The 43,380-nt window shown below is 58.4% G+C and carries 38 protein-coding genes and 1 tRNA gene; 8 read left to right on the forward strand and 31 right to left on the reverse strand.

All coding sequences use genetic code 11. The annotated features are described in order from the left end of the window. Positions 1–310 precede the first annotated feature (310 nt). Both mtfA and PZBJ_RS12885 read left to right on the forward strand, forming a co-directional pair. On the forward strand, positions 311–1,087 hold the full coding sequence (gene mtfA / locus PZBJ_RS12880; RefSeq protein WP_101762794.1) for a DgsA anti-repressor MtfA: 777 nt from the start codon (positions 311–313) through the stop codon (positions 1,085–1,087). A gap of 103 nt (positions 1,088–1,190) precedes the next feature. After that, positions 1,191–1,266: transfer RNA gene (locus PZBJ_RS12885), tRNA-Asn, on the forward strand. A 44-nt stretch (positions 1,267–1,310) separates the two neighbouring features. Here the strand turns inward: PZBJ_RS12885 and ybiX are convergent. From ybiX to PZBJ_RS12925, 9 genes are all read right to left on the reverse strand, one after another. Continuing rightward, complete coding sequence (gene ybiX / locus PZBJ_RS12890) at positions 1,311–1,988, reverse strand: PKHD-type hydroxylase YbiX (RefSeq protein ID WP_101762795.1); 678 nt, start codon at positions 1,986–1,988, stop codon at positions 1,311–1,313. A 50-nt stretch (positions 1,989–2,038) separates the two neighbouring features. Further along, positions 2,039–4,324, reverse strand: a complete 2,286-nt coding sequence (locus PZBJ_RS12895; RefSeq protein ID WP_101762796.1) for a catecholate siderophore receptor Fiu — start codon at positions 4,322–4,324, stop codon at positions 2,039–2,041. Between the two features lie 353 nt (positions 4,325–4,677). Beyond that, on the reverse strand, positions 4,678–4,845 hold the full coding sequence (locus PZBJ_RS24225) for a hypothetical protein (RefSeq protein ID WP_167391193.1): 168 nt from the start codon (positions 4,843–4,845) through the stop codon (positions 4,678–4,680). Between the two features lie 132 nt (positions 4,846–4,977). Beyond that, positions 4,978–6,390 carry an EmmdR/YeeO family multidrug/toxin efflux MATE transporter gene (locus PZBJ_RS12900; protein ID WP_101762797.1) on the reverse strand — a complete coding sequence of 471 codons (1,413 nt, stop codon included), beginning with the start codon at positions 6,388–6,390 and terminating at the stop codon, positions 4,978–4,980. Between the two features lie 120 nt (positions 6,391–6,510). Beyond that, complete coding sequence (locus PZBJ_RS12905; protein ID WP_101762798.1) at positions 6,511–7,260, reverse strand: ABC transporter ATP-binding protein; 750 nt, start codon at positions 7,258–7,260, stop codon at positions 6,511–6,513. Continuing rightward, positions 7,253–8,128 carry an ABC transporter ATP-binding protein gene (locus tag PZBJ_RS12910; protein WP_101762799.1) on the reverse strand — a complete coding sequence of 292 codons (876 nt, stop codon included), beginning with the start codon at positions 8,126–8,128 and terminating at the stop codon, positions 7,253–7,255. Before PZBJ_RS12910 ends, PZBJ_RS12905 begins: the two co-directional genes overlap by 8 nt. Beyond that, positions 8,121–9,401 (reverse strand): high-affinity branched-chain amino acid ABC transporter permease LivM, encoded by a 1,281-nt coding sequence (gene livM, locus PZBJ_RS12915; RefSeq protein WP_101762800.1) that lies wholly within the window; start codon positions 9,399–9,401, stop codon positions 8,121–8,123. Before livM ends, PZBJ_RS12910 begins: the two co-directional genes overlap by 8 nt. Before the next feature lie 10 nt (positions 9,402–9,411). Next, the gene (locus PZBJ_RS12920; RefSeq protein ID WP_101762801.1) at positions 9,412–10,326 is read right to left on the reverse strand and encodes an ABC transporter permease subunit; all 915 of its coding nucleotides are present in this window, start codon (positions 10,324–10,326) and stop codon (positions 9,412–9,414) included. 82 nt (positions 10,327–10,408) lie between these two features. After that, positions 10,409–11,524, reverse strand: a complete 1,116-nt coding sequence (locus PZBJ_RS12925) for a branched-chain amino acid ABC transporter substrate-binding protein (RefSeq protein WP_101762802.1) — start codon at positions 11,522–11,524, stop codon at positions 10,409–10,411. 400 nt (positions 11,525–11,924) lie between these two features. Between PZBJ_RS12925 and PZBJ_RS12930 the strand changes: the two genes are divergently transcribed. Then, positions 11,925–13,373, forward strand: a complete 1,449-nt coding sequence (locus PZBJ_RS12930) for an AMP nucleosidase (protein ID WP_101762803.1) — start codon at positions 11,925–11,927, stop codon at positions 13,371–13,373. 50 nt (positions 13,374–13,423) lie between these two features. On the opposite strand, the gene PZBJ_RS12935 is transcribed toward PZBJ_RS12930, so the two are convergent. The 3 genes from PZBJ_RS12935 to PZBJ_RS24035 all read right to left on the reverse strand — a co-directional run bounded on the left by PZBJ_RS12935 (position 13,424) and on the right by PZBJ_RS24035 (position 15,851). Beyond that, positions 13,424–13,960 (reverse strand): DUF4164 family protein, encoded by a 537-nt coding sequence (locus tag PZBJ_RS12935; protein WP_240632909.1) that lies wholly within the window; start codon positions 13,958–13,960, stop codon positions 13,424–13,426. Positions 13,961–14,221: 261 nt separating this feature from the next. Next, complete coding sequence (locus tag PZBJ_RS12940) at positions 14,222–15,520, reverse strand: NCS2 family permease (RefSeq protein WP_008105472.1); 1,299 nt, start codon at positions 15,518–15,520, stop codon at positions 14,222–14,224. Positions 15,521–15,581: 61 nt separating this feature from the next. After that, complete coding sequence (locus tag PZBJ_RS24035; RefSeq protein ID WP_146001296.1) at positions 15,582–15,851, reverse strand: hypothetical protein; 270 nt, start codon at positions 15,849–15,851, stop codon at positions 15,582–15,584. An 80-nt stretch (positions 15,852–15,931) separates the two neighbouring features. On the opposite strand from PZBJ_RS24035, the gene PZBJ_RS12945 reads away from it, so the two are divergent. After that, positions 15,932–16,678: a response regulator gene (locus PZBJ_RS12945; protein WP_101762804.1), complete on the forward strand. Its 747-nt coding sequence runs from the start codon at positions 15,932–15,934 to the stop codon at positions 16,676–16,678. On the opposite strand, the gene PZBJ_RS12950 is transcribed toward PZBJ_RS12945, so the two are convergent. The 6 genes from PZBJ_RS12950 to PZBJ_RS12975 form a co-directional block, all read right to left on the reverse strand. After that, positions 16,615–17,664, reverse strand: coding sequence for a carbohydrate kinase family protein (locus PZBJ_RS12950; protein ID WP_101762805.1), 1,050 nt, complete (start codon positions 17,662–17,664; stop codon positions 16,615–16,617). The genes PZBJ_RS12945 and PZBJ_RS12950 overlap by 64 nt on opposite strands. A gap of 4 nt (positions 17,665–17,668) precedes the next feature. Continuing rightward, the gene (locus PZBJ_RS12955; RefSeq protein ID WP_101762806.1) at positions 17,669–18,529 is read right to left on the reverse strand and encodes a ketose 1,6-bisphosphate aldolase; all 861 of its coding nucleotides are present in this window, start codon (positions 18,527–18,529) and stop codon (positions 17,669–17,671) included. 11 nt (positions 18,530–18,540) lie between these two features. Further along, positions 18,541–19,224, reverse strand: a complete 684-nt coding sequence (locus PZBJ_RS12960) for a D-lyxose/D-mannose isomerase (protein WP_101762807.1) — start codon at positions 19,222–19,224, stop codon at positions 18,541–18,543. A 116-nt stretch (positions 19,225–19,340) separates the two neighbouring features. After that, the gene (locus PZBJ_RS12965) at positions 19,341–20,279 is read right to left on the reverse strand and encodes an ABC transporter substrate-binding protein (RefSeq protein ID WP_101762808.1); all 939 of its coding nucleotides are present in this window, start codon (positions 20,277–20,279) and stop codon (positions 19,341–19,343) included. A 221-nt stretch (positions 20,280–20,500) separates the two neighbouring features. Further along, positions 20,501–21,484, reverse strand: a complete 984-nt coding sequence (locus PZBJ_RS12970; RefSeq protein WP_101762809.1) for an ABC transporter permease subunit — start codon at positions 21,482–21,484, stop codon at positions 20,501–20,503. Between the two features lie 10 nt (positions 21,485–21,494). After that, positions 21,495–23,000, reverse strand: coding sequence for a sugar ABC transporter ATP-binding protein (locus tag PZBJ_RS12975; protein WP_101762810.1), 1,506 nt, complete (start codon positions 22,998–23,000; stop codon positions 21,495–21,497). A gap of 144 nt (positions 23,001–23,144) precedes the next feature. On the opposite strand from PZBJ_RS12975, the gene PZBJ_RS12980 reads away from it, so the two are divergent. After that, positions 23,145–25,733 (forward strand): ATP-binding protein, encoded by a 2,589-nt coding sequence (locus PZBJ_RS12980; RefSeq protein ID WP_101762811.1) that lies wholly within the window; start codon positions 23,145–23,147, stop codon positions 25,731–25,733. Here PZBJ_RS12980 and phnE (PZBJ_RS12985) read toward each other — a convergent pair. From phnE (PZBJ_RS12985) to phnF, 13 genes are all read right to left on the reverse strand, one after another. After that, complete coding sequence (gene phnE, locus PZBJ_RS12985; protein ID WP_101762812.1) at positions 25,687–26,571, reverse strand: phosphonate ABC transporter, permease protein PhnE; 885 nt, start codon at positions 26,569–26,571, stop codon at positions 25,687–25,689. The genes PZBJ_RS12980 and phnE (PZBJ_RS12985) overlap by 47 nt on opposite strands. Next, entirely contained in the window at positions 26,568–27,431 is an 864-nt protein-coding gene (phnE, locus tag PZBJ_RS12990; protein WP_101762813.1) for a phosphonate ABC transporter, permease protein PhnE, read from the reverse strand. The genes phnE (PZBJ_RS12985) and phnE (PZBJ_RS12990) overlap by 4 nt, the downstream gene beginning before the upstream one ends. A 236-nt stretch (positions 27,432–27,667) precedes the next feature. After that, positions 27,668–28,594, reverse strand: a complete 927-nt coding sequence (phnD, locus tag PZBJ_RS13000) for a phosphonate ABC transporter substrate-binding protein (RefSeq protein WP_101762814.1) — start codon at positions 28,592–28,594, stop codon at positions 27,668–27,670. 26 nt (positions 28,595–28,620) lie between these two features. Then, complete coding sequence (gene phnC / locus PZBJ_RS13005; protein WP_101762815.1) at positions 28,621–29,451, reverse strand: phosphonate ABC transporter ATP-binding protein; 831 nt, start codon at positions 29,449–29,451, stop codon at positions 28,621–28,623. Positions 29,452–29,531: 80 nt separating this feature from the next. Continuing rightward, positions 29,532–30,080: a ribose 1,5-bisphosphokinase gene (phnN, locus tag PZBJ_RS13010; protein WP_101762816.1), complete on the reverse strand. Its 549-nt coding sequence runs from the start codon at positions 30,078–30,080 to the stop codon at positions 29,532–29,534. Continuing rightward, positions 30,080–31,216 (reverse strand): alpha-D-ribose 1-methylphosphonate 5-triphosphate diphosphatase, encoded by a 1,137-nt coding sequence (phnM, locus tag PZBJ_RS13015; RefSeq protein WP_101762817.1) that lies wholly within the window; start codon positions 31,214–31,216, stop codon positions 30,080–30,082. The genes phnN and phnM overlap by 1 nt, the downstream gene beginning before the upstream one ends. Then, on the reverse strand, positions 31,213–31,917 hold the full coding sequence (gene phnL, locus PZBJ_RS13020) for a phosphonate C-P lyase system protein PhnL (protein WP_240632910.1): 705 nt from the start codon (positions 31,915–31,917) through the stop codon (positions 31,213–31,215). The genes phnM and phnL overlap by 4 nt, the downstream gene beginning before the upstream one ends. Before the next feature lie 14 nt (positions 31,918–31,931). Next, the gene (phnK, locus tag PZBJ_RS13025) at positions 31,932–32,693 is read right to left on the reverse strand and encodes a phosphonate C-P lyase system protein PhnK (protein WP_101762819.1); all 762 of its coding nucleotides are present in this window, start codon (positions 32,691–32,693) and stop codon (positions 31,932–31,934) included. Beyond that, complete coding sequence (locus tag PZBJ_RS13030; protein WP_008105508.1) at positions 32,683–33,531, reverse strand: alpha-D-ribose 1-methylphosphonate 5-phosphate C-P-lyase PhnJ; 849 nt, start codon at positions 33,529–33,531, stop codon at positions 32,683–32,685. The genes phnK and PZBJ_RS13030 overlap by 11 nt, the downstream gene beginning before the upstream one ends. Next, positions 33,524–34,600 carry a carbon-phosphorus lyase complex subunit gene (locus PZBJ_RS13035; RefSeq protein WP_101762820.1) on the reverse strand — a complete coding sequence of 359 codons (1,077 nt, stop codon included), beginning with the start codon at positions 34,598–34,600 and terminating at the stop codon, positions 33,524–33,526. The genes PZBJ_RS13030 and PZBJ_RS13035 overlap by 8 nt, the downstream gene beginning before the upstream one ends. Further along, positions 34,600–35,175 carry a phosphonate C-P lyase system protein PhnH gene (phnH, locus tag PZBJ_RS13040; protein ID WP_101762821.1) on the reverse strand — a complete coding sequence of 192 codons (576 nt, stop codon included), beginning with the start codon at positions 35,173–35,175 and terminating at the stop codon, positions 34,600–34,602. Before phnH ends, PZBJ_RS13035 begins: the two co-directional genes overlap by 1 nt. Further along, positions 35,175–35,621 (reverse strand): phosphonate C-P lyase system protein PhnG, encoded by a 447-nt coding sequence (gene phnG, locus PZBJ_RS13045; RefSeq protein WP_101762822.1) that lies wholly within the window; start codon positions 35,619–35,621, stop codon positions 35,175–35,177. The genes phnH and phnG overlap by 1 nt, the downstream gene beginning before the upstream one ends. After that, positions 35,618–36,334 (reverse strand): phosphonate metabolism transcriptional regulator PhnF, encoded by a 717-nt coding sequence (gene phnF / locus PZBJ_RS13050; protein ID WP_101762823.1) that lies wholly within the window; start codon positions 36,332–36,334, stop codon positions 35,618–35,620. The genes phnG and phnF overlap by 4 nt, the downstream gene beginning before the upstream one ends. 310 nt (positions 36,335–36,644) lie before the next feature. Here phnF and PZBJ_RS13055 point away from each other — a divergent pair, with 310 nt between their 5' ends. The 3 genes from PZBJ_RS13055 to PZBJ_RS13065 all read left to right on the forward strand — a co-directional run. Then, positions 36,645–38,828 carry a putative bifunctional diguanylate cyclase/phosphodiesterase gene (locus tag PZBJ_RS13055; protein ID WP_101762824.1) on the forward strand — a complete coding sequence of 728 codons (2,184 nt, stop codon included), beginning with the start codon at positions 36,645–36,647 and terminating at the stop codon, positions 38,826–38,828. A 186-nt stretch (positions 38,829–39,014) separates the two neighbouring features. Beyond that, positions 39,015–40,763, forward strand: coding sequence for an Ig-like domain-containing protein (locus PZBJ_RS13060; RefSeq protein ID WP_101762825.1), 1,749 nt, complete (start codon positions 39,015–39,017; stop codon positions 40,761–40,763). Between the two features lie 420 nt (positions 40,764–41,183). Next, a partial coding sequence (locus tag PZBJ_RS13065) for an Ig-like domain-containing protein (protein ID WP_240632911.1) occupies positions 41,184–43,380 on the forward strand: 2,197 nt, incomplete at its 3' end.

Consider the following 43,380-nt stretch of genomic DNA (forward strand, 5'->3'; position numbering starts at 1 on the left):
CAGAACAAACTCTTTACGTAATGACATGGTATCTCTCGCATCCCAGGACATAAGCGACTCCATAAACGGGTTCTTATGCCTTAGTTGTAAGTGTCTACCATGTCCCCGAACAAGTGTTCACCATGTCCCCGGACTGTACACCGCCTGCGGGAGAGCGTTGGTGTGAAGGCAAACTTACTTTGCCGCTTTGCCACGCCAATCACAGACAAATCCCCCATTAACTGGTTGAATCTCCGGCTTTGATTCCGCGCTGGTAATTTCCCCTTTGCCGCGCCAGGATACTGTTTTCGTCTGAAGAGTGAGTGACGCAATGTTCAAATGGCCGTGGCATGCGCAAATAGAGACTTCAGTACTGGCGCTGCCCTGGCAACAGGCGCTGGCGCAGCCGATCTTTTCACTGCTCGATCCTGATGAAAAAACCGCGCTGGTTACGCTGGCGCAACGCTTCCTGCAGCAGAAAAAAATCTCGCCGCTGCAAGGCCTGCAACTCGATGAACTGTTACTGACGCGTCTGGCGCTGCTGTTCTGTTTGCCAGTGTTGAAGCTCGGTCTCGAATGGCTCGATGGCTTTCATGAAGTGCTGATCTATCCTGAACCTTTCAATGTCGACGATCGCTGGGAAGATGATAACGGCCTGGTGCATCACGCGCCGGCGGTGCACGCTGGACAAAGCTGGACGCAAGGTCCGGTGGTGCTGAATGCGCTGGATATTCAGGATTCGCTCGATCTCTCCGGTTTTAACCTGGTGATCCACGAAGTGGCGCATAAACTCGATGCGCGCGGCAGCGGCTATACCAGCGGCATTCCGGTGATGGCGCTGCGCGATGTCGCCAGTTGGGAGAAAGATCTGCTGCAGGCAATGGCGGAGATTGAAGCGGAAGTTGAGTTAGTCGGTGAACAGGCGGCGACCATCGATCCTTACGCCGCCAGCGATGCGGCTGAATGTTTTGCGGTGCTGTCGGAGTATTTCTTCAGCGCACCGGATTTACTGGCTAACCGTTTCCCGGCGATGTATCGCCATCTGCAGCAGTTCTATCGTCAGGATCCCCTGGCGCGACTGGCGATGCTAACAGCAGAACCTGCTTAAATCGCGATCGCTTTGTACTAATGCTAGCCAGTTGAATACAAATGTGTTTTAAGCTGTTGACACCTGCAAGGGGCGCAATTAATATTCGCCTCGTTCACACGATTCCTCTGTAGTTCAGTCGGTAGAACGGCGGACTGTTAATCCGTATGTCACTGGTTCGAGTCCAGTCAGAGGAGCCATATTTAGAGAAGCCCGCTTAGGAAACTAAGCGGGCTTTTTGCTTTTACACTTCCGTCCAGCCGCGCAGCAGGTTGTGATACATGTTCAGCAGCGACAACAGCTCTGCGCTATCACCGTGACGCGCTTTGAGGCTTTGAATATTGCGATCCAGCTCGAACAGCATGGCACGCTGTTTATCGTCGCGCACCATCGACTGAATCCACAGGAATGAAGCGACGCGCGCACCCTGGGTAACTGGCGTGACGCAATGCAGGCTGCTCGACGGATACAGCACCAGATGGCCCGCTGGCAGTTTCACCTTGTGCTGACCATACGTGTCTTCAATCACCAACTCGCCACCTTGGTAGCTTTCAGGTTCGCTGAGGAACAGCGTGGCGGAGAGATCGGTTCGCATCCAGCCCGCCGCGCCGTTATGGCGTACCGCGCCATCGACATGAAAACCGTAGGTTTCGCCCTGCTCATAACGGTTAAACAGCGGTGTGGAAATCGATCGTGGTAATGCAGCGGAAAAGAACAGCGGGTTGTTGTTCAGGGCCTGCATCACCGCGGTTTGCAGCTGATCGTACAGTGGCGTGCGGGTATCGATCTGCTGATTGTTTTTCACCGTCGCGCCCTGGCTGCCGACCGTCGCCCTTCCGTCGATCCATTCGGCCTGTTGCAGCAGCGTGCTAAAACTCGCTACCTCTTCCGGCGTCAGTACAGCAGGAATGTGATACATCATCGCGTTGTTCTCTCAAAAATTGTGGGGCGCGCACGCCCCACGACGTTAACTTAGAAGTGCACGTTTGCCGTCAGCAGGAAAGTACGTGGCTCGCCCGGATGGTAGCGATAACCGCTCTTGTTGATTGAGGCAACATAGTTGGTATCGAATAGGTTGTACACGTTGAGCTGCAGATCGAGGTTGTTGTTCACCTTGTAGCCCAGTTTGGCATCGGCGACCCAATAACCTTCGGTGTGATCCGGCGTACCGACCGCACCATCGCTGCCGCGACGCAGGCTGCCCACATAACGCGCACCGGCACCGACTGAAAGCGCATCGGTTGCCTGATAGTTGGTCCACAGCGTAAAGGCGTGCTTCGGCGTGTAAGCCAGCGCAGAAGATCCATCCTGCGATACGCTATCCCCTTCGGTCACTGACGCATGCTGCAGGGTATAGCCGGCGATCACTTCCCAATCTGGCGTGATGTTGCCAGTGGCTGAGAGCTCATAACCTTCCACACGTTTTTTACCGGCTTGCGAATAGGTGCCGTCGTCATTAGCGGTGACCTCATTTTCAATATCGGTACGGAACAGCGCAGCATTCAGCAACAGACGTTTATCCAGCACCTGCCATTTAGTGCCCACTTCACTGGACTTGGCTTTCTGCGGTTTGAAGTCAGTGCGGTTGGCGCTGTTGCCGGTGCCGCCCGCGGCCAGTGCAAAGCTGCTGCCGCCTGGCGGTTGCTGAGAAATGGCATAGTTAACATAGACGTTGCCCTGCTCGGTCAGACGATAAAGCGCACCGGCTTTCCAGTTCACCAGATTGCCCGATTTTGCGGTATCCACGGTGGTAACCGGCGTATTGCGCGGCACGCCAGCTGGGCACGTCAACGCACCGCGTCCGGTGCCGCCACAGGCGGTCGCGCTGTCATACTCGGTGTGATAGTTATCGAGACGAATGCCGCCGTTCAGCTCAAAACTGTTGGTAATGGCGAGCGTATCAAAGGCGTAAATGCCTGCGGTATCGGTTTGCCCGTTAGCATTGGCACCATTCCTGTCCAATCCACCCACCGAAATGCTGCTGATAGGATGGTAAATATTAACCGATGGCGGCGTGATCGCATTGACGCCGTAGTTGGTTTGATTTTCACGCGTAAACTCCACGCCCGCGCTGACATCGTGCCCAACCGAACCGGTATAAAACTTCGAGGTGATGTTGGTTTGGTTGGAGAGAATGCGGTTGCTGGTGTCTTTGGTGTTCGCCAGGCGCGACCAGCTCCAGCTATTCACATCGTTCCGGTTCGGGGCAGTGATATTGGTGGCGCCGCCCATCACTGCCGTCAGCAGATATTCCTGCTTCACGCGTGACCAACGCGTGGTGTTGCGGATGGTGGTGCTGTCGTTAATATCGTGCTCGAAGCGTATGGTGGCGCTGTCGGTGGTCGATTTATCAAAGTCAGAATCGGTGCCGTAATAGTTACTGGTCGCGACTTTGCCAGAATTGTTCAGTGCCGATGTCGCCGCATTTGGCGCCGAATAGCCCGGCAGGCCAATGGTTGGAATGCCGCCATCGGGCGTATTGTTTTGATGCACATGCAGATAGTTGAGGTACAAGCGCGTTGCAGTATCCAGACCCAACGCCAGCGATGGCGCCACGCCATAACGCTCGTTCTGCACGTTATCTTGCGCCGCATCGTGAGTTTTCTCACCCATCAGATTGAGGCGGAACGCGGCGTTGTCATTGATCGCCTGGTTGTAATCCAGCGTGCCGCGACGCATCCACGCGCTGCCAACGCTGACTGAGGCGTCGAGCCCGCTATCGAGGCGCGGCTGTTTGCTGATCATATTGATCGAACCTGACGGCGCGCTGCGTCCGTAATCGGTGCCCGATGGCCCTTTAATCACTTCAACCTGCTGAGTGTTGAAGGTATCGCGCGTCACGCTACCAATATCGCGAATACCATCAACGTAAATGCTGTTGGAGGTATCAATGCCACGCATATACACCGCATCACCGGTAGTAGAACTACCGTTTTCCCCCGCATAGAACGCGCCCACGCCCGGCACGTTTTTCAGCGCGTCAGTAAGATTGGTTACGCCCTGATCTTTAATCACCAGATCCGGAATCACCGTCATGGTGCGGGTGGTATCCACCAGCGGACGATTGAATTTCGGATCGGCAGATGCGTTGGGGGCATACAGCGATGGCGTATGCGCTTCAACCACTAAGGTATCGTCAGATTTTTTGTTGGCATTTTCTGCCGCTAATGCGGCAGCAGGAGAAATACCAATGCAAAGCCCGGTGAACAGGGTCAACGAATTGAAGCTGCCAAACGGCAGGGTGCGATTTTTATCCATTTTTAAGGGAGTGAGTTTCTTGTAATGATTGACGCGCACATCACATCAGCGGAGGGCCTGGCGCAGAAGCATTCCGGCGGCAAGGCGTTGAGCTGGCGTGACACCTAAATGATAACGCCAATGGTTATCATTTACTTTTCTATCTTACACGCACGCCGCGAGTTAGGAATACATTTCTTTACGAGAAAATTACGGAATCAAGACAATTGATAGAGAGTGTAAAAATCTGATGAATTTTTTTGAACGAAGGGTCAAATTTCAGGCATAAAAAAACCCGCTGGCTAGAGCGGGTTCTTTATTCAACAGCGCACAGCTCATTCCAGTAGCTGTAGCGGATGACATGGTGCAGGCGCTCATCTCTCATAGTAACGATACACCGAAGGATGGAACTCAACACCGTACAGCTGGCTGATGGGAATCAGCAGGTCGATATGATTACTGAGATCGAATTCGCGCTCTTCTGCGGGTCCAGTCTCGCCATTGATCAGTTGGTTAAACCACTGCTGCAAGAGGTGTTTCATTGTCAGCTTCTCCACAAATGATTGACGCTGACAGTAAACCGTATTCTCTCCTATAACCAAACCGATTAGTTGTGCGCTTCATTGCCAATTAATGCATATACGTAGAGCCCACAATGGGCACCAGCCAATGCCCTATCCCCTGCTCTTCGCCATCATCTTGCGGTAATTGTTCAGCCATTTGCCGCTGTTGAGTCGCCACCAGAAAAATACGCCGCGCACCGTCCAGTCGAGGAACATGCCGAGCCACACGCCTATCACGCCCATTCCCAACACAATCCCAAGGAAATAACCGGCTACGACGCGGGCGCCCCACATGCTAAACATTGACACATACATGGTGTAACGCGCATCGCGCGCGCCTTTCAGGCTGGCGGGCAGTACCCATGAAGCGGTCCAGATCGGCATAAAGGCGGCATTCAGCCAAATCAAATGCTTGGTAACTGAAATGACTTCTGGATCGCGGCTGTAAAACTGCGCGAGTGTTCCGGCGAGCGGTACGGTGATCAGCGCCAGCGAACACAATCCAATCATCGCCAGCCAGAACACGTGTTTGATTTGCCGTTCAGCCTGCATCACCTGATTCAGCCCCAGCCTGCGGCCGGTAATAATGGTCGACGCCGATCCCAGCGCGTTACCCGGCAGGTTAATCAGCGAAGCAATCGAGAAGGCGATAAAGTTACCGGCGATCTCATTGGTACCCATGCCAGCGACAAAAATCTGCGTCAGCAGCTTACCGCCGTTAAACAGTACCGATTCAATACTGGCGGGCACACCAATGCCCAACACTTCCATCAGAATATTGCGATCCCAGCGCCGGAAATAGCTGGCGATGGAGATTTTCAGGGCTGGCGTAATGCCGCGATACAGCACATAAATCGCCGCCGCCGCACCGATGTAGCGCGAAATGGTCAAGCCCAATCCGGCACCAACAAAGCCCAGCCCTCCCCAACCGAGGCAGCCGTAAATCAGCACGCTACTGATCACGATGTTGAGAATGTTCATGCCGCCGTTGATCAGCATCGGGATTTTAGTATTGCCCGCGCCACGCAGCGCGCCGCTGCCAATCAGCGCAATTGCCGCTGCGGGATAGCTCCACGCCGAGGTTTGCAGATAGCTCAGCGCCAGCTCTTTCACTTTGGGATCGGCGCTGCCGGCAATCACATCAATGATCAGATGCCCCCAAAACTCGATGGCGATCACCAGCACAAACGCCAGCGCGGTCATCAATCCCAGCGACTGTCTGGTAGCGGCTCGCGCACGTTTGCCGTTGCGTTTCGCCAGGCTGAACGCCACCACCACCGTGGTGCCGAGATCGATGGCGGCAAAGAAGGAGATGATCACCATGTTGAAGCTGTCGGCCAAACCGACGCCCGCCATCGCTTCTTTACCCAGCCAGCTCACCAAAAAGGTACTGAGGACGCCCATCAGCATCACGCAGAGGTTTTCGATAAAGATGGGCACGGCTAATGGGGTGATTTCTCGCCAGAACAACGTACGGTAAGCGCGGCGCTTGGGATACCACGCCGTGTTTCTGACCGCCCGCATCACTGCTACGCCAGGATTTTGCAAGGGATTACCAAATCACTTTGGAGAGGAAGAAGAGTAATAATGATGATAGGCCACTGAGAATTATGCAAAGTGTTTCCCCTCACCATTTAATCATTATTACAAACTTTTTGTCGCCACCACCGCAGGATCGGCTGCGCCGCCCAAATAGGCGCTGCGCACGTCGTCATTATTGAGCAGCTCTGCGCCGCTGCCGCTCAGGCGAATCTCACCGTTCACCATCACATAGCCGCGATCCGCAAGTTGCAATGCATGGCGGGCATTCTGCTCCACCAGAAACAGCGTCATGCCTTGCTGGGTCAACTCGCGCAGAATGCCAAAGATCTGCTTCACCACGATCGGCGCGAGGCCAAGGCTGGGTTCGTCGAGCAGCAACAGTTTGGGTCGACTCATCAGCGCGCGGGCAATCGCCAGCATCTGCTGCTCGCCGCCGGAGAGCGTCATGGCGCGCTGCTTACGCCGCTCCAGCAGGCGCGGAAACAGCTGATACATGCGATCTTTGTCCTGTTTAACAAAACGTTCGCCGATAGCGATGGTGCCCATCAGCAGGTTCTCTTCCACCGTCATATCAGGGAAGATGCGTCGTCCTTCCGGGGCCTGCGCAATGCCGCTGGCGGCGATGAAGTGCGTCGAACGCTGGCTGATCGCTTCGCCGCGCAAGCGGATCTCGCCGCTGGCAATGCGCGGCTGACCAAAGATCGACATCAGCAGCGTGGATTTTCCCGCGCCGTTAGCGCCAATCAGCGCCACGGTTTCGCCCTGATTCACCGTCAACGAAACCTGTTTCAACGCCTGCAAAGGACCGTAAAACACATCGACTTGCTCAAAAGCCAGCATCGGTTCAGCCATGATCGCTCTCCTCTTCTGCGCCGAGATAGGCGGCAATCACTTTGGGATCGTGTCGAATTTGCTGCGGCGTGCCCTGGGCAATCACATCGCCATGATCGAGCACCACGATGTGATCGGAAATGCGCATCACCATTGGCATGTCGTGTTCAATCAGCAACACGCTGATGCGATGGTCGGCGCGCAGACGATGCAAAATCGCGCTCAACGCCTCGGTTTCCACCGGATTCAGCCCAGCCGCTGGTTCATCCAGACAAATCAGTTCCGGTCGCGTACACATGGCGCGCGCGATCTCCAGCCGCCGTTGCTGACCGTAAGAGAGCGTGCCCGCCAGGCGGTTGGCGCTGGCGACCAAATCAACGTTCTCCAGCCAGTAAAAAGCGCGATCCAGCGCGCGATTTTCTGCTTCGCGGTAGCCGCGCGTGTTCAGCACGCCCGCCAGCAGATGACGATTGACCTGCATATGCTGTGCCACCAGCAGATTCTCAATCACCGACATTTCGCGGAACAGCCGGATATTTTGGAAAGTACGTGCCAGCCCGGCGCGGTTCACCAGATGCGCGCCGCCAAACATCTTGTACCAGAGCCGCGAGCCGAGCCGTGTAGGATTGATCCAGTCACCTGCGTGAATTTTTTGCCCCAACACCTGAATCACATCGGTGCTGCGCTGATTGGCGTTAAGCACAATGCGTCCGCCGCTGGCGCGATAAAAACCGGTCAGGCAGTTGAACACCGTGGTTTTACCGGCACCGTTAGGACCAATTAATGAGGTCACCGAACCGCGCTCCACCGCCAGGCTGACGTCATTCAGCGCCTTGATGCCGCCAAAGCGCATCATCAGGTTGTCCACTTGCAGGATGGCATCACTCATGGCGCACTCCTTTTCGCAGCGGCACGCCAACGCGTGCGGTGCGCACCAGCCCACGTGGCCGCCAGATCATCATCAGCACCATTAGCATGCCGAACAGCAGCACGCGGTATTCGGCAAAGCTGCGCAGCAGTTCCGGTGCCACCGTCAGCACAAACGCTGCCAGCACCACGCCGAGCGTCGATCCCATCCCACCAAGCACCACAATGGCGAGAATCAGCGCTGACTCAAAAAAGGTAAACGAGGTGGGATTAACGAAGCCTTGATAGCTGGCAAAAAACACCCCGGCGATGCCCGCCGTTGACGCGCCCAACATAAAGGCTGAAAGCTTAACCAACACATGGTTAAGCCCCATCGCGCGGCAGGCAATCTCATCTTCACGCAGCGCTTCCCAGGCGCGGCCAATCGGCATACGCGTCAGGCGATGCTTGATCCACAGCACCAGCAACACCACCAGAACCAGCACAACATAGATAAAGATAAATTTCATATTCGGGTTGTAAGTGACGTGCAGAAACTCGTGATACGGCACGCCGCCATCGCGCGCGCGGCGGGCAAACTCGAGGCCAAAGAAGGTCGGCGACGGCACGGAAACCCCGTTCGGGCCGCCGGTAAAGGCGACCCAATTGGTCAGCACCAGACGAATGATTTCACCAAAGCCGAGCGTAACGATCGCCAGATAATCGCCGTGCATGCGTAGCACCGGGAACCCGAGCAGCGCGCCAGCAAAAGCTGCCAGCAGCGCCGCCAGCGGCAGCATGCTCCAGAAACCCAATCCGAGATATTGATAGCCAAGCGCCAGGCCGTACGCTCCGATGGCATAAAAAGCCACGTAGCCGAGATCAAGTAATCCGGCGAGCCCAACCACAATATTCAAGCCCAACCCGAGCAGCACATAAATCAGGCCGAGAATCGCCACCGTCAGCAGATATTTACTGGAGAGAAACGGAAAGGCCAGCGCCACGATCAGCAGCAGCGGCAATATCCAGCGCAAACGCGAACGATAGCCGGGCTCGCGCACGTAAACCCCGTCATCGCTGCTGGCAAACTTGCGCATGATGCGCTGACCAACAGGCGCGTGCAGAAACAAACTGAACAGCAAACGCCCCGCCATCACCACCGCCACCAGCAGCGCCACGCGCTGTGGCGACAGTTTGAAGCTGTAACCGTCGAGCACCACGCCAACAATCGGACCAAATACCACCAGCGCTACTAACCCCGCCAACAGCGTATCGAGCAGCGCCTGGCGCACAGGATTTTGCGTCATTGCATTCATCGGGGCTTCCTCACACTTTAGCGACCAGCGGTCGTCCCAGCAGTCCTTGCGGGCGGAAGATCAAAATCACCACCAGCAGCGAAAACGAGAACACATCTTTGTAGTCAGAATTCACCATCCCGGCGAACTGCGCTTCCGCGACGCCCAGCAATAATCCGCCAAGCATCGCGCCCGGCAGTGAACCGATGCCGCCGAGCACTGCGGCGGTGAACGCTTTGATGCCAATGATAAATCCGGCGTAAAAATCAAAGGTGCCGTAATTCATCGTCACCAGCACGCCAGCTAATCCCGCCATCGCCGCACCAATCACAAACACCAGCGAGATAACGCGATCGGTATTGATGCCGAGAATGGAAGCCATGCGTCGATCCTGCTGCACTGCACGGCAGATACGCCCGAGTTTGGTGTACTGGATAATCCAGGTCAGCAGCGCCATGCCGCAAAACGCCGCGATCAGGATGAAGATTTTGGTCCAGGTGATTTGCACCACGCCACCATCAAATTCCATGCGCAACACGCCGGTCAGCAACGTCGGAATGCCCTGCTGATTTGGCCCCTGACTGAGCTGCACATAGTTCTGCAAAATCATTGACATGCCAATTGCTGAAATCAGCGGCGCGAGGCGCGTCGAGTTGCGCAGCGGTCGATAGGCGATGCGCTCAATCGCCCAGCCGTAAGCCGAGGTGACGATAATGGTGAAGATTAAGGTGCCGAATATCAGTAGCGGGAAGGAGTGAATGCCAAAAAAGCTGAGTAGCGATAAGCCAATGGCACACAGATAGGCGGAGATCATATACACCTCGCCGTGGGCGAAGTTGATCATGCCGATAATGCCGTAAACCATGGTGTAACCGATGGCGATCAGGCCATATACGGCACCGAGCGTTAAACCGTTGATCAGCTGCTGTAAGAAAAAGGCGTCCATAATGTCGTCTCGTACTCAATGGGAGCGCACACCTCGCGCGCAATGGCGAATGGCCCCGCACTGCGCGGGGCCGCGTGGCACATTACAGCTGGTGATACTTGCCTTTGTCGTCCCATTGATACACGACGTAATCCGACACCTTGAGATCGCCTTTACTATCCCAGCCTTTTTTGCCCATGACGGTATCGACGCTGTTGGCTTTCAGCCAGTCGCTGGCCTTGGCATTGTCTTTACCGGCTGCTTTGTAAGCGGCGGCCAGCGTCTGCACGGAGGCGTAGGCATACAGGGTGTAACCTTCTGGCTCAAATCCGCTGGCGCGGAATTTGTCGATAACCGCTTTGCCATCGGCGATAGTGCGCGGATCGTTGCCGAAGGTCATGTAGACGCCTTTGGTATATTGCGGGCCGCCTGCTGCCGTCACCATCTCTTCCGTCACAATGCAGTCGCCGGAGAAGAAAGCCGCATTAACGCCCTGCTCACGCATCTGGCGCACCAGCGGACCGGCTTCCGGATGACAGCCGCCGAAATAGACCACGTCCGGTTTCAGCGCGCCGATCTTGGTTACCAGCGCATTGAAATCTTTCTCACCGCGCGACAATCCTTCATACAGCACTTCTTTTACGCCGCGCTTCTCAAGTGAGGCTTTGGTGGCATCCGCCAAACCCTGGCCGTAAGTGTCTTTGTCATGAATGATGACCACTTTCTTCGCTTTCAGCTTGTCGATGATGTAATCCGCGGCGATGGCGCCTTGCTGGTCATCACGCCCACACATGCGGAATAGGGTTTTCATGCCGCGTTCGGTAATTTTCGGGTTGGTGGATCCGGGCGTGATCGCTAAAACGCCGGCCTCATCATAGACTTCCGAAGCGGGCATGGTGGATGAGGAGCAGAAGTGGCCGACCACCGCCATCACTTTATCCTGATCGACCAGTCGGTTAGCGACGGATACCGCCTGCTTCGGTTCGCACGCGTCGTCGCCCTGTACCAGCACGATTTTCTCGCCGTTGATGCCGCCTGCTGCATTGATATCCTCCGCGGCCTGGCTTGCGCCTTTCCAGTATTGCGCGCCGTACGTCGCATTAGGCCCAGAGAACGGACCCGCCACACCAATTTTAATATCTGCCTGAGCGTAAAAGGCCACGCTTAAACAACCTGCAATCGCCACCTTCATTGGGTGTTTTATGAATTTCAAAGACATGCTTTCAATCCTCAACGGGTCAGGAACGGAGCCATACCACGGCCTGGGAGAAATCAATTTCTGAAACTTCGGCAGAACAGAGTGCGGCCTCCAACACCCGAAGAGTCGCCATTTATGGCAACCTGCTTTGAGAACCGGATAGATTCATAAAGGCCACGGTTGAAAACTAAGCAATAAGCTCGCCAATACCGCGAAGGTGGACGATTTATTACTCGGGCATCGCTCCAGAACAGGAGACACGCGATGTAACATCCCTGCTGATCATAAACATAGCCGCGGTTACGCCACGCACCAGCACCGTGATGGTGCAGAATGCGGTCGATCACAGATTCTTCATCGTAGCGCAGGGTTTATCCGCTATGCTCTGGTGAAAACGGTCCATGTTTCTGAAGGAGAACCCATGAATACACAACGGAACGGATTGAGCAGCCAGCAAGCGCTGGACGAACTAGAACGCCTGTACGACGCAGCCGTTGACGCGCTGCGCAACGCTATTCGCGATTTCACCGCCACCGGACAGTTGCCGGATGAGGCCGCGCGTCAGCAAGGGCTGTTTGTTTATCCGCAGCTGCGCATCACCTGGCTGGGTGAAGGTCCGCAGCAAAATCGCACCCGCGCGTGGGGACGTTTTACCCATACCGGCAGCTACAGCACCACCATCACGCGCCCGGCGCTGCTGCGGCACTATCTCAGCGAGCAGCTGCAGATGCTGGAGAAAGAGTACGACGTGCTGATTGAGGTCGCGCCTTCACAGCAGGAAATTCCTTATCCTTATGTGATTGACGGCTTGTCACTGGACCGCTCAATGAGCGCCAGCATCGCACGCCATTTCCCCACCACCGAACTGTCGCAAATCGGTGATGAAACCGCCGACGGCCTGTTCCACGCCAATGCGATTTTCCCGCTGTCGCACTTTGACGCCCTGCGCACCGATTTCTCACTGGCACGCCTGCGCCATTACACCGGCACGAGCGTAGAGCACTTTCAGCCGTTCGTGCTGTTTACCAACTACACGCGCTACGTCGATGAGTTCGTGCGCTGGGCGATTGAGCAGGTGCAGGATCCCACCACGCCTTACGACAGCCTGGCCTGCGCCGGTGAAGTGGTGATCACCGCCGATACGCCAGACCCGACGGCGATGATGTCCGATCTGGCGTGGAAGAAGCACCAAATGCCGGCATGGCACCTGACATCACCGAATCGTCGCGGCATTACGCTGGTGAACATCGGCGTGGGCCCATCCAATGCCAAAACCATCTGTGACCACCTGGCGGTGATTCGTCCGCACGCCTGGCTGATGATTGGCCACTGCGGTGGACTGCGCGAAAGCCAGACCATCGGCGACTATGTGCTGGCGCATGCCTACCTGCGCGACGACCACGTACTGGATAGCGTACTGCCGCCAGATATCCCAATCCCGAGCATCGCCGAAGTGCAGCGCGCACTGTATGACGCCACCAAAGCGGTCAGCGGCATGCCCGGCGAAGAAGTTAAACAGCGCCTGCGCACCGGCACCGTGGTCACCACCGATGACCGTAACTGGGAGCTGCGCTACTCCGCTTCGGCGCTGCGCTTCAACCTGAGCCGCGCCGTAGCGGTTGATATGGAGAGCGCCACCATCGCCGCGCAGGGTTATCGCTTCCGCGTGCCTTACGGCACCTTGCTATGCGTATCCGATAAACCGCTGCATGGCGAGATCAAGCTACCGGGCCAGGCAAACCGCTTCTATGAAGGCGCAATCTCCGAGCACCTGCAGATTGGCATCTGCGCGGTAGAACTGCTACGAGCTGAAGGCGACAAGCTGCATTCGAGGAAGCTGAGAACCTTTAACGAGCCGCCGTTTAGGTAATCATGATGAGTTCCGGCCCATGAAGGGCCGGAACCGTGCAGTAAAGCGCGTCATGACATTTTCAAAACGATATTCTGCACAAACCACGCCAGCACCAGAAGGCCGGTCGGTATCATGATTTTCCAGGTGATGCTGTTGTTGAAGGCAGATATTTTATCTTCCAGCTGATTGAATCTCTGATTAACTCTGTCGAACTTCTCATCAATCCTTTCAAACTTCTCATCAATTTTTTCGAACTTCTCATCTATCTTTCCAAACTTCTCATCTATCTTTTCGAACTTTTTATCGAATTTGTCTTCCATCCGCTCAAACTTTTTATCGAGACGTTGTTCAAGCGCCCCCAGCTCGCCCATAATCTCCACACGCATCACGCCCTGCTCGGCTCTGACCTTTTCGATATCCGCTTTAGTCGCAAAATGCTCTGAACGCGCAGTTAGCACAGCAACATCCATCTGAATCTGCTGCGTGGTTTTTTCCAGCTCTTCAACGCGTTTGGTGAGTTGTTCCATTTGATGATCTCCTTTGTTACCAACGTCAAAAATAAGCGGTGGGAACACACGAGTTGTATTGCTAATGGGGTAATCCATCACCGAATCCTCTTCCATCGCGCAGCTCAATCTTTCCACCACACTGTTAGTGAAACAGATTTGCGCAGCGTTAACATTCCACGATCCCGCCATTCACAGCACATTTTTTGCGGGCAGGTTTAAATAACACGCAAAGCCTGGGCTGTTTTGAGAGGGAAGGAAAGTGAGCATCAAAAAGGATTGCGAAGTGCCACGCAGAAAATAAACGAAGGGATGCAACAGCAGACACGGAAGCCCGAGCGGGCTTCCGTTAAGCAACATTTACGCGCTCAGCCAGCCCAGTTTGATAACAAACAGAATCGACAAAATGATCAGCGCCGGGTTGACCTCTTTGGTGCGGCCGCTCAGCAGTTTCACCACCGTCCAGGTGATGAAGCCGAACGCAATACCGTTGGCGATCGAGTAGGTCAGCGGCATGGTCAGCGCGGTCACGGTTACCGGCGCGGCGGTGGTGATATCTTTCCAGTCAATATCCGCCAGGCCAGACGCCATCAGCACCGCCACAAACAGCAGCGCTGGTGCGGTGGCATAAACCGGTACGCTGCCCGCCAGCGGCGAGAAGAACAGGCTCAGCAGAAACAGAATCGCCACCACAATCGCCGTCAGGCCGGTGCGGCCACCGGCGCTGACGCCGGCAGCAGATTCCACATAGCTGGTGGTGGTTGAAGTACCAAGCAGCGAGCCGAACAGCGCGGCGGCGCTATCTGCGATCAACGCACGGCCCATTTTCGGCACGTTGCCCTGCTCATCTGCCAGACCGGCGCGCTTGGTCACACCCAGCAAGGTGCCGGTGTTATCGAACACGTCCACGAACAGGAAAGCGAAGATTACGCTCACCAAACCGACGTTAAAGGCACCGGCGATATCCAGCTGCATAAAGGTTGGCGCGATAGAGGGCGGAGCGGAGAACACGCCGCCAAACGGTGTCAGGCCAATGCCCATAGAAATGAAGGTCACCACCAGAATGCCGATCAGCACCGCACCGGTAACGCGACGCGCTTCCAGCACCACAATGATGAAGAAGCCGAGCAGCGCCAGCAGTGGACCCGGTTTGGTCAGGTCGCCCAGGCCAACCAGCGTTGCTGGGTTATCCACCACGATACCCGCGCCTTCCAGCGCGATAATCGCCAGGAACAGACCGATACCGGCACCAATACCGGCACGCAGCGGCAGCGGAATGCTGTTAATAATCCACTCACGAATTTTGAAAAGCGACATGGCAAAGAAGATCACCGCCGACAAGAACACCGCGCCCAGCGCGACTTGCCAGGTGTAACCCATATGCAGCACCACGGTGTAGGTGAAGAAGGCGTTGAGACCCATGCCCGGTGCAAGTGCAATCGGATAGTTAGCGATCAGGCCCATTAACACACAGCCAATCGCCGCCGCCAGACAGGTCGCCACGAAGACCGCACCTTTATCCATGCCGGTTGCGCCGAGAATGCTCGGGTTAACAAACAGGATGTAAGCCATTGCCAGGAAGGTGGTGATACCCGCAATGATTTCGGTGCGAACCGTGGTGTTGTGCGCTTTTAGTTTGAAGAGTTTTTCTAACATCATCATCTCTCATGAGCGGAGTCGGCACGAATGCGCGCGCTCCTTGCCAATGTGGTTTACATGCTTATTGTTGTTTTGAAAGCGAAGCAAACTGGACAACAGGTTGTGAAACCTTGCGCTTTCCCCTGTCCATATAGCAATAGCTATGCCACTCCCCTACGCAATCGATTACGTTTTCATTTGCGGCTGCGGCTAAGATTATTCTGAACCAGATTGAGGCGCGATTATGGTGCATTGCACCAGCGCCGCGCAATCGTTTTCCTACCTGACGATGGTTTGGCAAAAAGAGTGCGGCACTGCACGCTTCCGCACTCTGCCAGGCGATGGCGCTCACGTTTCTGTTGCCTTAATCAGCAGGTAAAAAACATCGGGTTACACTGCTTTTAACCCTTTCGTAACAAAAGAGGCGCATCCATGAAGCCCGCGATTCTGGTGGTCGATGATGATCGTGCAGTGTGCGAATTGCTGCACGATGTGTTGAATGAACATGTATTTACCGTTTATTGCTGCCATCAGGGTAAAGATGCGCTAGCCCTGCTCACGCTACACCCGGAAATTTCACTGGTGATGCTGGATATGATGCTGCCAGACACCAACGGCTTGCTGGTGCTGCAACAGATGCAGCGGCAGCGTCCCGATCTGCTAGTGATCATGTTGACCGGCATGGGTTCGGAAGCGGATATGGTGGTGGGGCTGGAGATGGGCGCGGATGATTACATCGCTAAACCGTTCAATCCGCGCGTGGTAGTGGCTCGGGCACGCGCGGCGCTGCGACGCTGCGGACGGCTGGCGCAGCCGGAAGCGTTAGCAGATGAAGGTTGGCAATTTAACGGCTGGCGCCTCGACGATGCGCGCTGCCAACTGTTCAATCCGCAGCGTGAAAGCGTGCCGCTAACGCAAGGTGAATACACGCTGCTGCGCGCGCTGGTGGCGCATGCGCGCAAAGTATTAACCCGCGATCAACTGCTCGAACTGACGCACAGCGAAAGCCTTGAGGTGTTTGATCGCACCATTGATGTGCTGATTATGCGGCTTCGACGCAAGATAGAAATCAATCCGCATCAACCGAGCCTGATCCGCACCATTCGCGGTCTCGGCTATGTTTTCTCCGCCGACGTGATGCGCCCGGCCTCTTCGGCACGTGAAACGCAAATCGCCTGATCCATCCAGCGCTGCATCTCGGCTAATGGCCGCGTGCCGTCCAGCGCGTTGGCGGCATGCAGATTAAAACAGGCGCAGGTGTGCGCCAGCTTCAGCGTTTCCGTAAGCGACCAGCCTTCATGGCTGGCATAGAGCACACCGGCGCAAAACGCATCGCCTGCCCCCACGCTGCCAACGATCTCTTCTGGCGCTAAGCACCACGCCGGTTGCCAGCGCCCTTCGCCGTCCGCTTGCTGGCCCCACGCGCCTTCGGGTGCGTGGATCACCACGCGCTGACGTACGCCTTGCTGCATTAGCCAGGTCGCCGCCTCGGCAAACGCAGTCGGTGCGGCAAGCCCGTGCGGCGTGCGCAAACTGATGCCGGTGAGCGATTGCGCCTCCAGTTCGTTAATCACCAGATAATCGAGCCAGCGCAGCGCAGGCACCACCAGCGGTCGATATTCGCCCACGCGCGACACCAAATCGAGGGAGGTGATATAGCCACGCTGCTGCATCTGCGCCAGCAGCCGTGCGCTGCGCGTGCCGTATTGATCGTCCGGCACATCAAGGCTATCTAGCAGCAGCAAATACCCGAGATGGAAGATGCGGTGTGCAGTGGAGACGTCGGCGAAGTGCGCCAAATCAAGCTTGCCATTGGCGCCGCGCGCATGGAAGAAGGTGCGCTGGCCATCCGGCGTGGTCATCACCTGCGTCATCGCCGTATTGATGCTTGCGATGCGCTGCACAAACTGGCGGTCAATGTGATGATCGTCCAGCAGTTGCAGGATGTAATCGCCGTCGCTGTCCTCGCCTACTATGCCGACGCCCGCCAGCGGCAGGTTCAGCTGCATGCGCGCCAGCGTAAACAGCACGTTGAGCGCCGCGCCGCCGCTGCACTTCTCGCTGTGCTGAATCTCGGTTAGCCAGCCTTGTTCCGGCCAATGGCTGATGCGCTGCACGTGATCCACCAGCATGCTGCCGGCACCGATGATTCCGTTACGCACCATGCGGTTATGCCCTCCCGGCGCTGCCGAATACCTGCATCTGCTGCGCCACCACGTTGGCGATGTCGCGCTCTACCGCCATCAACAACTCAGCAAAGGCGTCGTAGCGCGCATCGCGTTGGGCGATCTGCGCTTCAATTGCCCCGAGCGCCGCCTGCGACATGCCGGTATAGAAATTGATTTTGTTGATGCCAAGGCTGACGGCGCGGCGGAAATCCGCGTCGCTAATGCCGGAACCGCCATGCAGCACCAGCGGAATGCCGGCCGTCGCGCGAATCGCTGCCAGCCGGTCGAAGTCGAGTTTGGGTTCGCCTTTGTATTTGCCGTGCGCATTGCCAATCGCCACCGCCAGGCAATCAATGCCGGTGGAGTGCACAAAATCAGCGGCCTGCGCCGGATCGGTAAATTTATCGCTATCGGCCTCGCCAAACAGCGCTCCGCCTTCATCGCCGCCCACCGCACCGAGTTCGGCCTCCACCGACACGCCGAGCGCGTGACACATCTTCACCACCTCGCGCGTCTGGCGCACGTTCTCCTCATAGCTGAGCGTCGAGCCATCGAACATGACCGAGGTAAAGCCAAGGCGAATCGCCTGCATCACCGCCTCAAAATGCAGGCCATGATCGAGATGCAGCACCACCGGAATAGCGTGCAGCGCCGCTTCGGTACGCACCGCGGCGACCAAATGCTCGAGGCTGACATACTTAAAATGCACTTCAGCGATGCTGATAATAAACGGCGAGCGCTGCCGCTCAGCGGCCTGATAGAGCGCGCGCAGGAAATGGGTGTCGAGGACGTTAAACGCGCCAAGCGCGTAGCCGTTCTGTTGCGCATGGGCCAAACCCTGCGCCAGTGAAATCAGTGCCATATCAGGCTCCTTTAGGCCAGCCAGCGGTGATATTCGTTACACAGCAGCCAGCGTGGTGCTTCATCTTCATCCAGCGGATTGAAGCGCGCCAGCGGCGTGAGAAACACATTGTCATGTTCGTCGTCATTGGGCATCGAGACTTCACCCACCAGCACATCGCCGTAGCCCTCTTCGCCCCAAAAGCTGTGCCAGATGCCCGGTAGCAAGGTAATGCTTTCACCCGGCGATAAACGCAGTTGCGAACCGGCGGCGTGGGTTTGGCGGATGCCATCGAGCGTGACGTTCACCGCCGTATCAGCCAGCTGATTGCCCGCACGGTTATGCAGCGTGACGATCAGATTGCCGCCGCCGCGATTGATAATGTCTTCCATCTTTTGCGGGTGATAATGCATCGGCGTGACCTGCCCTTCGCGCACATGCATGATTTTTTCGGCATAAGGTTTGGCCCACGGCTGGCCACCCCGCGAACCGTTGCGCAGTGTGAACAGGGTTAAACCGGTTTGATTGAAATCGTCAGCGCCGAAGCTGGTGACATCCCAGCCAAGATGCAGCGCCAGCAGTTCATCGGCGTCATGTTTATCGAGCGCGCGCCACTGGCTGAGGCCGTAATCGGCCCACGGCGGCAGATGCACATCCTGACGCATAAAGAATTCGCGGGTGCGTTGTAGGATCGCATTCACTTCTGAGCGTTGCATCTTCACCTCCTTTCCACGCTGGCCCTCACCCCAGCCCTCTCCCGCAAGCAGGAGAGGGCGCTATTTGTCCCCTCTCCCATTTATGGGAGAGGGTTAGGGTGAGGGACAGCGGCTGCTTACTTCACCGTCCAGCCCTTGTAGCTGCTGACGCTGTTACGATCGATCATCGTCACCGGAATCAGCACCGGCTTATCTGGCGCGGGCTTGCCCTGCAGGATGTCATAGCCGATCTCCACCGCTTTCGCCGCCATCACCTGCGGGTCCTGCGCTGGCGTGGCCACGAACAGCGAGCCTTTGCGTTTTAGCGCCTCTTCACCGTCTGGCGATCCATCGACGCCGACAATAAAGAACTCATTGCGCTGCGCCTGTTTCGCCGCCAGATCGGCACCAATCGCCGTTGGGTCGTTAATCGCGAACACTGCATCAATCTTTGGATTGGCCGACAGCAGGCCGGTCATCACTTCGAGGCCACCTTCGCGGCTGCCTTTGGCGTTCTGGTTGTAGGAGAGCAGCTTGATGTCCGGATGGGTTTTCAGCTCGGTCATGCAGCCTTCGACACGGTTCTGCACCGCAGAAACCGGCGGTCCATTGATGATCACCACGTTGCCTTTGGCCTTCAGGCGGTCGGAGATGTATTTACACGCCATGGCGCCAGCAGCGGTGTTATCGGAGGTGATAGTGGCGTTAGCGCCGTCTGCCGCCACGTCGACCGCCACCACCACAATCCCGGCATCACGCGCACGTTTTACCGCGGGCGCGATACCTTTGGAATCGGCGGCGTTAAGGATGATCATGTCAACTTTAGCGGCAATGAAGTTGTCAATCTGCCCCACCTGCTGGCCGAGATCGTAGCCGCTGGAGACCAGCGTCACGTTGACCTTGTCGCCCGCCAGTTCACGCGCTTTCAGCTCGGCACCTTTGGTGATCTGCACGAAGAACGGGTTGGCGAGATCGCCGACGGTCACACCAATGGATTTCAGCTCTTTGGCCTGCACCAATGGCGCGCTCAGAAGCGTAGCCGCCAGCAGTCCGGTTAGAATCGGATTAAAACGCATAGTCGATGTTCTCCTGCTTTTTGGTTTTTATGGTGAGTGCTCGCTGTCCCCCATCCCGGCCTTCCCCCGCAAGCGGGGGAAGGAGACGTTGCCACATGCAGCTTCAGTACGAGCATATGGCAGCATCTTCCTCCCCCACTTGTGGGGGAGGACCGAGGAGGGGGACAGCCAGCACAGTCTGGGACAGCCAGCACGTTCTAAAACAGCCAGCACCTTGTAAATCAACCCACGTGATGCCGCGTCCGGTACTTATCGATCAACACCGCGATAATGATCACCGCGCCCTTAATCACTAACTGCCAGAAATAGGAGACGCCCATCAGCGTCATCCCGTTATTCAGCGTGGCGATAATCAGCGCACCAATCAGCGTGCCGGTGATGGTGCCGATGCCGCCGACAAAGCTGGTGCCACCGAGGATCACCGCCGCTATCGCATCCAGCTCGTAACCGACGCCAAGGTTGCCGTTGGCGCTGTAGAGCCGCGAGGCGCTCATCAATCCGGCCAGCCCCGACAGCAAGCCGCTCATGGCGTAGACAAACAGCAGCACCACGCTGACTTTGATGCCGGTCAGTCGCGCCGCCTGCACGTTGCCGCCAACGGCATAAATGTGTACGCCTAAGGTAGTGCGGCGCAGAATGAACCAGCACAGCGCGATCACCGCAAAGGCGATGATGATCAGCCACGGCACCGGCCCGAGATAGCCGTTGCCTATCCACTCAAAGTTGATGTCGGAGTTGATCACCGTGGTGCCGTTCGCCAGCAGATAAGCCGCGCCGCGCATCGCGGTGTAGGTGCCAAGCGTGACAATAAAGGGCGGCAGCCCCGCCCACGCCACCAGAATGCCGTTGAATAACCCCATAATCAGCCCGGCACCTAACGCCGCCGGGATCGTCAGTGACGCAAATGCCGGATCGAGCGACACCGCCATCGCCACCACCGCCGTGGTGCCGAGCATCGATCCCACCGACAAATCGATGCCGCCGGTGAGAATGACAAAGGTCATGCCCGCCGCCAGCACGATATTGATCGAGGCCTGACGCGTAATGTTGAGCAGATTGCCCTCGGTGAAGAAGTTCGGCGTGACAAAGCCAAATACCGCCACGATCAGGATCAAAATCGGCAGGATGCCGACGGTTTGCAGCAGGTCACTCATTAACGCGCGCTTGAGGGTGGGACTTTTTACGCGTGCGGATTCACTGGTCATTGCGCTCTCCTCAGGCCTGAACCGGCTGCGCGCCGGTGGCCAGTGTCATAATGTTTTCCTGGCTAATCTCTGCCCCACTCAACTCACCGGCGATGGCGCCTTCACGCATCACATAAACGCGGTCGCTCATGCCCACCACTTCCGGTAACTCGCTGGAGATCATTAAAATCGCCACGCCCTGCTGCGCCATCTGCTGCATCATGCGGTAGATTTCGCTCTTGGCGCCGACATCAACGCCGCGCGTCGGCTCATCGAGAATCAGGATGCGCGGTGCAATCGCCACCCAGCGTGAAATCAGCAGCTTCTGCTGATTACCGCCGGACAAGCCGCCCGCGCGCACCTGCGCATGCGGCACGCGGATGTTCAGCGCATCAATTGCCTCGCTGGCAATCTTCTGCCCTTTGCGCCGATTGAGCAGGCCGTAGCTGGCATCGCGCTCCAGCGTCGCCATCACAATGTTGTCCTGCGCCGCCAGTTCAAGGAACAAGCCCTGCTCTTTGCGGTTCTCGGTGAGAAAACCGATGCCGCGTGCGATGGCGTCGCGCGGCGAGTGAATCTGCACTTTCACGCCGTCGATCCAGATCTCACCGCCGCTCGGTTGATGCACACCAAAAATCAGCTGCGCCAGTTCGCTGCGTCCGGCGCCGACCAGCCCCGCCAGCCCGACAATCTCGCCGGCACGCACCGACAGGCTGCTGGGACGCACTTTGTGTTTGTCGCACAGGTGATTGACGGCGAGACGGATGTCGCCGAGCGGAATATCGCGGTCTTTGTTGAACAGATCGCTGAGCGGCCGCCCGACCATCATGCGCACCAGCTCGCTGGCGTTAAGCTGCTCGCGCGTCAGGCTACCGACGTACTGCCCGTCACGCAGCACGCTCACGCGATCGGATAGCTCATACACTTCCGCCATGCGATGGCTGATGTAGATAATCGCCATGCCTTCGCTGCGCAGCCGTTTAATCAGCGCAAACAGCTGCTCGGTTTCACGGTTGGAGAGCGCGGCAGTCGGCTCATCCATCACCAGAATGCGGCTGTTGCGGTGCAGCGCGCGGGCGATTTCCACCTGCTGCTGCTCGGCAATACTCAGGCGGCTCACGAGATCGGTGGCGCTGAACTGCGCACCCAGGCGATCAATCACCCGCTGCGCCTCTTCCGCCATCTGGCGACGCTTCACCAGGCCTCCACGCGTGATTTCACTGCCGAGAAAGATGTTCTCCGCCACCGTCAAATTGGGTGCCAGATTGATCTCCTGATAAATCAGGGTGATGCCTGCCGCCAACGCCTCTTTTGGGCCTTTTATGACATACGGCTGGCCGTCGATAAGAATTTCCCCGCTGCTGGCGGTATAGGCGCCGGCCAGAATTTTCATCAAAGTACTTTTGCCCGCGCCGTTTTCGCCCATCAGCGCATGCACTTCACCGGGCCAGACCGTGAGATCCACGCCCTTTAGCGCATAGAAGTTGCCGAAGCGTCGGGTGATTCCCCGCATGGAGAGTATCGGTGTGGCATCCATTTACAGACTCCTGCTGGCAAAGGTTGCAGCGAGTAAAACCTGCTTAGATAAATGGAAAATGTCAGCGGCCATTCATATTTGTCATATTTCGCCCCGATCGCGCTTCTATACTCGCCAGCAGTTGAGCGGTAAGGAGTGGCAGCTATGAGTCACAGTCTGCACTGGCACGCGGGCGCGCGCAGTCGCCTGCTGCTGTTTAATCTGCTGGTGATGTCAGTGACGCTGGCGGTGAGCCTGGTCGCGATTTTTGGATTTCGCCACGCAGGTCACATTCAGGAACAGGCGCAGGCACAAACGCTGGCCGATATGAATGGCAGCCTGGCGCTGGCGCGCGACACCGCCAATGTGGCCATTGCGGCGGTGCGGTTATCGCAGGTGGTCGGTGCGCTGGAGTATCAGAGTGAATCGGCGCGCCTGCAGCAAACCCAGCGGGAACTGCAACAGTCGCTGAGCTTGCTGGCAAGTGCGCCGCTGGCGGCACAGCAGCCGCAGCTGCTAGCGCGTATTCGTGAGCGCAGCCAGACGCTGGAACAAACCATCAATCAATTGCTGCGTGCCGGGCATCAGCGCCATCTGCAGCGCAACGTGATGCTGAGCGGCTTGTGGCAATCGCAGCTGTTACTCAATCGCATTGACCTGCTAACGCGCACCGATTCCCCTTCTGCCGCGCTGCGCCAGCAAACCCACAGCTTATTCAGCGTGGCGATTCAATCCAGCGCGCCGCAGGCCGCAGTGCAGCAATTACCCTCGGTGCTGCGCCAGTGGCAAGCGTTAAGGCTTAACGGCGCGCTGAATACCCAGGTGCAGCGGCTGATCGCCACCAGCACGGATTTGCAGCCGGTGGCGCAGCAGCTGGAGCAAAGCGATATCGCCATTGCCTACGCTACCTATCGCATCAAAGCGCTGGTGGCGATGCTCAACGACGACATCACCCATTACGTGCAGCTGGTGGCGCAACAGAGTGACGCCCGCAGCGCGGTGACGCATGAAGAGCTGGATTCGATCATCGGCTTTATCGGCCTGTTTATGTTGCTGGCGCTGCTGATCACCGGTTACGCCGGTTACTACATTTACCGCAATCTCGGTTCGAGTCTGACCGCCATCGCCCACGCCATGACGCGGCTGGCGCAGGGTGAAAAGAGCGTCAACGTGCCGGGCCTTGCGCGGCGCGATGAGCTGGGCGATCTGGCGCGCGCCTTTAACGTGTTTGCCCGCAATACGGCGTCGCTGGCGCACACTTCGCGCCTGCTAAAAGAGAAAAGCAACCAGCTGGAATCGACCTTTCTCGCCATGCGCGACGGCTTTGCGCTGTTCGATAACAGCGGTCAGCTGGTGGTATGGAATGCGCAATATGCCGAGCTGCTCGGCATCGCGCCGCGCGAACTGCATCGCGGTTTGCACTATCAGCAGCTACTCAAACGCGTCGATGTCGAGCTCAACGGATTAGCCGATGCGCAGGAAGTGCGGCTGGCGGATGGCCGCACGCTGGAGTTGCGCTTCAGTCCGGTGCCACGGCGCGGCATGGTAAATACCGTGCTGGAGCGCACCACGCGCAAGGCGCTGGAGGAAGCGCTGCTGCACAGCCAGAAGATGAAAGCCGTGGGACAGCTGACCGGCGGACTGGCGCACGACTTCAATAATCTGCTGGCGGTGATCATTGGCAGCCTGGCGTTAACCGTCGATCAGCTGCCGCCCGGCACGCTCGCCAGCCGCATCGAACGCGCGCGTCAGGCCGCCGACCGTGCGGCGCAGCTGACGCAGCGCTTGCTGGCCTTCTCACGTAAGCAGGCGCTCTATCCGCGCGCGGTGTCGGTGGTGGAGCTGGTGGATAATCTGCATTCGCTGCTGCAGCACGCGCTGCTGCCCGGCCAGCAACTGGTGATCGATGCGCAGCGACCCGGCTGGCCAGCGTGGATCGATGCCGGACAGCTGGAGAACGCGCTGATCAATCTGGTGGTCAACGCGCGCGATGCCATGGCGCAGCAGAGCGGCGAAATCCGCCTGCGTATCTGGAATCAGCGTAAACAGGAAGCCGACGGCAAGCGCGATCGCGTCACCATTGAAGTGATCGATCACGGCTGCGGCATGTCGGCCGAGGTGCGTGAACAGGTGTTTGAGCCGTTCTTCACCACCAAAGCCATCGGCAGCGGCAGCGGTTTGGGCTTATCGATGGTGTATGGCTTTGTGCGGCAATCCGGCGGCCAGATTGAGCTGGAAACCGCGCCGGGACAAGGCACCACCGTGCGGCTGTTATTACCGCGCGCGCCCGAAGCGGCGCAACCGCTCAGCGTGCCGCCGCCGCTGGTGCCGCAGGCCAGCAACGATCGGCTGGTGTTGGTGCTGGATGATGAACCGACGGTGCGACAAACGCTGTGCGAACATCTGCATCAACTGGGTTATCTGACGCTGGAGTGTGGCGACGGCGAAAGCGCGCTGAGGCTGCTGCGCCAGACGCCGGATATCGATCTGTTAATCAGTGATTTGATGCTGCCGGGCGGCATTAACGGCGCGGATGTGATTCGCCAGGCGCAGGCGCAGTGGCCGCATCTGGCAACGGTGTTGATCAGCGGTCAGGATCTGCGCCAGACGCAGGTCACGCTGCCGCTGTGTGAGCGGCTGGCGAAACCCTGGCATCAGGCGCAGCTGGTGCAGGCGCTGGAGCGCGCCTGGCAGCGCAGTGAACGGCTTAGTCGCGCGCGGCAGGCTGCCACAACGGCACCCCTTTCCCCGTGATGTAACGTTTACGCAGCTTGCTGGAGATCACATCCATGATCATCACCACCGCCACCAGAATCAGGGTCAGGAACATCACCACATCCCAGTTCCATAAACGCATGTTCTCGGCATACACCAGGCCGACGCCACCCGCGCCAACAAAGCCCAGCACCGCTGCGGAGCGGGTGTTGGACTCAATCTGATACAGGCTGAGCGCGAGGAAGGTCGGGAACGATTGAGTGAAAATGCCGTAGCGATGTTTTTGCAGGCTGTTCGCGCCCACCGCGCTGAGACCGCGACTCGGCGAACGCTCCACCGCTTCGTGCCCTTCAGCGTAGAGTTTGCCGAGCAGGCCGACATCCTGCATCACGATCGCCAGCACGCCGGCCAGCGGTCCCATGCCGACGGCACGCACGAAGATCAGCCCCCAAATCGCCATATCGATGCCGCGCAGCACATCCAGTACGCGACGCACCACCAGCGCAATCGGACGCATCAGCGGATCGTGCATCACGTTGCGCGCCGCCAGGAACGAGACCGGCAAGGCGATCAGTGACGCGGTCAACGTGCCGGAAAACACAATCGCCAGCGTAATCCCGACCTGCGTGAAGTAGTAAGCAAACGGCCAGTTGAGGAAATCCTGCCAGACAAACATACGCAGGAAATAGCGGCTGAGCTGCTGGCAGCCGATGAGAAAACGGCTCCACTCAATGCCAAAGAACTCGAAAAAAAGCAGGTAATAGAGCGCGATGGCCAGCGCCAACAGCGCAACGCGGCGCAGATAGCGATTTTGCGCAGCAAACAGGGCGGCATGCTCCTGCTTGAGTTTGGCGACATCCGGCGCTAAGGCGATCATGATACGTCTCCTTCCACTACGCGGCGACGCAGCCAGCCGGACAGCGTATCCAGCAGCGACACCACCACAATGATCAGCAACAGCGTGATGCTGACCTGATCGTAACGATCGAGTTTGATATTGGTCATCAGCTCTTGCCCGATACCGCCCGCGCCCACCAATCCGAGGATGGTGGAGGAGCGGAAGTTGATCTCCAGACGCATAAAGCTGTAGGAGAGAAACGTCGGTTTGACCTGCGGCCAGAAGGCAAAGCGCATGCGCTGCAGTTTGCTGGCGCCGCACGCCGCGAGGCCGCGCACCGGTTTATCCGACGCGCTCTCAATCGCTTCGTAGAACAGTTTGGTCAGGCTGCCGACGGTGTGCAGCGCCAGCGCAAGGAAGCCGGGAATGGCGCCAATGCCAAACGCCATCACGAACATCACCGCCCACGCCAGTTCGGGCATGGTGCGCAGAAAGGCGACAAACGCGCGGATCGCCATGCGCAGGCTGCGCGGCGTTTGGGTGTTGTCGGCGGCGAAGAACGCCAGCACGCCAGCAACCGCCACCGCGATGATGGTGGACGACAGCGCCAGTTGTAAGGTTTCCCAGATTAGCGGCAGCTGGAAATGCAGGCGATAGCCCCAATAGGCCAGCGAACCCTCGGTTTTGCCGTCAGCGAACAGCAGCGGGAGATGCAGCACCGGCAGGGTTTCGCCAATGTAATCGAAAAAGTGTGGCAGCGACTGCCAGACGGTGAGCAGGTTAAATTCCGCCATCTTGCCCGCGGCCAGATAGAGCGCCAGTAACAGCAGCGACCACAGCAGCGAGTCGCGCTTTTGCTGGCGGCGGATGCGTTGGTAGTAGTGTTCGAAATCGGTCAAGGGGGGATTCCTGTTGGTTGGGGACTTGCTGGATTGTGCTCGTTGGAGGGTGCTTGCTGGATTGTGCTCGCTGTCCCCCTCCTCGGTCCTCCCCCACAAGTGGGGGAGGAAGATGCTGCAAAATGCGAGTTTGGGAGTTGCATGTGGCAGCATCTCCTTCCCCCACTTGTGGGGGAAGGCCGGGATGGGGGACAGCCAGCACCGACCGAGGAAGGTGACAGCCAGCACCAACTAAATTAACCGCGCGTACCCTTCATCAAATCACGCTTCATATCGATGATATTCTGGTAATCCGCCACGGTAGCTGGGCCGATGTGCTGGGCACCGCCAACCGCTTTAACAAAGCAGCCGTGATCTTCTTTATCCAGTTTCTTGATGGTGGCCACCACTTTCGCTTTGAAGTCAGCGGGCAGATTATTGCTCACCAGAATCGGACCGTTCGGGATCAGCGGCGACTGCCAAATAATGCGGATCTGCTTCATCAGATCCGGATGATCCATACGAATCAAACGACCAAAGGCACCCGAGGTATAACCGGTTTCGCGGTCACCAATCAGCGACGTCCAGGTTACTGCGCCTTCGAACTGGCCGTTCAGCACGCCGAGGATGTCCTGCTCGTGACCGCCGGAGAAGGTGACGCTGGAGAAGGTGTTGTTGTACTTATCGTCCACCGTGCCGCCAAACTCTTTCTTGAACGCCTGATTCGGCATCAGGAAGCCGGAAGTGGAATCCGGATCGGCCATGCCGAACGATTTGCCTTTCAGGTCTTCCAGCTTTTGGTACGGGCTGTCGGCTTTCACGATCACCACTGAGTGATAACCCTGCGAACCGTCTTTGTCGTCCACCACGATGCCCACCACATCCACCGCTTTCGGGTTATGCAGATAAACCGAGGCAAACGAGGCGGGCGACATGCTCAGCACCAGGTCGATTTTGTTACCCAGCAAGCCCTGAATCACGCCTGAATAGTCAGACGAGTTGCGCAGTTTGGTATCCACCTGCAGCTCTTTATCGAAGAAATCTTTCACGCATTGGTTATCACCAATCTGCTGCGTGGCATTCTGGCCGCCAAGAATCCCGAGGTTCAACTCTTTTGGTGCATCCGCTGCGTTTGCGCCAAATGCCATCGCAATAGTCAGTAAAGCTAAAGAAGTCAGTTTCATTCTTAGGTTTTCTCTTGCTGTGGGAGTTAGTGGAGCTGGTTAATTTCGTCGCCGTACAGCTCATGCATCAGGCCGTCGGTCAACCGGGAAGGATGTCCATCAAACAGCACTTTGCCGCGCTGAATACCGATGACGCGGGTGCAGTAGCTTTTTACCAATTCAATTGAGTGCAGGTTCACCATTACGCTGATGCCCTGCTCGCTCACCTGACGCAGCACGTCCATGATGCGCTTGGTATTTTTCGGATCGAGTGACGCCACCGGTTCGTCCGCCAGCAAAATGCGCGGATTCTGCATCAGCGCCCGGCAAATCGCTACGCGCTGCATCTGGCCGCCAGAGAGATTTTCCGCACGCTGCAGCGCCTGCGGCAGCATGTTCATCCACTGCAGCAGTTCGATTGCGCGGGCGCGGTCGGTTTCGGAGAAGACTTTGAAGAACGATTTCAGCGTCGAGGTCTGGCTTAAACGACCGAGCAGCACGTTGGTCAGCACGTCGAGGCGCGGCACCAGACAGAAGTCCTGGAAGATCATGCCGCATTCGCTGCGCCATTCACGCATCTGGCGGCTGTTCAGCGTCACCACATCGCGATCCACTTCGCCGTGGCGATTGCTGAGGATCGCGCCCTGTGAAGCGGTGATGGTGCCGTTGAGCATGTGTAACAGTGTCGATTTGCCTGCGCCCGAGCGGCCAATCACCGCCACCAGCTCGCCCGCATGCAGATCGAAGCTGACGTTATCCAGCACCTGGTTGGCGCCGTACGCTTTGCACAATCCCTGCACCGAAAGCACCTTGTTGCCCTGCCCGGTAACGTGCGGGAAGGGATTGTCGACAACGGTTTTCAGTAATGCCTGTGCCATGTTGCACTCCATCTCTTCTGAGCTGTTGATTGCACGCTATTACGGGCAAAACGGATGAAAGCTTGATGACAGTAAAATGATTAAACGGTGACAGCGGCTGGATCGGTCAGCAACTGGCGCAGCGTTAGCAGTGTTTCGCTCAACGCACCATCATTATTCAACGCATAACAGTGCGCGGGCAGCGGTTCGGCGGCACGCGCCAGCCGTTGCGCGATCTCCGCTTCTGACTCGCGCCCACGCTGCCGCAAACGCGCTTCCAGCACCGCTGGCGAAACCTGTAACACCAGCGGCAGCAGCTGCGTGCCGTAATGCTGCTGCACCATCGGCAGATGCAGGCGCGAGCCGTTCACCAGCACGTTCATTCCGCGCGCCAGCCACAGATCGATCTCCTCGCCCAGCCCGTAATACATGCCGTGCGCCTGCCAGCTGACGGCGAACAACCCCAGCGCCTCGCGCCGTCGAAACTCGGCTTCGCTTAGCGCCACGTGGTTCTCGCCGCCCGCATCGGCGGCGCGCGTAATGTAGCGATGGGCGATCAGCAAATTCTCCGGCGGCGCTTCACGCAGCGCGTTCAGCAGGCTGTCTTTTCCCGCGCCCGAAGGCCCGGTAAGCCAGATCAGGCGCGCCATCAGAACACCCGCTTGCCTTGCGACCAGACGTGACGAATGTGCGAATGACCATGATCGGTATGCACCAGCACCAAATCGGCACGCAGTCCTTCGGCGATGCGCCCGCGATCATGCAGGCCAATTGCCCGCGCCGGATTGCGGGTCACCAGCGCGGCCGCTTGCGGCAGCGTCAGCGTGTTGCGCTCATCGGCCACCAGCCGGAAAACCGCATCGAGCAAGCTGGCGGGATAATAGTCGGAGGAGAGAATATCCAGCAGGCCGTGACTCGCCAGTTCCGCTGCCGCCACGTTGCCGGAGTGCGAACCGCCGCGCACGATGTTGGGCGCGCCCATCAGCACCTGCATGCCGCAGTTGCGTGATGCGCGTGCCGCCTCCAGCGTGGTGGGAAATTCGGCGATGGCGCTGCCGACCGCATGCGATTCGGCAACGTGCGCCGCCGTGGCATCATCGTGGCTGGCCAGCGGAATGCCGCGTGAACGGCACAAGCTGGCGATGGCGTTGCGGTTAGGCGTGGAGAACTCGGCGGCCAGCGCCAACTGCTCACGCTCAAACTGATCCATCTGCTCGTCGTTGAGCTGATATTTGCCCTGATAATAGGTGCGATACATCTCCAGCGAGGCGTACTGGCGCTGGCCCGGCGAGTGATCCATCAGCGACACCAGCGACAGCTCCGGCGTGTTGATCAGCGCTTCAAACAGCGGCAGCGTGGTGTTGTGCGGCAGCTCGCAGCGCAGATGCAAATGGTGATCGGCGCGGTTAATGCCTTTGCGATTGCTGCCCTGAATCGCGTCGATCATTTTGGTGAGATTATCCAGACGATGGCCGCCATCGCGGACGTCGCCGACGCCAATCGCATCCAGCACCGTGGTGATGCCGCTGGCGGCCATCAGCGCATCGTGGCTGCTCATCGCCGAATAGGCGGGCCAATCCACCTTCGGGCGCGGCGTAAAGAACTTGTCGAGGTTATCGGTGTGCAGCTCCACCAACCCCGGCAGCAGGAAAGCGTTTTCGCCATCCAGCGCGCCCGGCTGTTGGCTGACGCTATCGCTAAAGCTGGCGATGCGCCCGTCACGGATTTCCAGCGATCCCGTTACCACTTCGTTTTCCAGCACCAGCTGGACGTTGTTGACGATCATGCTTCTGCTCCTGCTTGCATTGGCTGCATGACGTGCAGGCGATCGGCCACGCGTGCGCGCACCGCTTCGTCATGGAAAATTCCGACAATGGCGGCACCGCGGGCGCGCGCCTGTTCAATCAGTTCCACCACCGCAGCGCTGTTGGCGCTGTCGAGCGAGGCGGTTGGCTCATCCAGCAGCAGCACCGGATAGTCGGCGATAAAGCCGCGTGCGATGTTGACGCGCTGCTGTTCGCCGCCGGAGAAAGTGGACGGCGCCAGTGACCATAAACGCTCCGGCACGTTGAGGCGCGTCAGCAGCTCTTTGGCGCGCTTTTCGCAGAAGGCGCGCTCGGTGCCGCGCTCCAGCAGCGGCTGCATCACGATCTCCAGCGTGGGCACGCGTGGGATGACACGCAAAAACTGGCTGACCCAGCCAACGCTGTGGCGCCGAATCGCCAGAATCTGGCGGGCGGGCGCGTTGGCCATGTCGATCCATTCGCCCTGATGTTGCAGCCAGATGTGACCGCTGTTGGCCTGATAGTTGCCGTACAGCGCGCGCAACAACGTGGATTTGCCGCTGCCGGAGCGGCCATGCAGCACCACGCATTCGCCGCCGCTAACGTCAAGATTGGCGTCCTGCAATACCGGCAGCGCGGCGCCGCTTTGGTTGTGCAGCACAAAGGTTTTGCTCAGATGCTCTACGCGCAATAAAGGTTGCATAGTGATGTCCGCCATTAGTTAAGCACCGATGAAACCAGCAGCTGCGTATACGGATGATGCGGATCGTCCAGCACCCGGTCGGTCAACCCGCTCTCCACCACGCGCCCCTGCTTCATCACCAGCAGGCGATGCGCCAGTAACCGCGCCACGCCGAGATCGTGCGTCACAATCACCACCGCCAGATTCAGCTCACGTACCAGCGTGCGCAGCAGATCCAGCAGACGCGCCTGCACCGACACATCCAGCCCGCCGGTTGGCTCATCCATAAACACCAGCGTCGGCTGCGTCACCAGGTTGCGCGCAATCTGTAAACGCTGCTGCATGCCGCCGGAAAAGGTGGTGGGCAGATCGTCGATACGATTAGCGGGGATCTCCACATCCTGCAGCCAGCGCATCGCCTCTTGACGGATATCACCGTAATGCCGCTGGCCTACCGCCATCAGCCGCTCGCCGATGTTGCCGCCCGCCGTGACCTGCGGACGCAAACCATCCAGCGGATGCTGATGCACCACGCCCCATTCGGTGCGCAGCAAGCGGCGGCGATCGCTCTCGCTCAGTTGATAGAGATCCTGCGCGCGATAAAGAATGTTGCCCTGCTGCGGCGCTAAGCGTGCTGACAGGCTGCGCAGCAAGGTGGTTTTGCCCGATCCGGATTCCCCAACAATGCCTAACACTTCGCCGGGATAGAGTTCAAAACTCACCTCTTCAAACCCTTTGCCGGGCGCGTAAAGGTGCGTGAGATGGTTGACCGCAAGCAGCGGCTGTTCACTGTGCATGCTGTTGTTCCTGCTGCTGGTGGCAAAAATCGGTATCGGAGCAGACAAACATGCGCGTACCGGCGTCATCCATCACCACCTCGTCGAGGTAGCTGTGGCGCGAACCGCACAGCGCGCAGGGTTCTTCCCACTGCTGCACGCTGAACGGGTGATCGTCGAAGTCGAGGCTTTCCACTTTGGTATACGGCGGCAGCGCATAGATGCGTTTCTCACGTCCGGCACCAAACAGCTGCAGCGCCGGCATCATGTGCATTTTGGGGTTGTCGAATTTGGGGATCGGCGACGGATCCATCACGTAGCGATCGTTGACCTTCACCGGATAGGCATAGGTGGTGGCGATATGGCCGTAGCGGGCGATATCTTCATACAGTTTCACCTGCATGATGCCGTACTCCTCCAGCGCGTGCATGGTGCGGGTTTCGGTCTCACGCGGCTCGATAAAGCGCAGCGGCTCAGGGATCGGCACCTGGAAAATCAGGATTTGATCTTCTTCCAGCGGCGTTTCCGGAATGCGGTGGCGCGTCTGGATCAGCGTGGCGTCACGGGTCGCTTCGGTGGTGGCCGCGCCGCTGACGCGCTGGAAGAAGCGACGAATGGATACCGCGTTGGTGGTGTCATCCGCGCCCTGATCGATCACTTTCAGCACATCGGCATCGCCAATAATACTGGCGGTGATCTGAATGCCGCCGGTGCCCCAACCGTAGGGCATCGGCATTTCGCGTCCGGCAAACGGCACCTGATAACCGGGAATCGCCACCGCCTTCAGAATGGCGCGGCGGATGGTGCGTTTGGTCTGCTCATCCAGATAACCGTTGTTGTAGCCGGTTAACTCACTCATGGTTCTGCTCCTGATGCGGTTGGCGCAGTTGTTTCAGCAGCTCAAGCTCCGCCTGGAAATCGACGTAGTGCGGCAGTTTCAGATGCGAGACAAAGCCCGCCGCTTCGACGTTGTCGGCATGCGACAGCACAAACTCTTCATCCTGCGCCGGACCGGCAATGCGTTCATGGTACTCCGGCGCCTGCAGCGCGCGATCCACCAGCGCCATCGCCATCGCTTTGCGCTCGGAACGGCCAAACACCAAACCGTAACCGCGCGTAAAGTGCGGCGCGCTGTCAGTTTCGGTGGTGAAGCCGTTCACCATCTCGCATTCGGTCAGCAGGATTTCGCCAATCTCAATCTCAAAGCCCAACTCTTCCGGGCAGATTGACACGCTGAGATAACCGGTACGAATTTCGCCGGCGAACGGATGATTACGGCCGTAGCCGCGCTGCGTCGAGTAGCCGAGCGCCAGCAGAAATCCTTCGTCGCCGCGCACCAGCTGTTGCAGCCGTGCGGCGCGCGTAGCCGGATAGCCTGGCGGTTCGCGGGTGATGTCGCACGGCTCGCTGCCGTCATCCTCTTCGCGTGCCGCCAATCCTTCCGCCGTCATCATGCTGAACACGTGGGGACAGTGTTGTGGCAGCGCCTGATCGTCACGCGGCGCGGCAGGCGTTTCGCCATTCGCCAGCAGGGTGAAATCGAGCAGACGATGGCTGTAATCGTAGGTTGGGCCGAGCACCTGGCCGCCCGGCAAATCTTTGTAAACCGCTGAGATACGGCGTTCGAGGCGCATCTCAGCGGTTGCCAGCGCCAGGCTATCGGCGAGGCGCGGCAGCGTGGTGCGATAAGCGCGTAGCAGGAAGATCGCTTCCACCAGATCGCCGCTCGCCTGTTTAATTGCTAAAGCCGCCAGCTGCGGATCGTAGATGCCGCCTTCGGTCATCACGCGATCGACCGCTAAACCCAACTGTTGCGCCACCTGATCGCAACCCAATTCGGCGACCTCGCGATCGCCACGACGCAGATCGGCCTGCAGCTGATGGGCGCTGGCTATCGCCTTTTCGCCCCCTTTGACCGCAACGTACATCAGCACACCTCCACGTCGGTGGTGCGTGGCAGCGCCATCATCGCTTCACCGCAGGTGAAAATCAGATCCACACCTTGCGGGAACGGATGTGGGCGCTCACGCAGATAGTGCAGAATCGCTTCCGGCAACTGCGGCGCAATGGCGCGCGGCTCACGTAAACCGGGACCCGACAGGCGCAGCGTTAAGCCACCGCTCAGTGACGGCACTTCCACAATCAGCGTGGTGCTTTTTTCCGGGGACATGTTGTCGCCAGAAGCAAACAGCGCCGGATCGGGATTGGCCGCCGCGTGCGTCAGCGCAAAAGGGGCATCGCGTTCATCGACAATCGGCACGCCGGTGTGGAAACGCAGGTTGCTGCGTACCACGTCATTATCGATGCGGCCATCGAGCCACAGCGCGCTCTCCTGATCGACCAGCGTCAGCAGCACCGCCGTGGCCGCCGGCGAGAGATCGCCCCAGCCCTGTTGCAGCGGCAGCGATACCATCACACCCGGCTCGCTCATCGCTTTCAGGATGCGGCGGAACGCACGTTGGGCATCGGCCACCGGATGGGTAAAACTTGCCAGTAAAGTCATTAGTTATCTCCGCGAACCAGCGTAAAGAAATCCACTTTGGAGCTGGCGATTTCACGCGCGCGCAGCTGTCGCTGCTCTTCACGCAGGGCCGCCAGCGGGGCAATCAATTTTTCCTGCAACAGCGCCTGGGTTTCCGGCTGTTGCAGCAGCGCATCAATCAGCGCGCAGCGTTCGGCGTGCGCTTTGTCGCGCCCCAGCACGTAGCTAAAGCCGAGCGTGCCGTCGTGCAGCTTCACCACCGCGCGCGTCACCGTGGCATCGCCCATCACGAAGCGCTTGCCGCTGCCGCCCATGCGCGCCTGCAGGCGGGTTAAGCCGGTTTCTGCCGGACGGATGCGTTCAAAATCAGTGTTGATACGTAACGGCTGCCAGTGCGCTTCAAGCTGGCGGGCTTCACTGTGCGCCAGCACCGAGAGCCAATGCTGGCGGGCGGTTTGCTGTGTCATTCGTGCTCCAGAGTCAGTTCAATCATGTCGCCACGCGTCAGGCTGACGGAGTATTCCGCTACCTGACCGTCGCTGTGTTTATTCAGGGTGCGCACACACAGCAGCGGCGACTGCAGCGCAATCTCCAGCTGCTTACACTCTTTGGCCTGCGCGCGACGCGTACTGATGCGGGTTTGGCTGCGCGTCAGGTTCAGGCCAAGCTGCTGCTGCATAAAGTCGTGCAGTGAACCGCTGTGGAACTGTTGCAGCGCCGGCCACCAGCTGAGTTGCGCCAGGAAGTGGTTAATGACGCACACCGCCACGCCATTGACGCGGCGCAGCGTGCGCAAGTGGATAACGTTGTCGCCTTCGTTGACGCCCAGCGCGCTCGCCACATCGCTGCTCGCCGGACGCAGCACCGCCAGCAGACGCTCGCTGGTGGGATGGCTGCCCTGCTCCATCAGGTTCTGGCTGAAGCGCGCCTGCGCATGCAGCGGATAATCGTACGGCCGCATCAGCACCAAAATGCCCACGCCGTGACGCCGTTGCAGCAGGCCTTTATTGACCAGCTCATCCACCGCGCGCCGCAGGGTGTGACGATTCACTGCGTAGTGATCGGCCAGCTGCTGTTCAGAAGGCAGATAATCGCCGCAGCGGTAGCGCTCCTGCAGCGCCTGCTCCAGTTGGGCGGCAACGGCCTGATAAACAGTGGTCGGATGTCTGGATATCTCCATCACGCTCAATACCTCATTCGCATTGGTTGAGGAACGCAGCGGGCTTGCTGCGGGATGGCGATTACATTGCGCATGTCAGATGACAGCGCCGTGACGGCTCAATGACGGACGGATGAATTTGTTTTAGGGCAGCAGAATTGCAGCGAAACGGACGGCGTTTTTAATAAATTATTTTTAACTGTTCTGTTTGTGACAGCATTCAAAAAATTAACGCTAATTTACATCACGCTTTCATCTCCCCTACAGAATACAGCCTGCGGATGTTCTGCTAGGTTAAAGGATGAACCCTTCTTGTCAGGCCACCTTTAAAATGATTAACGCAATAAAACTATCGGATGGTTTTCGCCGCAACTTTGTGCGTGAAGTTATTTTGCCACTGCTGGCAATTTTGCTTCTGACCTTTGTCGGCGCGGGCGTGGGTCTGTTCTGGGGCACAGCGTTAAGCAATAACGAAGCGCGCGATCAGCAACAGCGCATGATCCAGGCTTCGTTTACCCAGAGCCTGACGGAACATCTGCGCCAGCTGCGCAGCCTGACGCGCTGGTCACCGCTGGCCGATCAGCTGGCGTCGTCGCATCCCGATCAACGCTGGCTGACGCAAAATGTCGGCGGCTGGCTCTATGACATGTTTGATCACCAGCTGGTGGTGCTGCTGGACCGCGACAACCAGCTGATTAACGTTTGGCGCAATGGCCAGCCGGTGCCGGACAAGCGCATCGGCCCTTATCTGCAGGACATGCTGAACAGTCCGCTGGTGCAAAACAGCGATGTGGTAGCGGGCCCCACCGATCACGCCGATTTCGTGCGCATCGGTCAACGCGCTGCCGCGCTGGCGGTGGGCGATATCAGCAGTACCAAACAGGCCGGGCGCTATCGTCTGGTGAGCATTAAGTTTCTCGATGATGGCTATCTGCGCAACCTCGCCGATCGCAGCCAGCTACGTCAGTTGCATTTCAGCGACAGCGAGCCAGCGGGAAAAACCAAAGCGCGTTATCTGCTGAACTCACAACAGGGCGAACCGGTCGGTTATCTCAGCTGGAATCCCGATAAGCCCGGCGCGCAGATGTTACGCACCCTCGGCCCGTCTACCTTGCTGTCGGTTATCCTGATTACCGTGCTGTGTTGGGTGATGGTGCGCCGCATCTGGATCTCGTCACTCAAGCTGTCGCAGTCGCTGCTGAAACTCGGTGCCAGTGAAGCGCAGGCGCAGCATCTGGCCTTTCATGATGTGTTAACCGGTTTGCCCAATCGTTCCCTGGTGGAAGATCGCTTAACCCAGGCGCTGGCGCTGGCCGGACGCCACGATCAGCGCGTGGCGCTGCTGCTGCTGGATCTTGATCGCTTCAAAAATATCAATGATACCTACGGCCATCACGCCGGCGATGAGTTGATCATTGAGGTGGCGCGCCGCCTCAATGAAATTGTGCGCACCAGCGACACCGTGGGCCGCATCGGCGGCGACGAGTTCATCATCGTGATGCCGGAGGTGGAGAATATTGGTCAGGTGCAATCGCTGGCGAAACGCATTATCAGCCGCCTCAGCGAGCCGTATCAGCTGGTGGGCAGCGAGCTGTGGGTGGGCGTCAGCATCGGTCTGGCGCTGGCGCCAAAAGACGGCATTGATCGGCTGGAGCTGATGCGCAAAGCGGATATCGCCCTTTATGATGCCAAAAACCACGGACGCGGCCAGTATCGCCAGTTCGAAAAAGTGATGGATGAATCGCTGCGCACCCGTCAGCAGATGGCGGCGGATTTGCGTCAGGCGCTGGTGAAGTTTAGTGGATTGGCGGTGTGGTATCAGCCGTTGATGGATATCAGCGGCCAGCAGGTGGTGGGTCTGGAAGCGCTGTTGCGCTGGCATCACGCCATGCGCGGCGACGTTGCACCGGGTGATTTCATCGCCATCGCCGAAGAGACCGGCATGATCATCCCGCTCGGCGAATGGGTGCTGCGCGAAGCCTGTAAAACGTCGCTCAAGCTGCCGGATATTGTGGTGGCGGTGAACGTCTCGCCGGTGCAGTTCCGCGCGGTGAATTTTGTTGAGCGCATCATCCATATCGTGCAGGAAGAAGGTGCCGATCCGCAGCGCATGGAGCTGGAGATCACCGAAGGCGTGCTGATTGAGGATGAACACGAGGCGCGCAACAGCATCATTGCGCTGCGCGAAGCCGGCTTCCGGATTGCGCTGGATGATTTCGGTACCGGCTATTCAAGCCTTAATTACCTCAGCAGCTTCCCGGTGGACAAAATCAAGATTGACCGTTCGTTTACTCAGTCGCTGGGCGTGGCGCAGAACTCTACCGCGATTGTGGAATCGGTGGTGCGGCTGGGTCACGCGATGGGCTTAACGGTGACCGCTGAAGGCGTGGAAACCGAAGGCCAGAAAAACGCGCTGGCCGATGCAGGCTGTAATCAGCTGCAAGGCTATTTGTTTAGCCACGCGGTGCCGCTGGATGACATTTTGACCATGTTGCCGCCCGCTTCCCGCCTTTAACGCTCCCGCGCGGCGGCCGCCGACTGCCGCGCTTTTCTCGCTCACGCATTGAAAAGCCGCATGCGCATCGGGACCATTCTCGTACCCTGATTAACGCGTTTAACCCATCCTCTCGTCTGTGCGCTTGCCAGCCCGTTTCGGCAAGCCGGCCTCAATCCCTTCTTTTACTCTGTTAAGGAATCACAGATGAACACACGCTATCCGGATTACACCCTCGACACCGACCGCGCGTCGCGTGAAAACGGTTCAACCGCCTATATCGCGCTCGATAATTCAACTTATGTGATTGAGCAAACCACCACCAAAACCCTGAGCAGTTTCCCTGAAAGCCTCGTCAGCGACACACCGGTAAGCTACGCACACCAGCCTTCGTCTTACGCTTATGGCGTAAAAGCGATCACCCCAGTTATTCGCTATGCCTGGGATGACGTTGGACAAGAGCAAGGCGTGCGTGCCAGCGGCAACCGCACCGATGATGCCGCTCCGACCCTGCGCGGCACCGGCCCGGCGAACACTTACATGGACATTATGTTCACCAACGGCAGCGTAACTCGCTACAACGGCATCACCACCGATGCTGACGGTAACTGGAGCTGGACGCCACGCGCCGATTTGGCCGATGGTACCTGGACATTTAAAGTGCAGGCCGACGGCCAGGAGACGTGGAGCAATGCGTTCACGCTGGTCATCGACACCCCGGCGGCACCGGACGCGCTGATTACCCACATCTACGATAACGTGGGCAGCGAGCAAGGCGAGCGTTTCAGCGGCAGCATTACCGATGACTCGACGCCAACCCTGCACGGCACCGGTCCGGCCAATACGCTGATCGATATCCTGTATAGCGATGGCGGTCGAGTGCGCACCAACAGCACCTTCACCGACGATGAGGGCAACTGGAGCTGGACGCCCTGGCAGAATCTGAATGACGGCTACTGGACGTTCCAGGTGCAGGTTGAAGGCGCACCGAGCTGGAGCCAGAGCTTCGCCATCACCATTGATACGCCGGAAGGCCGTATGGCGATGCGCGACGCCGAAATCTCCCATATTACGGATAATGTCGGCAGCGATCAGGGTGACCGCTTCTCTGGCAGCATTACCGATGATGCGATGCCGACCCTGCACGGCACCGGTCCGGCCAATAAGCTGATTGATATTTTGTATACCGATGGCGGCAGGGTGCGCACCAACAGTACCTTTACCGACAACGAGGGCAACTGGAGCTGGACGCCCTGGCAGAATCTGAATGACGGCTACTGGACGTTCCAGGTGCAGGTTGAGGGCGCACCGAGCTGGAGCCAGAGCTTCGCAATTACCATCGATACGCCAGAAGGCCGTATCGCCCTACGTGACGCCGAGATCTCCCATATCACGGATAACGTCGGCAGCGATCAAGGTGACCGTTACAGCGGCAGCATCACCGACGACGCGTTGCCAACCCTGCATGGCACCGGTCCGGCTAATACGTTGATCGATATTTTGTATACCGATGGCGGCAGAGTGCGCACCAACAGCACCTTCACTGACAACGAGGGCAACTGGAGCTGGACGCCCTGGCAGAATCTGAATGACGGCTACTGGACATTCCAGGTGCAGGTTGAGGGCGCACCGAGCTGGAGCCAGAGCTTCGCGATCACCATTGATACCTCGACAGATACGGTAAGCGGTGATGACGCGTTTGGCAGCGGTTTTATATCACTGAGTTTTGGCGATCTGCTGTCCGTTGTTGATAGTGACGTATTGATTGATAACGGTAAAACGCAGTACATGCTGGACAATGACGCCAACAACGTGGTGAAGCTGGAGGATATTCTGTCCGGCAACGATATTGACGGCTGGCAACAGCAGCAAGGCACCCTCACCGTTGCTGGCATTCAATACGATGTTTATCAGTACACGGATGAGACCGAATTACTGGTGCAACACGCCGTTTAAACGCTGATGATTTAGCGGCGCTAATCGAGCATCGCGACTACCAAGCCATACAGCCTTTGCTGTGTGGCTTTTTTGTTTGTGGGCGGCGTGAAAAAGATGCCCGGTACAAAACAGGACGACACCATGATAGGACGCAAGAACAGTCGGTTATTGAATTATGATTACACCGCTGCGGGCACCTGTTTTCCGCACATGCCGTTGCGCGGCCAAACGTAATCATCACTCAGAATTTGCACGTCATCGTTTCGGCGCGATTTATCGCGCGTGCCAGAGTTTCTCCCCTGCGTTCCACCAGGAATTTTCCTTCTTTGCAGACGGTTCTTGATACAGGCCCGTAACACGTTGCTCTACCATCCTCGCCGCTGTGCGATGTCGTGTAAACCGCGACGCACTATTGACAACACATTATGGACGATACCTATGAATGATTTATTAGCCCGCAGCCCGGTGATATATCGCGAAAGCGCCGACGGCAAATTGGTGTTTGGTAACAGTAAAACAGCGCTGGAGCCCGGCGGCTTTATCGAGCTGGTGATTGGCACCGACATCTTCCGCGTCCCGGTAAACGATGAAGGCTTTTACCGCTGGGAAGCGCCGACGCCCTACGCCGACGGCGAGTACAGCTTCTCCCTCCGCCACTTTGACGCCGCCGGCAACCGCAGCACGCCGACGCTCGGCATCCAGATTGTCGACACCACCCCGCCGGACGCGCCGGAGCTGGTTAACCTCTACGACGACCAGGGCGCCGTGACCGGCAGCTTTGACCCCGGCAAGGCCACCGACGACAAACGCCCGACGCTGACCGGCATCGCGCAGAAAGGCAGCACCGTTTACCTGCTCAACGACAAAAATGAAAAAATCGGCAGCGCGGTGGCGGACAAGGTCACCGGCAAGTGGGTGATGGAGCCGGCGCAGGACCTGCAAGACGGCATTAACAGCCTGCGCCTGATGGCCGAAGAGACCTTCGGCGGCAAGCTGCGCGCCGGCGCGCCTTCGGCGGCGTTTGACATCGTGATTGTTGGCGACAACGCCACGGTTACCATTACCGATGCGTTTGACGACGCGGGCAGCTTCACCGGGGCGCTCGGCAACGGCGCGCTCACCGACGACGCCACGCCGACCCTGCGCGGCGAGGTCTCCATCGGCAGCACCGTTATCGTCTATTATCGCCTCGCCGGCAGCCCGACCTGGGCCGGCAGCGCCACCGCCACCGTCAGCGGCGAGACCTGGACCTGGACGCCGGGCAGCAACCTGCCGTACGGCCGCTATGAATTCCAGGCCAGCACCGGCGACGTCGCCTCGGCGCTGTTTGAGCTGGAGATCGTCAGCCCGTCCGATATCGTCCTGCGCCCCCGCTTTGAAACGGTTATCGACGACTTCGGCGATGCCACCGGCCTGCTGGAAAGCGGCGCCATCACCGACGACGCCACGCCCACCTTCCAGGGCCGGGCGGAAGCCAACAGCCAGGTGGTGATCCGCTATACGCTGGCGGGCGGCGCTGCTGCCTCCGTCACCGTTGACGCCGACAGCACCGGCCGCTGGAGCTGGACGCCGGACACTGAGCTGGCCGCCGGCCAGTGGTCGTTCGACGTCAAATCTCTGGGGCAGACGCACTGGAACGACAGTTTCGATCTGATCATTGTTTCCGAAAGCGACGGCGGCTTTGCGCCCGTCATCGATTACGCGGTGGATGATTTCGGTCCCGTGACCGGCAACCTCGGCAGCGGCAGCAGCACCGACGACAGCACGCCAGCGCTGCACGGTCGCGCCGAAGCCAACAGCCTGGTGATCCTGCGCTACACCCTGGGCGACGGCCACTATGCCAGCGCCAGCATAAAAGCAGACGCAGCTGGCAACTGGTCGTGGACGCCGCCGGAGCTGGCCAGCGGCAGCTGGACCTTCGAGGTGAAGAAGAGCGGTCAGATGGACTGGAGCAGCTTTACGCTCACCATCGATCCCAATGCCGATCGCAACGCCAGCATCGACAGCGCGCTGGATAACGCGGGCCCGGTGACCGGCAGCCTGAGCAGCGGCGCGTCCACCGATGACACTACGCCAACCCTGCGCGGCACCGGCCCGGCCAGCAGCGTTATCACCCTGCGCTACAAGCTCGGCAACGGTAGCTATACCCTCGACAGCGTGAGCGTGGATGCAGACGGCAACTGGTCGTGGACGCCGGATACGCTGGCGAAGGGCAGCTGGACCTTTGAGGTGCAGAAGGCCGGCCAGAGCGACTGGAGCAGCTTCCAGCTGACCATCGATCCGGACCTCGATCGCTATCCGACCATCGACAGCGCGCTGGACAACGCGGGCCCGGTAACCGGCAGCCTGAGCAGCGGCGCGTCCACCGATGACACCACCCCAACCCTGCGCGGGACCGGCCCGGCCAACAGCGTTATTACCCTGCGCTACAAGCTCGGCAACGGTGGCTACAGCGTCGACAGCGCGAGCGTGGATGCAGACGGCAACTGGTCATGGACGCCAAATACGCTGGCGAAAGGCAGCTGGACCTTTGAGGTACAGAAGGCCGGCCAGAGCGGCTGGAGCAGCTTTAAGCTGACCATCGATCCGGCGCTGGACCTGAAGCCAACCATTGACAGCGCCTGGGACGACTTTG

This window comes from Pantoea endophytica (assembly GCF_002858935.1).
Taxonomy (GTDB): Bacteria; Pseudomonadota; Gammaproteobacteria; order Enterobacterales; family Enterobacteriaceae; genus Pantoea; species Pantoea leporis.

Bases quoted from the DNA above. Each gene is read 5' to 3' on its own strand.
- mtfA (WP_101762794.1), top strand. From the start codon at position 311: ATGTTCAAATGGCCGTGGCATGCGCAAATAGAGACTTCAGTACTGGCG.
- ybiX (WP_101762795.1), bottom strand. From the start codon at position 1,988: ATGATGTATCACATTCCTGCTGTACTGACGCCGGAAGAGGTAGCGAGT.
- PZBJ_RS12895 (WP_101762796.1), bottom strand. From the start codon at position 4,324: ATGGATAAAAATCGCACCCTGCCGTTTGGCAGCTTCAATTCGTTGACC.
- PZBJ_RS24225 (WP_167391193.1), bottom strand. From the start codon at position 4,845: ATGAAACACCTCTTGCAGCAGTGGTTTAACCAACTGATCAATGGCGAG.
- PZBJ_RS12900 (WP_101762797.1), bottom strand. From the start codon at position 6,390: ATGCGGGCGGTCAGAAACACGGCGTGGTATCCCAAGCGCCGCGCTTAC.
- PZBJ_RS12905 (WP_101762798.1), bottom strand. From the start codon at position 7,260: ATGGCTGAACCGATGCTGGCTTTTGAGCAAGTCGATGTGTTTTACGGT.
- PZBJ_RS12910 (WP_101762799.1), bottom strand. From the start codon at position 8,128: ATGAGTGATGCCATCCTGCAAGTGGACAACCTGATGATGCGCTTTGGC.
- livM (WP_101762800.1), bottom strand. From the start codon at position 9,401: ATGAATGCAATGACGCAAAATCCTGTGCGCCAGGCGCTGCTCGATACG.
- PZBJ_RS12920 (WP_101762801.1), bottom strand. From the start codon at position 10,326: ATGGACGCCTTTTTCTTACAGCAGCTGATCAACGGTTTAACGCTCGGT.
- PZBJ_RS12925 (WP_101762802.1), bottom strand. From the start codon at position 11,524: ATGTCTTTGAAATTCATAAAACACCCAATGAAGGTGGCGATTGCAGGT.
- PZBJ_RS12930 (WP_101762803.1), top strand. From the start codon at position 11,925: ATGAATACACAACGGAACGGATTGAGCAGCCAGCAAGCGCTGGACGAA.
- PZBJ_RS12935 (WP_240632909.1), bottom strand. From the start codon at position 13,960: ATGGATTACCCCATTAGCAATACAACTCGTGTGTTCCCACCGCTTATT.
- PZBJ_RS12940 (WP_008105472.1), bottom strand. From the start codon at position 15,520: ATGATGTTAGAAAAACTCTTCAAACTAAAAGCGCACAACACCACGGTT.
- PZBJ_RS12945 (WP_101762804.1), top strand. From the start codon at position 15,932: ATGAAGCCCGCGATTCTGGTGGTCGATGATGATCGTGCAGTGTGCGAA.
- PZBJ_RS12950 (WP_101762805.1), bottom strand. From the start codon at position 17,664: ATGGTGCGTAACGGAATCATCGGTGCCGGCAGCATGCTGGTGGATCAC.
- PZBJ_RS12955 (WP_101762806.1), bottom strand. From the start codon at position 18,529: ATGGCACTGATTTCACTGGCGCAGGGTTTGGCCCATGCGCAACAGAAC.
- PZBJ_RS12960 (WP_101762807.1), bottom strand. From the start codon at position 19,224: ATGCAACGCTCAGAAGTGAATGCGATCCTACAACGCACCCGCGAATTC.
- PZBJ_RS12965 (WP_101762808.1), bottom strand. From the start codon at position 20,279: ATGCGTTTTAATCCGATTCTAACCGGACTGCTGGCGGCTACGCTTCTG.
- PZBJ_RS12970 (WP_101762809.1), bottom strand. From the start codon at position 21,484: ATGACCAGTGAATCCGCACGCGTAAAAAGTCCCACCCTCAAGCGCGCG.
- PZBJ_RS12975 (WP_101762810.1), bottom strand. From the start codon at position 23,000: ATGGATGCCACACCGATACTCTCCATGCGGGGAATCACCCGACGCTTC.
- PZBJ_RS12980 (WP_101762811.1), top strand. From the start codon at position 23,145: ATGAGTCACAGTCTGCACTGGCACGCGGGCGCGCGCAGTCGCCTGCTG.
- phnE (WP_101762812.1), bottom strand. From the start codon at position 26,571: ATGATCGCCTTAGCGCCGGATGTCGCCAAACTCAAGCAGGAGCATGCC.
- phnD (WP_101762814.1), bottom strand. From the start codon at position 28,594: ATGAAACTGACTTCTTTAGCTTTACTGACTATTGCGATGGCATTTGGC.
- phnC (WP_101762815.1), bottom strand. From the start codon at position 29,451: ATGGCACAGGCATTACTGAAAACCGTTGTCGACAATCCCTTCCCGCAC.
- phnN (WP_101762816.1), bottom strand. From the start codon at position 30,080: ATGGCGCGCCTGATCTGGCTTACCGGGCCTTCGGGCGCGGGAAAAGAC.
- phnM (WP_101762817.1), bottom strand. From the start codon at position 31,216: ATGATCGTCAACAACGTCCAGCTGGTGCTGGAAAACGAAGTGGTAACG.
- phnL (WP_240632910.1), bottom strand. From the start codon at position 31,917: ATGCAACCTTTATTGCGCGTAGAGCATCTGAGCAAAACCTTTGTGCTG.
- phnK (WP_101762819.1), bottom strand. From the start codon at position 32,693: ATGCACAGTGAACAGCCGCTGCTTGCGGTCAACCATCTCACGCACCTT.
- PZBJ_RS13030 (WP_008105508.1), bottom strand. From the start codon at position 33,531: ATGAGTGAGTTAACCGGCTACAACAACGGTTATCTGGATGAGCAGACC.
- PZBJ_RS13035 (WP_101762820.1), bottom strand. From the start codon at position 34,600: ATGTACGTTGCGGTCAAAGGGGGCGAAAAGGCGATAGCCAGCGCCCAT.
- phnH (WP_101762821.1), bottom strand. From the start codon at position 35,175: ATGACTTTACTGGCAAGTTTTACCCATCCGGTGGCCGATGCCCAACGT.
- phnG (WP_101762822.1), bottom strand. From the start codon at position 35,621: ATGACACAGCAAACCGCCCGCCAGCATTGGCTCTCGGTGCTGGCGCAC.
- phnF (WP_101762823.1), bottom strand. From the start codon at position 36,334: ATGGAGATATCCAGACATCCGACCACTGTTTATCAGGCCGTTGCCGCC.
- PZBJ_RS13055 (WP_101762824.1), top strand. From the start codon at position 36,645: ATGATTAACGCAATAAAACTATCGGATGGTTTTCGCCGCAACTTTGTG.
- PZBJ_RS13060 (WP_101762825.1), top strand. From the start codon at position 39,015: ATGAACACACGCTATCCGGATTACACCCTCGACACCGACCGCGCGTCG.